This window comes from Phenylobacterium sp. (genome assembly GCF_036264965.1).
Lineage (GTDB): Bacteria > Pseudomonadota > Alphaproteobacteria > Caulobacterales > Caulobacteraceae > Phenylobacterium.
Map to the genome: position 1 here is coordinate 1 of NZ_DATAPY010000025.1, position 42,399 is coordinate 42,399.

Below are 42,399 nucleotides of genomic sequence, written 5' to 3' on the forward strand. Positions count from 1 at the left end.
CTTTTTCTCTGGCGCGGCCTGCATGGCCTCCCAGGCGATGGCGTTCAGCAGATGGGTCTTCCCGAAGCCGTAGGGGCCGTGGAACACCACCGGATTGAAGTGGCCGTCGGACCAGGCCGCCACGCGGCGCGCGACGGCGAAAGCGAATTCGTTGGAGGGTCCGGCCACGAAACTGTCGAACGAAAAGCGGTCCTGCAGGCCGAGCAGCCGGCCCAGGCGGGCCGCGGCGGGCGCAGGTTCGGCTTCCACCTCGAAGACTTCGGGCGCCGTCGAAATCTGGGCCGAAACCTGCTCTTCCGCCGCCTCCGCGAAGGCCGGCGCGGCGGCCATGAGGCCGGCGGAATCGAACTCCATGCGCGACTTCAGGTCGAGCCGGCGGCCGAGCGGGTCGTTCTGCGCCCAGAGCTCGCCGATGCGGCGCCAGGCATGTCGCGCGATCCAGTCGCGCGCCACGCCTGTGGCCGCCACCAGGCACACCTCGTCCCCGGTCTCCCGAAGCGCCGCCTGGCCCAGCCAGGAGCCGAACGTCGCCTCGCCCAGCTCGCGCTTCAAGACCACGCAGGTCTTGGTCCACACGACTCCGGCCGGTGCGCTCGCCATAGCTCCCGCAACCCCCCCGCTCATCATCTCTTTCAATCCCGTCCTGCCCACGTCACGGTTCCAGCCCCACGCACGGAATCGCGCCTTTTCTTCAACACAAACAGGCTCTTATCCGGCGAGTGCATGCACTCCGCCGGCGCCCCGTTTTGATCCGGGATCAGATCGAAGACGCCTGTAAGGGAGCTGACACTAATGGGGGGCCGGGGCCGGTCAACGGTGATTCTTCCACCCGTCGATTGATATTTTCGTTGACTCGCGCGGAGCCCTTTTCGGACCAAGGAAAACGCAGAACACCGGTCCGTGCGCGGAGCAGAATTGCCGCATGTGTCGCACCCCGTTGGGTCGCCCCAAACGCGAAAACGGCGCCCTTTTGGGCGCCGTTTGGCAGGTCGAATTCCGATCGGAGAGGCGGGGTTTCAGGCCCCGCCGGCCGTATGTCAGGCAGCCGACATTTTCTTTAGCTGGGCGGCCAGGCGCGAGACTTTCCGCGAGCCGGTGTTCTTGTGGACGACGCCCTTGGTGACGGCGCGCATCAGCTCCGACTGGGCCTTCACGAAGGCGTCCTTGGCCGCGGCGGCGTCGCCCGTGGTCAGGGCCTCGTCGAACTTGCGCAGGAAGGTGCGCACGCGCGAACGGCGGGCGGTGTTGACTTCGGTGCGGCGGGCGATCTTGCGGACCGCCTTCTTGGAGCCGGGCGTATTGGCCATTTAGGAGCTTCTCATGCGAACGCGCCCGTCGGAGCGGGCGGTGAAAATTGGAGGCGCGGATATACGGGAGGATGGGCGGCGGGTCAACGGCGCGCGAGGTCTTTTCCCGGCCCTTACTTCCCCGTGAATTTCGCCGGCCGCTTGTCGACGAAGGCTTCCATGCCTTCCTTCTGGTCCTCGAAGGCGAAGAGCGAGTGGAACAGGCGCCGTTCCATGGCCACGCCGGTCGCCAGCGTGGTCTCGAAGGCCGCGTTGACCAGTTCCTTGTTCATGGCGAGCGCTAGCGGCGATTGCGCGGCGATCTTGCCCGCCGCGGCCAGGGTTTCTTCCAAGAGCTTGTCGGCGGGGACCACGCGGGAGACCAGGCCGCCGCGTTCCGCTTCGGCGGCGTCCATCATCCGGGCTGTGAGGACCATGTCCATGGCCTTAGCCTTGCCCACCGCCCGCGGCAGGCGCTGGGTGCCGCCGATGCCGGGCATGACGCCCAGGTTGATCTCCGGCTGGCCGAACTTGGCGGTCTCGGCGGCGATGATGAAGTCGCAGAGCATGGCCAGCTCACAGCCGCCGCCCAGCGCATAGCCGGCGACCGCGGCGATCAGCGGCTTGCGGAAGCCTTCGATCCTGCGCGCGGCCGGACCGAAGAAGTCGGTGACGAACATCTGGGCGTAGGACTTGTCTGACATTTCCTTGATGTCGGCGCCGGCGGCGAACGCTCGGTCCGAGCCGGTCAGCACCACGCAGCGCACCGCCTCGTCGGCCTCGGCGACGTCGAGGGCGGCGCAGAGTTCGGTCAGGAGTTGGCTATTCAGCGCATTCAGCGCCTGCGGCCGGTTGAGACGGATCAGGGTGACGCCCGGCTGTGGGGCTTCGACGATCAAGGTTTCGTAGGTGCTCACCGGCAGGCTCCTTAACTGGCCCCGCCGCCTTAAGGCCCCGTGACCGAATAGCCAAGCGCCCGCAGCCGCGCCGGTACGCCGTCGGGTCCGATCAGATGGCCGACGCCGACCACCACGACGGTCTTGCCGTGGCCCTTCATGCGGGCGTCCAGCACCTGGGTCCAGCGGGCGTTGCGGTCGCTGACCAGGCGCTTGAAGAGCTCGGGCGAGGCCTTGCGCAGAGGCGCCAGGGCCTCGGCGTCCAAGGTCGCCAGGTCGCTGTCGATCCAGGCCTTCACCAGGACGGCGTATTCGTCTGGCTTGTCGGCCATCTCGTGCAGAGTCTCGCGCAGGGAGGCGACCTGTTCGTCGCTGGAGCCGGCCGACAGCATGCCGATCTGTTCCGCCGGCGTCTCGAAGGCCTGTCGTTTGGCCTGCGGGGCCATGGCGGAGATTATCTTTTCGACGCCGGTCGTAGCGTCCGCGCCGACCTTGCGGTAGGCGCCGCCGGCCAGGGCGATCTCCGCCAGCCAGGGCTTCAGCCGATCCAGCAGCACTGGCGAGACCTCATAGGTCGCCGCCACCTGGCTCATCAGGGCCGCGTCCTCCGGCGGCAGCAGCTTGAAGAGTGAGCCGTCGGGCGGCAGGACCCCCAGTTGCTGGGCCAGGACGGCGGTATAGGCCTCGCTCTGCGGATCAATGGGCAATTCGAACCAGAGGTCGTCGGCGGCCTTCAGCGCCTCTTCCAGCGCCGGCGGCTCCCAGTCCAGATTTGCCGGCAGGACGTGGATCGAGCCGAAGAGCACGATCTCGCTGTCCTTGTCCTTCACCACCCAGACCGGCGGCGCCGCCACCGCGGTTCCGGCGAAGCTTGCGGCCAGCGCGACGGCGGCCAGGGCGTGGCGAAGACGTTTCATGGGCGCGATTATGTCTGGCAAACGGGGCAATAGAAGGTCGAGCGCCCGGCCTGGACCTTGCGCGCTATGACACCGACGCAAGGATCGTTGAGGCACGGCTCCCCCTCGCGGTCGTAGACCCGGAAACGATGTTGGAAATAGCCCAGGGCCCCGTCGGTCTGGGCGAAGTCGCGCAGGGTCGAGCCGCCGGCGGCGATCGCCTCGGTCAGGACCGCGCGGATGTCGGTCACCAGCTTCTCCAGCCGGGCCTTCGAAATCCCGCCGGCCGCCTTGAAGGGAGAGATGCGCGCCCGGTTCAGGGCCTCGCAGACATAGATGTTGCCGAGGCCCGCCACGATCCGCTGGTCCAGCAAGAGGGTCTTCGGTCCTTGCTTGCGGCCCTTGAAAGCGGCGTGCAGTCGCCCGGCGCTGAAATCCTCGGAGAGCGGCTCCGGCCCCAGGCCCGCGAACCAAGGATGCAGGTGCAGGGTCGCGGAATTGACCAGCGCCATGTAGCCGAAGCGGCGCGGGTCGTAATAGGTGACCCGCGCGCCGGCCTCGGTCGTGAACACAATATGGGCGTGCTTGGGGTCCGGATCCGGCGCGTAGTGGAACTCGCCAGGGCGCTCCACGCCATCAGGATGGGAGATTTCGAAACGGCCGCTCATGCCCAGGTGCATCACCAGCGTGTCCTCGCGGTCGAGGCTTGCCAGCAGGTACTTCGCGCGCCGCGCCAGGCGGGTGACCGTGGCGCCGGTCAGCACCTGGACGAAATTGGGCGACAGGGGAAAGCGCAGGTCGGGGCGGCGGGCCTCGACGCGGACCAGGCGGTGCCCTTCCAGCACGGGCGCCAGGCCGCCGCGCACCGTCTCGACCTCGGGAAGCTCGGGCATGGCCCCCACTTTACAGAGCAAGAGAGGGGCTTGGCATGGCCGCGCTGTCGCGCCAAGGGCCTTGGAGCCCTGCAGCCGGGGGGCTAAGAGGCTCAGCCTATGACCGGACCTGCCGCCACCTTTGGCTTCCGCGACGTGGATGCGAGCGAAAAGCCTGGCCTGGTGCGGGGCGTCTTCGACCGCGTGGCGCGCCGCTACGACCTGATGAACGACCTGATGAGCGGCGGCGTGCACCGGCTCTGGAAGGACGCCGTCGCTGCGCGGCTGAACCCGCAGCCGGGCGAGACCATCATCGACTGCGCCGGCGGCACCGGCGACATGGCCCGCCGCTTTGCGAAGATGGCCCGCCGCGCCCAGCTCCGCCGCGGCGGCGAGGACGCGAAGATCTTCGTCATCGACTACAACGCCGAGATGGTCGCCGCCGGCCGCGACAAGGGAAGCGAGCCCGAGATCGCCTGGGCCGTGGGCGACGCGCAGCGCCTGCCGCTGCCCGACGCCAGCGCCGACGCCTATGTGATCGCCTTCGGCATACGCAACGTCACCGACATCCCCGCCGCGCTGCGCGAAGCGCGCAGGGTGCTGAGGCCCGGCGGCCGGTTCCTCTGCCTGGAGTTCTCCCGGCCGATCACCGAGGCCCTGCAGAAGGCCTATGACGCCTATTCCTTCAAGGTGATCCCGGAGATCGGCGCGCGGGTCGGCGGCGACCGCGACGCCTATCAGTACCTGGTGGAGAGCATCCGCCGGTTCCCCGATCAGCGGCGGTTCGCGGCGATGATCGGCGAGGCCGGTTTCGCACGCGTCGACTACACCAACTTCACCGGCGGGGTGGCGGCGCTGCACACCGGCCGGGCGATCTAGCGACATGGGCGCGGCCCCCCTTTGACAAAGATCGGCGCGTTCGGCCGCATGACCGCCGCGGTCTGGGTGCTGGTGCGCAACGACGCCCTACTGCCCCGCGAGCTGGACGACGCCTACCTTCCGTCGGTGGCCTTCATCGCTCGGACGCTGCGCCTGTTCGCCGGGCCCGGCGCGCGCCAGGGCCGGCCGGGCGAGCGGCTGGCGCGGGCGCTGGAAGGCACGGGCCCGGTCGCGATCAAGCTCGGCCAGGTGCTGTCGACCCGTGGCGACTTCTTCGGGCGCGAGTTCGCCGAGGACCTGTCGCGGCTGAAGGACCGGCTGCCGGCCTTCCCGACCAAGGTGGCGCGGGCCGAGGTGGAAAAAGCGCTCGGGCGCAAGATCGAGAGCCTCTACGCTGAGTTCGGCGAGCCCCTGGCGGCCGCCTCGCTCGCCCAGGCGCACGAGGCCAAGCTGCTGGACGGCCGCAAGGTCGCGGTGAAGGTGCTGCGGCCGGGGATCGAGCGGCGGGTGGCCGACGACGCCGAAAGCTTGACGCTGGCCGCGCGGCTGATCGACCGCTGGATCCCGCCCGCGCGGCGGCTGGAGCCCATCGCCTTCGCTGAGACCGTGATCCGCGCGGTCAGCCTGGAGCTGGACCTGCGCCTGGAAGCGGCCGGCGCCGACGAGCTGCGCGAGGTGATGGCCAAGGACGGCTACATGGCCGCCCCGCCGATCGTCTGGGAGGGTGTCGGCAAGCGGGTGCTGACCATGGAGTGGGCCCACGGCTGGCCGCTCTCCGATCCGGGTGCGCTCACCCAGCCCGGTCTCGACCGCCAGGCGATGGCCGACAACCTGATCCGCGCCTTCCTGTCCCAGGCCCTGGACCACGGCGTCTTCCACGCCGACCTGCACGAGGGGAACCTGTTCGCCGCCGCGCCGGCGTCGCTGACCGCCGTGGATTTCGGGATCATCGGGCGGATCGGCCCGGCCGAACGCCGCTATCTGGCGGAGATCCTCTGGGGCTTCCTGAACCGCGACTATGAGGCGGTGGCCCGCACCCACTTCGACGCCGGTTACGTCCCGGCCCACCATAGCGTCGAGGCCTTCGCCCAGGCGCTGCGGGCGGTCGGCGAGGCGGTGTTCGGCCGCCCGGCCAGCGAGGTGCCGATGAGTCGCGTGCTCTTGCAGCTCTTCGAGATCACCGCCCTCTACGAGATGCGCCTGCGGCCCGAACTGGTGCTGCTGCAGAAGACCATGATGACGGTCGAGGGCGTTGCCCGCCGCATCCTGCCCGACCACAACATCTGGTCCGCGGCCGATCCGGTCGTGCGCCGCTGGATCGCCCGCGAGCTGTCGCCGACGGCGAGGATCAAACGCTTCGCCGACGAGGCGATGGCCGCGCTGCGCAACATCGCCCGGCTGGCGGAGAGCCTTCCAGCCACGGGTGTGACGACGACCGTCGAAGCGCGCGAGACCCGCTCAGGCGGCTCGGCGCTGCTTTGGTTCGCGGCGGGCGCTGTCGTGGCCGGCGCAGCGTTCCTGGCGGCGCTCTACCTGCGCTGAGCAGATCCTCCCCCAGCGCGAAGCGCGATCAGGGGGAGATGGCGCGAAACGCCGGAGGGGGTTTCCTCCGCAACGTCAACAACAGCCGAGTCAACAACAGCCGACGTCCTGAGCGCTGGGGCGGAAACCCCCTCAGTCGGCTTCGCCGACAGCTCCCCCTGAGGGCGTGCATCTAGCGCCGCTCACGCCTCGATCTTCGTCCGCGCCATCCATTCTTCGCCGGTCAGGCGCTCGGCGGCCTCCACGTCGAACAGCTCCATCTGTCCATTCCGGAAGACCGTGGTCTTGCCGATGCTCGGCATGTCGGCGACCTCGATCGGGTCGCGGCGGCCCGCTGTAAGATAGACAAGGTCGCCCGGGCCCTTCGATTTCAGGGAATGGACCACCCCGTCGATGGGGAAGCCCACGAAGTCGCCCGGTCCGACCGGACGGCCGACGCCGTCCAGCACCATCTCGCCCGCACCCTCAACGACAAAGACGAACTCCTCCGACACCGAATGGGCGTGCGGAATGAAGCTCTCCTTGCCCGGCGGGATGCGGATCATGTGGACGCCAAGCTGGGTCATCCCCGCGAGATCGCCCAAGGGGACCATCCGCATCTCGGAGGCCGAATTGAACGGATGGCGGCGCGGGCGCACCCGGGGCCACTCGATCTGGCCCGTACGCTGGATGTGCTTGGGGTCCGCCATCACCACCTCATCTTGCCTACTCCGCGCTGTCGTCCGCGGACTTCGACCGGCGAGCCGTCCGCTGGTGCTCTTCCCGGTCCTTCTGCTTTTCCCAGTAGGCCATGCCGTCGTCCGGCTTGAACATGGTGCGCGGCGCGCCGTCCTTGCTGGCCACGGCGAACACATTGCCCTTGGGGTCGTAGTAGAGGATGTCGCCATTCTTCCGCGTCAGGGTGAGCGTGCCCTTGGGCGGGTGGCCGACGAAGGCGTGGGCCTTCTTCACATACTGGTCGACGCTCTTGGCGTCGAAGGACGCCCCGTCGCGCTCGAACTGCTTCTGCGCGCCCTCTTCAGCGGTGAACCGCCTGCTGGGCGCCCACATGGGCTTGCCGTCGTCGGTCTTGGCCACCTCGTCCTTGCGGTGGTCGACCTTGGGCGCGCCGTCGTCGTAGCTGCTCCGGCGGTCGGAGCCGTAGGACCGCTCCGGCGCGCTGGCCGAGGCCACGTCCGGTCCGGCGGCCTTCTTGCTGACCGCCGACGGGCCATTGTCGCAGGCGCTGAGCAGAGCCAGCGCCGAAATCCCTAGCGCCAAAGGCAGCGCTTTCCTTAACCCAGCCATCTTCCTTCTCCCGAGCAGGGTTCGGAACAAAGAAAGAACAACAATCTCGGGTTGTCGAGTCAAAAATTGCAGGATTTGTCGCGCGACCCCATTTGCCGTAAGTCGAACACGCGTCGACGAGGGGCCCAAACGTCTTGGACCAGAAGCGGATTCTCCTGATCGTCGGCGGTGGGATCGCCGCCTACAAGGCGCTTGAGCTCACGCGCCTGTTGCGCAAGGCCGGCGTCGGCGTGCGGCCGATCCTCACCGCCGCGGGCGCGCACTTCGTGACCCCGCTGTCGCTGTCGGCGCTCGCCGAGGACAAGGTCTATTCCGAGCTCTTCTCGCTGACCGACCAAGCCGAGATGGGCCATATCGAGCTGTCGCGCTCGGCCGACCTGGTGGTCGTGGTTCCGGCCACCGCCGACCTGATGGCCAAGGCGGCGCAGGGGCTGGCCAACGACCTGGCCTCCACCACCCTGCTGGCCACCGACAAGCCGGTGCTGATGGCGCCGGCGATGAATGTGCGCATGTGGCTGCACGCGGCCACCCAGCGGAACCTGGAGATGCTCAAGGCCGATGGCGTCAGCTTCGTCGGGCCGGACGACGGCGCCATGGCCTGCGGCGAGTTCGGCCCGGGCCGGATGGCCGAGCCGCCGGTCATCTTCGAGGCGATCATGGCCGCCCTCGGCCCTGGCGGCCGCCCGCTGACCGGCAGGCGCGCCATCGTCACCGCCGGCCCGACAGTGGAAGCCATCGACCCGGTGAGGGTGCTTACGAACCGCTCGTCGGGCAAGCAAGGCTATGCCATCGCCGGCGCTCTGGCCGCCCTGGGCGCCGAGGTGACCCTGGTCAGCGGGCCCACCGCCCTGTCTGCGCTGCCCGGCGTCATGCGGGTTGATGTGGAAAGCGCCCGCGACATGCTGGCGGCCTGCGAGGCGGCGCTCCCAGCCGATATCGCCGTCTGCGTCGCCGCGGTGGCCGACTGGCGCCCCGCCGAGGCCGGCGGCCAGAAGCTGAAGAAGGACGGGAGCGCGCCCGCCTCCCTGGCCTTGATCGAAAATCCCGACATCCTTGCCGCCCTGTCGAAGGGTGCGCGCCGTCCGAAGCTGGTGATCGGTTTCGCCGCTGAGACCCACGACGTAGAGGCCCACGCCAAGGCCAAGCTGGCCAAGAAAGGCTGCGACTGGATCGTCGCAAACGACGTCAGCGTGGCCGGGACCATGGGCGGCGACGACAACGCCATTGCCCTCGTCACCGCCGGCGGAATCGAGCGATGGGACCGGATGGCCAAGGGCGCGGTGGCGCGCAAGCTGGCCGACCGCATCGCTCAGGAGTTCCAGTGAACCCGACCGTCCCGATCACCCGCCTGCCGCACGCCGAAGGCCTGCCCCTGCCGGCCTATGAGACCGCCCAGGCCGCCGGCATGGACCTGCGCGCGGCGGTCCCGGAAGATGAGCCCTACGTGCTGCGACCCGGCTCGCGCTTCGCGACGCCCACCGGCCTCGCCTTCGCCCTGCCGCCGGGCTTCGAGGGCCAGGTGCGGCCCCGCTCGGGCCTGGCGTTCAAGCACGGGATCACCTGCCTCAATTCGCCGGGCACGGTGGACGCCGACTACCGCGGCGAGGTGAAGGTGATCCTGATCAACCTGGGCGAAGAGGACTTCGTCATCCGGCGCGGCGAGCGCATCGCCCAACTGGTGATCGCCCCGGTGGTCCAGGCCGCCTGGGCCGAGGTCGACAGCCTGGACGAAACCGTCCGTGGCGGCGGCGGGTTCGGTTCCACCGGCCGATGAGCGATGGGCCGCCCCGCAAGAAACGCTTGCCGTTCCGCTGGCTGAGCTTGGCTGAGCTGGTGGGCATCATCGCGGTCGCCATCGCCGCGCTCGGCTACTGGGACACCCACCGCGAGCGCGCCCAGACCGACCGCGAGCGGGCCGCCGAAGCCCGCGAGAAGCAGGCCGAGGCCAAGGCCGGGGCGCTGAAACTCACCTTCCTGATGACCGGCGCCCCGGAGAGCAGCGGCGAACGCCTGCGCCTGGCGACCGTCCATTCCGAGCAGGTGATCCAGACCCAGGCAGTGAGCTTCCCGAGCGAGATCCGCGGCGACGCGGTCCAGACCACCGGCAATCCCCGCATTGAGGCCGGCTGGTTCGAGGATGGCTTGGGCAAGGCGCTGCACGCCCGCGGCGACAAACGCCATCAGGGCCGAATGCCGGTGGGCGTGGCCACCAGCTTCATCGAAGACGGCCAGGAGAAGACCGACCAGGCGATCTACCGGATCGGCTATTCGACGCATCCGCGCGTCCTGCGCGCCGACAAGGTGGAGATGGAGGGCCTGTCCCTCGTCCGTCGCGGCGTGACCGGCGACCTGCAGGCCGCGGTGAACGCGATCTGGACCCATGAGAACCCGCCGCCGGCCAAGCCGTGATTGCGGCCAACGTCGCCTCAACCAACTTCGCGCTGACGCCACTCTGCGCTGCTGACCGGCAGGATCTGTTCGATCATCTCTCCGACGCGGAGACGGTGGCCTTCATGGACATCTATCCGATGGCTGACCTCGCCGGCGCGGACGAGATGATCGGTTGGGCGGACGGGCTCCTAGCTTCTGGCGACGGCATATGGTGGGCGATCCGCGACAGGACCGGCGCCTTTGTGGGCACGGGTGGCTTTGCCGGCCTGGTCAGGGAACGAGGGGCCCGCGGGGAAGTGTCCTACAACGTGGTCCGCAGCCGTTGGCGGCAGGGCGTGATGGCCGAAGTGCTGCCGGCGCTGCTCGACTACGGGTCTGGCGCGCTCGGCCTCCACAGGATCGAGGCGACGGTGACGCCGGGCAACCTCGCTTCCGCGGCGCTCCTTGATCGGTTCGGCTTTCAGCGTGAGGCGACCCTGCGGGACTACGGCTTCTGGAAGGGCCGCTACTGGGACCAATGGCTCTACGCGAGGCTCGCGCCCTAGATCGGCGGCGGCGCGAAACCGCGGATGTTTTCGTCAATGGCCTGGGCGAGCGCCAGGGTCTTGCCGTCGCCGCTCAGGGGTCCGATCAGCTGGGCGCCCACCGGCAGGCCGGCCGCCGACTTGCCGACCGGAATGGCCGTCGCCGGCAGGTGCAGGGCGGTGGCCAGCGAAATCCAGTTGAGCATCGACGCGTAGGGAATGACGGAGCCGTCCGACGCGGCCAGCCGACGGCGTGCGAACGGCCGGTGGTCGTGCGGGAAGGCCACCACCGGGGCGATGGGCGCCAGGATCGCGTCGAAGCGGCCGAACACCTCGCCGATCTCGTTGCGCAGCCGGTTGCGCACGGCGTCGGCGGCCAACCACTCGCGGTGCGTCGCGGTATAGGCCAGCGTCATGGCCGCGGCGGAGGTCGGCCCGGCCCCGCGCGACAGCTGCCAGCGGGAGATGCCGCGCATGCGCTCCATGACCCGGATGGTCGCGTCCGGCATGTCCTCGCCGATGACGGACCCCAGCAAGGTCTGGTAGGCGCTCATCAGGGTCGGCATGTGCAGCGGCGAGGAAATTGGCGTCACCTCGGCGCCGGCGGCCTTCAGATCCTCGGCAAAGGTCTCGATCGTGGCGCGCACCTCGGGGTCCAGCGGGAAGCTGGGCTCGTCCAGCCAGAGCGCGATCTTGGCGGACTTCAGGTCGGCGGCCGCCGCGCGGGCGGCCAGAGGACCGCCGCCAACGAGGATCGACAGCAGCAGGCGCAGGTCGCGGGCCGAGCGGGCCATCGGCCCGACCACGTTCAGGTCCCGCTCGCTCCAGGACCCGGGCGTCGGCGGTACCTGGCCGCGCTGGTTCACTAGGCCCCAGGTGGGCTTGTGGCTGTAGACCCCACAGAAGCTGACCGGCACGCGCAGCGACCCGCCGATGTCGGAGCCGATCTCCAGCGCCGTGACGCCCGCTGCGAGCGCCGTCGCCGCGCCGCCGGAAGAGCCGCCGCAGGTCCGGCTCTCGTCCCAGGGATTGTTGGTGGTCCCGTAGAGCTTGTTGAAGGTCTGCCAGTCGCCGGCCAGCACCGGGGTGTTGGTCTTGCCCCAGATCACAGCGTCTTCGTGTTTGGCGAGCCTGACTGCACCGGCGTCCTCGGCCTGGCGCTGCCGGTAGTGCTTGAGGCCCGAGGAGGCGGGCATGCCGACCACGTCGAAGGTGTCCTTCACGGTCATCGGCAGGCCGGCCAGCAGGCCCAGGGTTTCCTTCTTGGCCCGCATCTCGTCGAGCGCGCGGGCGTGCTGCAGGGCGCGTTCGAGATCGACGGCGACCACGGCGTTCAGCCGCTTGTGGGTCTGTTCGTGTCGGGTCAGCGCGGCCTTCAGCAGCTCGGCGGCCGAGACCTTCTTCTTGGCCAGCGCCGCGATCTGGCCCGTGGCGTCGAGGCTCAGGAAGTCGTCGTCATCCACCATGGTTCGCGCCTAGCCGGAAAAGCCCAGGACGTCGCGCATGTCGTACTCGCCCGGCGGACGACCGGCGACCCAGCGGGCGGCGACCACGGCGCCGCGGGCGAACAGTCCCCGGTCGCGGGCGGAATGCGAGAGCGTCAGGATCTCGTCGTCGGCGGCGAAGGTGACGCTGTGCTCGCCGATCACGTCGCCGCCGCGCATCACCGAAAAGCCGATCTCGCCGGCGGGCCTGGGACCGGTGATCCCGTCGCGGGCATGCCGGGCGACCTTGCCGAGTTCGACGTTACGGCCCCGCGCGGCCGCCTCGCCCAGCATCAGGGCGGTGCCCGACGGCGCGTCGATCTTGCGCCGGTGGTGGGCCTCGAAGATCTCGAGGTCGTAGTCGTCCGGTCCCAGCCGGCGGGCGGCTTCCTCGACCAGACCCATCAGCATGTTGACGCCCAGCGAGAAGTTGCCGGCGCGGACGATGGCGAGCTTTTTCGACGCCTCGGCGATGGCCGTGATCTGCGCCGCGTCGAAGCCGGTTGAGCCGATCACCAGGGCCGGGCCGCCGCGCGCCGCGCAGGCTTCGGCCAGGGCGACGGAGGCGGCCGGGTTGGTGAAGTCGATGACCACGTCGGCTTCGGCCAGGGCGGCGTCCTGGCTCATCAAGCCCGCGCCCTCCGCGTCCGGACGGTCGAAGCCGGCGGCCAGGGAGAGGCCGGGCTCCTTCTCCGCGGCCTTGGAAACCGCCTGGCCCATCCGGCCGAGCGCGCCGGCGACGGCGATCCTGATCGGGGCCCCATAAGTGGCGAGAGTGGGCAGCGGCTTTCCTCCGGCGTCGCGAACGGTTGCTAGTCTCGCGAGCCGGAGGGTCGGGTCAATGGCCAGTTTGGCCGCCTCGACATCGAGCGGGGCTCAGGCGGCCGCAGTCTCCAGCAACCGGTCCCAGGCGGTGTTCTGGACGCTGGGCCGGGCGGCCATGCGTTCCATCCAGCCCAGCAGCGGCGAGCCCGCCAGCATGTCGGCCCCCTCGGGCGTCTGGCCCAGGAACTCGAAATGGCCATAGGCGAAGAGGTCGGCCAGCGACACCGCGTCGCCCGCGAAATAGGCCTGACCGCCCAGAATGCCCTCCAGGGCCGCCACGCAGGTCCGCGCCATCGGGACGGACTCGGTGACCTTCGCCTCGTCCGGCGTCATGCCGAACTTGGGCTTCACGATCCGGTTGAAGCCGATGCCGGAGGTGATCGAAGGCATGACGTACCAGTCGACGATGTTCATCACCTGGTTCATGTGCGCCCGGGCTCGCGGGTCGGCCGGCGTCAGGCTGGGGCCGTCGAACACCTGGTCGATATAGCGGGCGATCGCCTGGCATTCGTAGAGCACGAAGTCGCCATGCTCGATGGTCGGGATGCGGCCGAACGGGTTGCGAGCGAGATATTCCGGCGTCTTGTGGGCGCCGTCTCCGAAGGTCATGGCGGCCAGGCGATAGGGCGCGCCCTTCTCTTCGCAGACCAGCAGGGGTTTGCGGACATAGGGGCTGCCGGGAATGCCGTGGACGATGATCGGGTCGGACATGGGAGGTCTCCTTTCTGGGATGGGTCAGGCGCTGGCGACGGTCTTGAAGCTGTCGAGGATGAGATCCCAGCCGCCGTCCATGGAGGTGAGCGTCTTCTTCGCCGCTTCGCTGTCGCCGAAGCGCTCAAGGCCGCGGTGCTCGAAATCGACGCGGGTCTCGCCATTGCCGAGGTCGGTGAAGCGCACGTCGACCTCGGTGAGCAGGTTGGGGTCGTAGGCCCACTCGCCGTTGATCCGCCACGCGAGCATCAGATGGGCCGGCGGATCCCAGGCGAGGACGTCGCCCCAGAGGTTTTCGCTGCCGTCCTCGTGCTGGCCATACCAGCGGCCGCCGACCCCCGGCTCCAGGATCGCGGTCTTCAGCGGCGAGGCGCCGATGTAGTGGGTCCTGGGCCACCAGCGGTCGAAACCGGCAGTGAACACCTGGAAGGCCTTTTCCGGGGTCGCCTGGACGGTCAGGGTCTTCCGAATGGCGGCAGGGGTGATGGTCTGGCTCACGGCAGGTCCTTGGTCTTGATGTTGGGGGTCTTGATGTCGAGGCTGGGTTCGGGGCGTTCCACCTCGGCCTAAGGCGTCGAGGGCGGTGTCCCAGAAGCGGTCGAGCCAGGCGCGGATCTGCCCCAGCCCCTGCGGGTCGATCTGATAGACCCGGCGGGCGCCGTCAGGCCGGTCGGTCACGAGGCCCGCCTCCTTCAGCACTTTCAGATGTTGGGAGACGGCCGGCCGGCTGACCGGCAGGTCCTGGGCCAGATCGCCCACGGCGCGGGGGCCAGCGGCGAGGCGCTCGAACACCTCCCGACGGGTCGGGTCTGCGAGGGCTGCGAAGGCAAGATTGTTAGCCATGGCTTACCGTAAGTCATGACTAACATAAGAGTCAAGCCGCCGTTCATGCCGGCGGCGAAAGGGGAGAGGCGTGCCCGCCCCGCGCGGGCGCTTATTTCTTGGGCAGCATCTTCTTCAGCTCGGCCTGACTGGCGTTGATCGTCGCCACGCCGTTGGCGACGCCGAGCTTATCGCCATCCACCGTGAAGGTATCGGCGCCCATCTTGATGGTGGCGATGCCGCCCTTGAGGCCGCTGACCTCGCCGATCAGGGCGCCGGTGTTGTCCTTCACCGACATGCCGGTCATCAGGCTGGCCCCACCGGCGGCGCGGGCGGAGGTGTCCGTACCGCTAGGCGCGGTGGCCGAGGAGGCCGGCGGCGCGGCCGAAGGCTGCGTCGGGGCCGGCGCCTGAGCGGACGGCAGGGGCGCCGCGGACGGCGGGGCGGTCAGCGGCGTGTTGGTCGGTGGCGTCGGCTGTAGGCCCAGCGCCGGCGTCTGGGCCAGGGCCTGGCCGCCGAAGATCGCGGCTGCGGCCAGGGCGGCCGCAACTGTGTAAGGCGATAAGGTCTTCATCAGGGCGCTCCCGTTCACGAGCTCCCCCAGCCTGGCTTCCAACAGGATCGGGTGGGGAATGGTTCCGCTGCGGAAGCCAGGCCGGCGGACAGCGAAGCTTGACTAAGGTTGTTTCGCGGGGCGCGGGTCTGTAGGTTCCAAGGCCTCATCGCAACCGACGCCTGAAGGACCCGCCGCCGCCATGAGCGACGCCGAGAAACGCACCTTTACCGACGAGGAAGCCCTCGCCTTCCATCGTGACCCGACGCCGGGGAAGATCGCGATCGCCGCGACCAAGCCGATGGCGACCCAGCGCGACCTCAGCCTAGCCTATTCGCCGGGCGTCGCGGTGCCGGTCCTGGCCATCGCGAAGGACCCGGACCTCGTCTACGAGTACACCGCGAAGGGCAACATGGTGGCGGTGCTGTCGAACGGCACGGCGATCCTGGGCCTGGGCGACCTGGGTCCCCTGGCGGCCAAGCCGGTGATGGAGGGCAAGGGCGTGCTCTTCAAGCGCTTCGCCGACGTCGACGCCATCGACATCGAGATCACCGCGACCGATCCCGACGAGATCATCACCGTCGTGCGGAACATCGGACCCACCTTCGGCGGTATCAACCTGGAGGACATCAAGTCCCCGGAGTGCTTCATCGTCGAGTCGGCGCTGCAGGAGCTCATGGACATCCCGGTGTTCCATGACGACCAGCACGGCACCGCGATCATCTCCGCCGCCGGCCTGATCAATGTCTGCCACCTGACCGGCCGCGAGCTGAAGGACGTCAAGGTGGTGCTGAACGGCCCGGGCGCCGCCGGCATCGCCACCCTCGACCTCCTGAAGGCCATGGGCGTGCCGCACGACAACTGCATCGCCGTCGACACCAAGGGCGTCGTCTATCGGGGCCGCGCCGAGGCCATGAACCAGTGGAAGTCGGCCCACGCCATCGAGACCGACAAGCGGACCCTGCAGGAGGCGCTGACCGGCGCCGACGTGCTGATCGCCACCTCCGTGAAGGGCGCGATCACCCAGGCCGACGTGAAGCTGATGGCGCCCAATCCGGTGATCTTCGCCATGGCCAACCCCGACCCGGAGATCCGGCCGGAGGAGGTCTATGCGGTGCGTCCCGACGCCATCGTCGCCACCGGCCGCAGCGACTATCCGAACCAGGTCAACAACGTCCTGGGTTTCCCCTACATCTTCCGCGGCGCGCTCGACGTGCGGGCCCGCCGCGTGAACATGGAAATGAAGATCGCCTGCGCCAACGCACTGGCGATGCTGGCGCGGGAAGACGTGCCCGACGAAGTGGCCGCCGCCTATCACGGCGTTCAGTTGAAGTTCGGCCCGCAGTACATCATCCCGACGCCCTTCGATCCCAGGTTGATCTGGTACATCCCGCCCTTCATCGCCCAGGCCGCGATGGACACCGGCGTGGCCCGCAAACCGATCGAGGACATGGACGCCTACCGCGCCTCCCTGGCGCAGCGACTCGATCCCACCGCGGCCTTCCTGCAGAAGCTGCAGGGCGCGGTGCTGTCGGCGCCCAAGAAGCGGATCGTCTTCACCGAGGGCGAGGAGCCCAGCGTGATCCGCGCCGCCTACGCCTTCCAGAACGCCGGCCTCGGCGTCCCGATCCTGATCGGCCGCGAGGACCTGGTGCACGAGAACATGCACGCTGTCGGCCTCGATCCGGCCGAGGCGAAGCTGGAGATCCTCAACGCGCGGCTCTCGCACCGCAACGCCGCCTACGTCGACCACCTCTATGAGCGGCTGCAGCGGATCGGCTATCTGCGCCGCGACGTGCAGCGACTGATCAACCAGGACCGCAACGCCTTCGGCGCCTCCATGGTGGCGCTGGGCGACGCCGACGGCATGGTCACCGGCGTGACGCGGGCCTTCGACCAGGTGCTGGAAGAGGTGCTGCAGGTCGTCGACCCGGCGCCTGACGGCCGGATCATCGGCATGAGCGTGGTGCTGGCCAAGGGCCGCACCCTGTTCATCGCCGACACCTCGATCACCGAGATGCCGGAAGCCGAGGACCTGGTGGAGATCGCCCAGGAGGCCGCCCGCGCCGTGCGCACCCTCGGCTACGAGCCCCGGGTCGCCTTCATGAGCTATTCGACCTTCGGCAACCCCATGGGCCTGCGCTCCGACAAGGTCCGCGAAGCCGTGGCCATGCTCGACGAGATGGACGACGTCGACTTCGAATACGAAGGCGAGATGCCTCCGGAGCTGGCCCTCGAGCCGGAAAGCCGCGGCAACTACCCGTTCATGCGTCTGACCGGTCCGGCCAATGTGCTGATCATGCCGGCGGTGCATTCGGCGGCGATCTCGACCCAGCTTATCCAGTCCCTGGGCGGGGCCACGGTGATCGGCCCCATCCTGCTCGGGCTCGACAAGCCGGTGCAGATCTGCCCGCTCTCGGCCTCGGTTTCCAAGATCCTGCAGATGGCCACTGTCTGCGCCTTCGAGCGCCAGCTCACGGAGAGCGAGTCCTGATGCGGATGGCGTCTCGCCTTCTGAATTAGGTCGCGCGCCAGCGGGAGCGGGCGATCTCGTCGTCCTTCCCGATTGGAGCGCACTATGAGTTCGGCCCTTAGTCTCGGCATCGACTTCGGCACGACCAACACGGTCGTGGCGCTCGCCGACGCGGCCGGGCCGGCGCATCTGGTGCAGTTCCCGGCCCCGGAAGGTGAGCTGTTCGCCTTCCGAAGCTGCCTGTCGTTCCACGCCGGCGACAAGCCCAATGACCGCGCCATCGCCGCCGGGCCCTGGGCGATCGAGGCCTATGTGGAGGACCCGGCCGAGACCCGCTTCATCCAGTCGTTCAAGAGCTTCGCGGCCTCGGAAAGCTTCAGCGAGACCACGATCCTGAACCGCCGCTATCGGTTCGAAGACCTGCTCTCGACCTTCCTCCTGAAGCTGCGCGGCTACGCCGAAGCCGGCATGGTCGAGCTGCCGGAGCGGGTGATCGTCGGTCGGCCCGTCACCTTCGCCGGCGGCGCGCCCAGTGAGCCCCTGGCCCTGTCGCGCTATGAGACGGCGTTCGAACGGATGGGCTTCAGGGAGATCCTCTACGCCTACGAACCGGTGGGCGCGGCCTTCTTCTTCGCCCGCGAGCTGGACCATGACGCCACGGTGCTTGTGGGCGACTTCGGTGGCGGCACCTCCGACTTCTCGATCATCCGCTTCGAGCGTGAGGCCGGCGAGATCCGCAGCCACCCGCTAGGCCGCTCCGGCGTCGGCGTGGCCGGCGACGCCTTCGACTACCGGATCATCGACAACCTGGTCTCGCCGGCGCTGGGCAAGGGGTCGAGCTATCTGAGCTTCGGCAAGACCTTGCCGATCCCCAACCGCTACTATTCCGCCTTCGCCCGTTGGGACCAACTGGCCCTGATGCGCGCCAGCCGCGACATGCGCGAGATCCGCGCCCTGGTCCGCGAGGCGACCGAGCCCGAGAAGATCGAGCGCTTGGTGGAGACTCTGGATGAGAACTACGGCTACCAGCTCTACCGCTCGGTCAGCCGCCTGAAGGAGGCCCTGTCGGCGGACGACGCGGCCCTCTTCGAGTTCGAGGCCGGCACGATCTCGCTGAAGGGCGGCGTACGCCGGGCGACCTTCGAGGGCTGGATCGCGCCGGAGCTGGCGCTGATCGAAAAGGCGGTGGACGAGGCCCTGGCCAACGCCGGCCTGGGCCCCGACGGCGTGGACCGCATCTTCCTGACCGGCGGCTCATCCCTGGTGCCGGCGGTTCGCGCCATCTTCCACCGCCGCTTCGATCCGGCGAAGATCGAGACCGGGGCGGAGCTGGAATCCATCGCCTCGGGGCTGGCGCTGATGGGTAGGGAGCGCGACCTTAGCCGCTGGACCAGGCGATCTTCGGAGGCCTCATGACCGCCTATATCGCCCTCCTGCGCGCCGTCAATGTCGGCGGGACCGGCAAGCTGCCGATGACCGAGCTGAAGGCCATGTGCGAAGCCGCCGGCTTCGAGAAGGTGAAAACCTATATCGCCAGCGGCAACGTGGTCTTCGAGAGCCACCGCACCGAAGCCCAGGTTAAGGTGGCCCTGGAAAAGGCGCTGCACGACTATGCCGGCAAGCCGGTGGGCGTCTGCGTCCGCACCGCCGCGGAGATGGCCGCCGTGCGCGACGACGATCCGTTTCCCGAGGCGCCGCGCAACCGCACCGTGGCGATCTTCCTGGACCATCCGCCGCCGCCGGACGCCCTCGACCACGCCGTGGGTCAGAAGGACGAGCAGGTGGCCCTGGGCCTGCGGGAGATCTACGTCCTCTATGACGAGGGTATGGCGGATTCGAAGCTACGCATCCCGGCCGCCAAGACCGGGACTTCGCGCAATATGAACACCGTCGCCAAGCTCGCAGCCATGGCGGCCGAACTCTAGCCCAGGCTAGCGATCGCTTCCTCCGCCGCGCGTAGCCCGCTTTCCCAGGCGCCATGGACCGTCGAATAGAAGTGCGGGCTGGTCGCCTCGCCGGCGAAGAAGATGCGGTTCTCGACCGGCGCAGCCAGGGTCGCGCGATCCCCCGAATGGCCCGGCAGGGCGTGGGAATAGGAGCCCAGCGCCCACAGATCGCTGGCCCAGTGGGTTTCCGCCAAGGGAGTCAGGCCGCGCCGGAAGTCCGAGCCCAGGAGGTGTCCCAGCTCCTCCATGGCGAAGGCGGTCGGGGCCCCGGGGCCCTGGCCCTCCAACGTCCGCGCCCAGCGGCCGCCCAGAAATACCTCGACGTAGGGCCGCCCGAAGGGCCGCAGGTGAAAGCTGCCGACCTCGGTGCTGTCGGCGCGGCCGAACAGGTGGCCCTCGACCGGCATGGCTTCCGGCTCCGCCAGTTGCAGGAAGACCTTGTCGGCGAGCCCGAGGGGAAGGCCCGCGGCGGCCTCCGCCTTGCCGGGTAGCCCAGGGGAGAAGGCGAGGCGCCCTTGCGCCAATGCCGGCGTCGGCACGGCGACGACGGCGGCCCGCGCGGTGATCCGGCCCTCGGCGGTGTCGAACGCCAGCTCCGGTCCGTCGTGATGGATGGTGGTTACGGGGCAATCGGTGACGATCCGGCTGAGATCGGCAAAGTGCGCGATCGCGGCGCCGTAGCCCTCCGCCACCCGCCAGTTCACGCCGCTATCCTCATAGGCCGCGTAGTCGAGGACCGAGACCTGGTCGAATTCCGCGCCATTGTAGTAGCTGGAAAAGGCGTCCAGCAGCGGGTTCCAGCGATTTCCCGGCTCCAGAAAGTCCGACGCCGGTCGGTCGACGCCCGTCGCCGCCGCCGCCTCCAGCCGCACGTCCAGGGCATTGAACGCCTCGCGGTAGGCGCGTTGGTCCGCCGCCGAGAAATCCCGGTTGAAGGCCTGCTTCATCCAGTGCGGCGGCGTGCGGTCGAGGGTGAAACCCGCCTGCTCGATGGGCTTGGCCAGGACGTTCTCGTCCGCCGAATGGACCCAGCCGGCGCCGCAATCGACCGGGAACCCCGCCGAGGTCATCACCGTATGGGTCCGCCCGCCGACCCGCCCGCGGGCCTCCAGCGCCACCACATCGAGGCTCGCCTGCGCCAGCCGGCGCAGGGCCGCGATCCCGGCCGCGCCCGCGCCCACTACCACCACATCGAACCGGTCTCGCATCGCCAAGCTTGATCAGGGCCGCGCCATCAGGGTCGGACTGTCCAGGTCCAGCTTCTCGACCGGGATCACCTCCAGGTCCGGCCGCTTGGCCTTCATCTGCGCGGCGAAGGTCTTGGCGTCGCCGGCGATGATCACGCTGGCCTTGGCCGGGTCCATGACCCGGGCGGCGAAGGCCTGCACCTGCGCCGGCGTCACCGCCTCCACGCGGGCGGTGTAGCGGGTGATCTCGTCCAGCGGGACGCCATAGAGCGCGAGGTTGCCGAGGATGTCGGCCAGGCCTCCGGTGGTCGCCAGCCTGCGGCCGTACCCGCCCACCAGGTTCGACTTGCGCGCGCCCAGTTCCTCGGCGCTGGCCGGCGTGGTCCGGAGCGAGGTCATCTGCTCGACGATCAGGTCCATGACCTGCGGCGCGGTCTCGTTCTTGGTCTGGGCCGCGGCGCGGAACGAGCCGGTGGTGCGGTTGGCCGAGAGGTTCGACGAGGCGCCGTAAGACAGCCCTCGCTTCACCCGGATCTCTAGGTTCAGCCGCGAGGAATAGCCGCCGCCCAAGAGCGTGTTGGCGACGATGCCGGAATAGTAGTCCGGGTCGCTGCGCGCGATGCCGCTTTTGGCCAGGTTCACTGAAGCCTGGCCCGTGCCGGGCAGGTCGATGACGATGGCCCGCGGCTTGGCCTGCGGCTTGACCACCGGGGCCGGGGCGAGCGGCGCCGCCGGCTTGGCCCAGCCGCCGAAAGCCTTCTCGGCCATGGCGAAGCCCTGCTCAGGCGTGATGTCGCCGGTCAGCACCAGGACGGCGTTGTCGGGCCGGTACCAGGTCGAGTGCAGGGCCGCGAGGTCGGCCGGCTTCAGCCTGGCGATCGAACCCGGCGTGCCGGCGGCCACGTGGCCGAAGGGCGTGCCGCCGAAGACGATCGGCGCGGCGGCGTAGGAGGCGACCTGCCCCGGCTCCTGATAGGCGACGCGCAGGCTGTCGAGGCTCTGCGCCCGCTGGCGTTCCAGCTCGTCGGCCGCGAAGGCCGGATTGCGGGCCACGTCGGCCATGATCGCCATGCCGGCGTCCAGCTTGTTGGGCATCATGTTGAGGGTGACGGAGCTGGCCTCCAGGCTGGCCCCGGATTCCAGATTGGCGCCCAGCGCCTCGGTCTGGCTGGCGATGGCCCGGGCCGAGCGGGTCTTGGTGCCCTGGGTCAGCATGTCGGCGGTCATGCCGGCGACGCCGGAGAGGCCGGAGGGATCGGCCCAACCGCCGGTCTTGATCGTCAGGTCGGCTGTGACCAGCGGCAGGTCGGAGGACCGCGCCACCACCACCCGCAGGCCGTTGGCCAAGGTCTTCTCCGCGGGCTTCGGCAGCACGGGCGCGATGGGCTGGCCCACCGGCGGCGGCGCCTGGCGCTGGCCCTCAGGCGCCAGTGCGAACACCGGGCCGGTGTAGGTGGCGACCATCTTCGGCGGCGCCGGCAGGGCGAGCGCGGTCTCGCCCTTGGGCCGCGCGCTCTCGGGCCGGTAGTGGATGGTCATCCGGGTTTGCGGATCGAGGTATTTCTTGGCCACGCGCTGCACGTCGGCGGCGGTCACGGCCTGCAGGTCGGCGAGTTCGGTATTGGCCTTGGCCGCGTCGCTGTCGATGCGCAGCGCATAGCCGAGCGCGAAGCTGCGTCCGTCGATGGTCTCGCGCTCGCGCAGCTTGCCGGTGACCAGCTGGGTCTTGGCGGTGTCGAGCTCCGCCTGGGTGGGCGGCGCATCGCGCAGGCGCTGGACCTGGGCCAGCAGGGCGCCCTCGCCCTCCGCCAGGCTGTGGCCGGAGGCCATGATCGCGCCCACCGCGAAATTGCCCGGCTGGGCCGGCAGGTCGGCGTTGGAATAGACCTCCGCGGCGATCTGCTTCTCATAGACCAGGCTGTCGTAGAGCCGGGACGACTTGCCGCCGGAGAGGATGGCGTCCAGCACCTTCAGCGCCGGCGCGTCCGGGTCCGAGGCCTTGGCGCCCAGCCAGGTGATCGCCACCGCGGGCAGCGGCACGTTGGGGCCATAGCCCTCGTAGACACCGGGCTTGACGCGGCGCGGCTCGACCGAGGTCACTCGCCTGATCGGCGCGGCGGGGTTCTTCAGAGCCCCGAAGTACTTGTCGACCCAGGCGTTGAGCTGGCCCTCATCGAAATTGCCGACTACGATCAGGGCGGCGTTGTCCGGGCGATAGTAGGCCTCGTGGAAGGCGCGCACGTCGTCGAGAGTGGCCGCGTCCAGCTCCTCGATCGAGCCGATGCCGGGCCGGTGATAGGGGTGCGTCGTATAGGTCGCCTGCGGCAGATAGAGGCTGAAGAGGCGGCCATAGGGCGAGGCCAGGACCCGCTGGCGCAGCTCCTCCTCAACCACCTGCCGTTCGGATTTGAAGTTGGCCTCGTCCACGACCAGCGTGCCCATGCGCTCGGCCTCGGCCCAGATCAGGCGCTCCAGATGGTTGGCCGGCACCACCTCGTAGTAGTTGGTGTAGTCGTCGGCGGTCGAGGCGTTGTTCAGGCCGCCCACGTCCTCGGTCAGCCGGTCGAAACTCTCGGCGGGGAGGTCCTTGGTAGCCTTGAACATCAGGTGTTCGAAAAGGTGCGCGAAGCCGGAGCGCCCGGCGGGATCGTCCTTCGAGCCTACCCCGTACCAGAGCTGTACCGTGACGTTCGGCGTGGTCCGGTCCAGTGAGGCATAGACCTGCAGGCCGTTGGGGAGCGTCCGCTGGTGATAGACGATCGGCGGGACCGTGTCGGACGCCGAGACGGCGGGCGCGGCGAAGGCCAGGGTCAGGCTGAGGGCGAGGAAACCGAGGGGCGTGCGAGGCATCTGGGGCGTCCTGAAAAGAGCGGCCGCCATCCTTAGCACCGGCGCTCGCCGGAGGAAGCTTACGGCTTGGTCATCCGTTCCCGCCGTACGTCAGTCGGCCAGGCGCACCAGCATCTTGCCTGAGTTGGCGCCCTCCATAAGGCCGATCAGAGCGGCGGGCGCAGCGGCGATGCCGTCCATCACCGTCTCCTGGTATTTCACCCGCCCGTCCTTCAGCCAGAGCGCCATATCGCGCTGGAAGTCGCTGTAGAGGTGCATGAAGTCGGGCGCCACGAAGCCGCGCAGCATCACCCGCGAATAGATGATGTTCGACAGGTTCGAGACGTTGGAATGACCTGAGTTGTAGCCGGAGATGAAGCCGCAGACCGCGATGCGGCCGAGCGTGTTCATCCGCCGCAACGCCGCCTCCAGATGGTCGCCGCCGACATTGTCGAAATAGACGTCGAGACCCTTGGGCGTGGCCTCCTCCAGGGCCTGGCGGATGGGCTGGGTCTTGTAGTTGATCACCGCGTCCAGCCCGACCACGTCCTTCAGCCAGGCGGCCTTGTCGTCGGATCCGGTGGACCCCACCACATAGCAGCCCTTGATCTTGGCGATCTGCGCGGCGACCGAACCCACCGCGCCGCCGGCCGTAGAGACGAACACCTGCTCGCCGTCCTTCAGCTGGCCGATATGCAACAGGCCGCCATAGGCGGTGAAGCCGGTGCCGCCCAGGGCGTGCATGTGGACGGTCAGCGGCAGGTCGGGATCGGGCGTCAGCTTGGTCAGGCCTTTGCCGTCGGAAGTGAAGTATTCGCGGAATCCCAGCCGATTGGTCACCAGGTCGCCCACCGCGAAGGCGTCGGTCTTCGACTGTACGACGCGGCCAAGGGCGCCGCCCATCATCGCCTCGTCCAGCGCCTGGCCGGCGGTGAGCCGTGGCCGCATCGCCGGGTCCACCGACATCAGCAGGTTCTGCACCAGAACCTGGCCGTCGGCGGCGTCGACCACCTCGCGCTCGACCAGGGCGAAGTCGCCCGGCGTCGGCGCGCCGCTCGGGCGCTTCACCAGATGGATCTCACGGCTCTTGGGCATGGTCGGGTCTCCGAAATGGCAGGCTAGACGGTGTCGCCCCAGTCGAGCCGCCGCGCAACCGCATAGGCGGCCTTGTCGCGTTTAGGGACCACGCGTTGTTCGACCTCGCCGTCGGGCCCGCAGAGCTTCAGTGCGATGCCGGGCTTGGCGGTGCGCGGCGGGGCCAGGATTCGCGGGCGCCGCGACTCCGCGGCGATCCCGGGCCGCGCGGCGATGAGGTAGCTGAACCGCTCATCCTCGAACGGGACCTCGGCGCCCTTGGCCTGGCGGTGGTCGCGGCTACGGGGCAGGCGAACGGAGAAATGACACCAGTCGGGGGCGACCAGCGGACAGGCGGCCTCATGCGAACAGGGCGCGAGGATCGTGGCGCCCGCCTCAATCAGGGCCGTGCGCGCCGCCAGGATTCGGGCATACCCGGCGGGCGTGCCGGGCTCGATCAGGGCGAGGACGCCCTCGCAGGCGTTCCATAATTCGCTGACCGTCGAATCTTGCCTGTCCGACGCGATCTCGGCGAGCGCATAGCTGGCCACGACGACCTCGGCCTTGGGCCACGGACCTGCCGACGTCAGGTCGGCGCGGCGCGCTTCGGCCGTCCGGAGCGCCGGCGGCCCCTCCGCCGCAAGCTGCGCCGCCAGAACCAGGAACGGTGGGCTGGAATCGAGCCATGTGAGCGATGCTAACCGGGGCCAGGTCTCGCTCGCCGCCCAGCTCGCCGCGCCGGTCCCGGCCCCGGCGTCCAGCAGGCTTGCAGGCGCAAAGCCCGGCGCCGCCCGCGCCGCCTCGGCGAGCACGGTGGCGCAGGCGGCATAGGTCGCGGGCAGGCGGGTGAGCGCGTAGGCCAGCGCGTCGTCGGCCTCACGGATCACGCCGGACGAGGGCTTGCCTGCGCGATAGGCTTCCGACGTCCGAGCGGCGCGCTCGGCCAGGCCCTTGCGCGGCACGCTCTCCAGCGCGCGGCCCAGCGCCCCGCGCAAGGCGGCGGGCAGGTCCGGCGTCATTGCGCCCGGGCCATGGCCTCGCGGCGCAGGGCCAGCAACGCCATGGGCACATCGTGGCGCATCGCGATCCGCGCCACCCAGCCGGGCACGGCGAACGGCGCGGCGACGCGAGCCTCGTAGGTGACCCGCACCTGGTCGCCGTGCTGGACCAGCCGCCACTGGCCCTCCAGCACCTTCAGGTCGCCGTCGGTGCGGTGGAAGGTCATGCTCTTCGGCGGGTCGAAGTCTTCGCGGTAGACCGTGCGCACCGAGGGCGCGAAGGTCATCCGGGTGATCTCTTCGCGGATGTCCCAGCGTCCCTGCGGATCGCGGTCGAGGATCCGGCAGCTCTTCAGGTTGGCGACCAGCTTCGTCGCCAGGTCGCAGTCGGTCATCACGCTCCAGACCGCCGCCTGCGGCGCAGACACGTCGATGGCCGCCAGGATCACGCCGGAGGAGCCGTCGCCGTCCGGCTTGACCTCAACATAGGGCCACCCGCGTTCCAGCGCCGCTTGGGCCCGCTCCGGCAGGTCGGTGGCGACGGCCGGCGCGGCGATCAGGGCGGCGCAAGGCGCCAGGATGAGGAAGACTGTTCGCATCTTGCTCATCCGCCGCCGAGGACGTCTCAGGCGCTCGCTGGGGTCTTGAGCAACTCGTCCAGCACCTTGGGATCCGCCAGCGTGCTCGGATCGCCGAGGTTCGAGAGATCGCCGGCCGCCACCTTTCGCAAGATCCGCCTGGCCACAGCGCCGGATTTGGCCCGCGGCAGGGCGGAGAGGAACCGCACGGTCTGCGGCACGGCTGTGGCGCCGATCTCGCGGCGGACCAGGCCCTTCAGGTCGGCTTCCAGCACGTCGGTGACCCGCGCGCCCGGCGAGGCGACGATGAAGGCGTGGACGCCGTCGCCAGCCCCGACGCAGGCCGCCTCCGCCACGTCGTCATGGCTTTCCAGCGCCCGTTCGATCTCATCGGCGTCGACCTTGCCGGTGGGGAGCGTGATGATGTCCGGCGCCCCGTCGTCGGCGCGGTTGCGCACTAGGTCGTCGACCACGCTGGGGTCGGCGAGCGTCGAGGTGTCGCCGAGGTTGGCGATGTCGCCTTCCGCCACCTTGCGCAGGATGCGGCGCATGATCTTGCCCGAGCGGGTCTTGGGCAGGCCCGGCGCGAACTGGATCACGTCTGGCGAGGCGAAGGGGCCGATCTCGCGGCGCACCCAGTTCTTCAGCTCCGGCTCAAGGCTGGCGGTCAGCTCGGTGTCGGCCTTGAGGGTGACGAAGCAGTAGATGCCCTGGCCCTTTATCTCGTGCGGATAGCCGACCACCGCGGCTTCGGCGACCTTCGGATCGGCGACCAGGGCGCTCTCGATTTCGGCGGTCCCGAGCCGGTGGCCGGAGACGTTGATCACGTCGTCCACGCGCCCGGTGATCCAGTAGTAGCCGTCCTCGTCGCGCCGGGCGCCGTCGCCGGTGAAGTACTTGCCAGGGTAGGTGGTGAAGTAGGTGGTGATGAACCGCTGGTGGTCGCCATAGACCGTGCGCATCATCCCGGGCCAGCTGTCGGTCAGGCAGAGGTTGCCGCTGATCGCGCCGTCCAGAACCTTGCCGTCGGCGTCCACCAACTGCGGCTTCACGCCGGGCAGGGGCTTGGCGCAGGAGCCGGGCTTCAGCGCCGTGGCGCCCGGCAGCGGGGTCATCAGGCAGGCGCCGGTCTCGGTCTGCCACCAAGTGTCGACGATCGGGCAGCGGCCCTCGCCGACCACCCGGTGATACCAGAGCCATGCCTCCGGATTGATCGGCTCGCCGACTGTGCCCAGCAGGCGGAGGGTGCTGCGCGAGGTGCGCGTCACCGGCGCCTCACCCTCGCGCATCAGGGCGCGGATGGCGGTCGGCGCGGTGTAGAAGATCTCCACCTTGTGCTTGTCGCAGACCTCCCAGAACCGCGAGGAGGTCGGGTAGTTGGGCACGCCCTCGAACATCACCGTGGTCGCGGCATTGGCCAACGGCCCGTAGACAACATAGCTGTGGCCGGTCACCCAGCCCACGTCGGCCGTGCACCAGAAGACCTCGCCCGGCCGGTAGTCGAACACCAGCTCATGGGTATGGCTGGCCCAGGTGAGATAGCCGCCGGTGGTATGCAGCACCCCCTTCGGTTTTCCGGTCGACCCGGAGGTGTAGAGGATGAACAGCGGATCCTCGGCGTTCATCGGCTCGGGATCGCACTGGTCGGAGACCGTGGCCTTGATCTCCGAATAGAAGACGTCGCGGCCCTCGGTCATCGCCACGTCGGCCTTGGTGCGGCGCACGACGATGACGTCGGTGACGCCCGGGCAGGATTTCAGCGCCTCATCGACGTTCTTCTTCAGCGGCACGGGTTTGCCCCCGCGCAGGCCTTCGTCGGCGGTGATGACGATCCTGGAATCACAGTCCTGGATGCGGCCGGCGATGGAGTCGGGCGAAAAGCCGCCGAAGATCACCGAATGGATCGCCCCGATCCGCGCGCAGGCCAGCATGGCGTAGGCGGCCTGCGGGATCATCGGCAGGTAGATGGTGACCCGGTCGCCCTTCTTGACGCCCTTGGCCTTCAGCACATTGGCCATGCGGCAGACTTCGGAGTGCAGCTGGCCGTAGGTGATGTTGTCGCTGGTCTCGCCGCCGTCGCTTTCCCAGATGATCGCCGTCTGATCGGCGCGCTGCGGCAGGTGGCGGTCGATGCAGTTGACCGAGACGTTCAGCACGCCGTCACCGTACCAGCGCACCCGGAAGTCCTTGGCGTCGAAGGAGACGTCCTTCACTTCCGTGAACGGCGTGATCCAATCCAGCCGATTGCCGACGTCGGTCCAATAGCCATCCGGATCGCTCTCGACACGGGCCACGGCGGCGTCATAGCCCGCGGCGTTCATCCGGGCGTTCTTCGCCCAGGCCTCGGGGACCGGAAAGACTTCGTTGTCGGACACTTGGACACTCCCGAAGACGGTTTCCAGTGGAGTATGCGGAGAGGCCCGGTGGGCGCAACAACTGCCGCGGCGACGCTTGCCCGAAACGGCGGCTCCCGCCATGGTCTGGCCATGCAGATCAGGGGACCGGTGATGGCGCTCTCGGCGCTGGCGCTCCTGCTCAGCGCCTGCGGCCTGGGCGAGCGCGGCGAGGCGTCGAAGGCCATCGCGGCCTTCCTCGCCGCCGTGCAAAAGGACGACCAGGCCGCCTTCGAGAAGGGCGTCGACCGCGCCGCCCTCCAGGCCGATCTGCGCGACCAGCTGGCCGAGATGGGCAAGGCCGGCGGCATGGACGTCGACGGCGGCGCCTCGGAGTTCGCGCTCGACCGGATGATCAGCCCGCAGGCCGTGCGCCTGGCCGCAGCCCAGACCGCACCCAACTGGCCGCCCGCGCCGACGCCGGCCCAGGTCGTCCCGCGCATGAAGGTCCGCGACCTCAGCCATGTCTGCCTGGAGCAGGCCGCCACCAAGAAATGCCTGCTCGACTTCGCCAAGCGCGGCGGCGTCTGGCGGCTGGTGGGCATGCCGGCCAAGGCCGTGGCCGCCAGCGCGCTCACCGGCATGCCCTAGCCGCCGCGCTCCCAAGCGCTTATGCGGGATCAGTTCGCGACCACGAGGCTCCCATGCTGCTGCACCTCTCGACCTGGCAAGAGATCGAGGACTACCTGAAGCGCTCCAGGACGGTGGTGATCCCCATCGGCTCCAACGAGCAGCATGGCCCGACGGGCTTGCTTGGCACCGACTGGCTCTGCCCGGAGATCATCGCCCACGAGGCGCAGAAGACCTCCGACCTGCTGATCGCGCCGACCTTCAACATCGGCATGGCCCAGCACCACCTGGGCTTCCCCGGCACCATCGCGCTGCGACCGTCGACCTTCATGGCGGCGATCGGCGACTGGTGCCGCAGCCTGGGCCTCGCCGGCTTCGAGAAGCTCTATTTCCTGAACGGGCACGGCGGCAACGTCGCCACCATCGATGCGGCCTTTTCCGAGCTCTACGCGGAAGCCACCTACGCCCAGCGCAACCGCGGCTTCGCCTGCAAGCAGAAGAACTGGTGGGAGCTGAAGGGCGTCATGGGCCTCGCCAACCGCCAGTTCCCCACCGGCCACGGCAGCCACGCCACGCCCTCGGAGATCGCCGTCACCCAGTGGGGCTATCCGGACGCCATCAAGTCGGCCAACTACGCGCCGCAGATCGCCCCCACCGGCCCGATCCGCGAGGCCCTCGATTTCCGCGCCCGCTACCCCGACGGCCGCATGGGCTCCGACCCTGGCCAGGCGACCCCGGACAAGGGCGGCGAACTGGTCGCCGCCGCCGTAGCTGGGCTGATCGAGGACGTGGCGGCGTTTTCGAACGAGGCGATGCCGGGCTAGATCCTGCAGATCCTCCCCCAGCGCGGAGCGCGATTGAGGGGGAGGTGTCGCCAAAGGCGACGGAGGGGGTTTCAGCCTCCGAGTCCGCGATAGCCGACATCCCGTGGGCCGGGGATGAAACCCCCTCCGTCAGTCTTCGCTGACAGCTCCCCCTGTGGGGGAGCATCTCGCATCTAGGCCGTGAACACCTCACCGTCCCGCACCTCCACCGGCCAGGCGGTCAGGCGGTCGCCGACGCAGGGGGTGGTGACGCCGACGCCCTGCAGATTGAACAGGGCGCCGTGGCCCGCGCAGAGGATGTGGTCGCCGGCCTTGGTCAGGTAGCGGTCGTCGTAGCCGAGCGGCCAGCCGGCGTGCGGGCACTGGTCGATGAAGCCGCGCACCGCCTCGCCCTCGCGCACGATGAAGCCTGCGAACAGCCGGCTGTCGGCCCGGAACCGGAAGCCCTTGGAGCCCGGATCGGCCAGCTCGGCGAGCGCGCAGAGGCGCTGCCCCGCCGCCGGCCGCGCCGGATTGTCTTCAAATCTGACCAATGGACGCCTTGAAGCCGCGGATCTCGACCTGACCGAACAGGCCGGCCTTCTGATAGGGATCGGCGGCGTTGAACGCCTCGACCTGGGCGCGGCTCTCGGCCTCCAGGATGAACAGCGAGCCGGCCATGGCGTCGGCGGCGTCGAGCAGTGGCCCGGCGACCTTGATCATCGCCCGATGCTCGCCCGCATAGGCCAGATGCGCCTCGCGCGTCGCCATGCGCAGGTCCAGGGAATTGGGCTTGTCGAAACAGGCCAGGACGAAGAGCGCCATATTATTCCTCACGAAGGGGTCGGGAGAGCAGGGCGCGGACGGCGTCGTCTACGCCCACCTCGCCGGCCAGGATCGCCGCGGTGGCCTCGCAGATCGGCATGTCGACGCCCAGCTTTGCTGCCAGCTGCCGGACGGCCGGGGCCGACTCTACACCCTCGGCTACGGAAAGCTTACCCGCCAGGGCCTCCTGCAAGGTCTGGCCGCGGCCGATCGCCAGGCCCACGCTCATATTGCGCGACTGCGGGCTGGAGCAGGTCAGCACCAGGTCGCCCAGGCCGCAGAGCCCGGCCACCGTCTCGGCCTCGCCGCCGAGGGCCACGGCGATCCGGGTCAGCTCGGCGAATCCGCGGGTGATCAGGGCGGCGTGTGCGCTACGGCCCAAGCCCCGGCCTTCCACGATGCCGCAGGCGATGGCGAGCACGTTCTTCACTGCCCCGCCGGCCTCGGCGCCGATCACGTCGGTGGCGAAATAGGGCCTAAAGGTCGGGGTGGCGATCAGCTCGGCCAGGTCCTCGGCGCAGCCGGGATCGGGGCAGGCGAGGGTGACTGCGGTGGGCAGGCCCTTTGCCACGTCGCGGGCGAAGCTGGGTCCCGACAGGACCGCGGCCTGCGCCTGCGGGATGGTCTCCGCCAGGACCTCGGTCATCAGTTTCAGCGACCCCTGCTCGATCCCCTTGGCGCAGAGGAGTACGCGGAGGCCGTCACGGGCATGGGGCGCGAAGGCGGTCAGGGAAGCGCGCAAGTGCTGCGCCGGGGTCACCGCCAGCACCAGGTCGCTGGCGGCCAGGTCGGCGAAGTCGCCGGTCGCGCGGATCGAGGGGTCGAGCTCGACGCCCGGCAGGAAGCTGGTGTTCTCGTGGTCGAGGTTCACGCCGCGGATGACATCGGCCTCACGCGCCCAGAGCGTGGTCTCCAGACCCGCCCGCGCGCAGACCTGGGCCAGGGCGGTGCCCCACGCCCCGCCGCCGATCACGCCCGCCTTTTTTTCCCGTGCGGGGGTCATGCCTTCGCGCCTTTGCGGCCGGGCGCGTGCGTCGGGTTGGCGCTGGCCGCGGCCTCATCCAACGGCCAGCGGGGCCGGGCGGCGGCATCGAGGCCGTCGGACATCCCCAGCGCCATCCGCTCGGCGCCGGCGAGCGCGATCATCGCGGCGTTGTCGGTGCAGTAGGCGAGCGGCGGGGCGGTGAAGGAAAAGCCCCGCGCCTCCGCCACCGACTGCAGTCGCGCGCGCACCGCCTTGTTGGCCGCCACGCCGCCGGCCACGACGAAACGCAGGCCCCGGCCCTCGTGCGCCAGCGCATAGGCGGCCATGGCCCGGTCGCTGCGCTCGGCGAGTTGGGTCGCGATGGCCGCCTGGACGGTGGCGGCCAGATCGGCGCGCTCGGCGTCCCCAGAAGGCCCCTTCTTCAGGCCCTCCGCCAGCCGCGCCGCGGCGGTCTTCAGGCCGGAGAAGGAGAAGGACAGGTCCTTGCGGCCCAGCAGCATGCGCGGCAGCTCGAAGCGGCTGGGATCGCCCGTCGCCGCCAGGGCCTCCAGCGCCGGCCCGCCGGGATAGGGCAGGCCCAGCGTCTTGGCGATCTTGTCGAAAGCCTCGCCGGCCGCATCGTCGATCGTCGAACCCAGGCGGCGGCAGGCGCCGATCCCGTCCACCGACAGCAACTGGCAATGTCCGCCGCTGACCAGCAGCAGCAGGAAGGGATAGTCGACCGCCGCCGCCAGCCGCGCGGAGACCGCATGGCCCTCCAGATGGTTCACCGCCACCAGCGGCAGGCCGCGGGCCAGGGCGATAGCCTTGCCGAACGACAGCCCCACCATCACCCCGCCGACCAGGCCAGGGCCCGCCGTCGCCGCGACGCCCGTCAGGGCTCCGAAGCCGACGCCGGCCTCACGGAGCGCCTGGGCCGCGATGCCGTCGATGCTCTCCACATGCGCCCGCGCGGCAATCTCCGGCACCACCCCGCCGAACGGCGCGTGGGTGGCGATCTGGCTGGCGATGATCGAGGAGAGAACCGACACCCTGCCGTCGGCTGCACGCCGCACCACCGCCGCGGCGGTCTCGTCGCAGCTGGTCTCCAGGCCGAGGATGGTTTGAGTGCTGGGGGTCATCCGGTTGCCGGGGGGCGCCCGCTCCTGTAGCAGGCGCATCTTGAAGTCCGCTCCGAGGTAGCCCTCCGCCCGTGCCCACGCAACCGCCAGTCCGGATCGGCGCCCGAGGTTCCAAGCTGTCGCTGGCCCAGGCCGGCCATATGCAGCGCCGCATCGCCGCCGCCCTGGGCGCCGACCCGGACAGGCCCGAGCAGGTCGAGGCCGCAGCGCCGCTGATTGTCATCACCACCACCGGCGACCGGGTTCAGGATCGGCGGCTGCTGGAGATCGGCGGCAAGGGCATGTTCACCAAGGAGATCGAGGAAGCCCTGCTCGACGGCCGCATCGACTGCGCGGTCCACTCGCTGAAGGACATGCCGGCCCTGCTGCCCGACGGCCTCTGCATCGCCGCTATCCCCGAGCGCGAGGATCCCCGCGACGCCTTCCTCAGCCTGAAGGCCGAGCGCCTGGAAGACCTGCCTCGGGGCGCGGTCCTGGGCACCGCCAGCCTGCGCCGCCAGGCGCAGATGCTGCACCGCCGCCCGGACCTCGACGTCCAGATGCTGCGCGGCAATGTCGATACCCGCCTCGCCAAGCTGGCGGCCGGTGACGCCGACGCGATCCTCCTGGCCTACGCCGGCCTGAAACGCCTAGGCCTCGGCGACCGCGCCCAGAGCCTGATCGACCCCCTTGAGTGCCCGCCGGCCCCCGGCCAGGGCGCGCTGGCCATCGAGACCCGCATCGGCGACTGCGACGCGGCCTGGGTGCAGGCGATCCAGCACCTGCCCACCACCGTCGCCGTCGCCGCCGAGCGCGGCGCGCTTTCCGCCCTGGAAGGCTCCTGCAAGACTGCCATCGGCGCCCACGCCTGGTTCGAGGGCGCGCACCTGAAGCTGATCGTCGAGGCGCTCTCGACCGACGGCAGCCGCCGTTTCCGCCACGCCGGCGAGGCCGATCTCACGGAACTGGCCGATCCCCAGGCGTCCGCGCGGGACCTGGGCCTGTCCCTCGGCCTGGCCGTGAAGGCCGAAGCCGGCGACGCGATCGACCTCTCAGCCCTTTAGCGCGACATCCAGGGCTTGGATTTCGACGACGAGCGCGCCGCGGCCGCCTGCTCGCGCTGGAACTTGCCGCCGCGCGGCGGTTTCGGCCGCGCGTCGATGGCCGCCTTCTTCAGGCGCAGCGCTCGCTGGATCGGGGTCTCGTCGGGCGGAGCCGTATCGTCGGCCATGGTCAATCCTTCGGGTGGGAGATGCGCAGGCTTCGCGTCAGAAACGAGACCAGGCTCGGCATCTCGGCGGTGTGGACATCGCTGACGCGCCAGTGCCCCTGAACGGCGGCCAAGTCCAGCGTCACCGTCCGCCGGTCGGCTGCGATCCGGAAGCGGACCGTCGCGGTGGCGTGGTGGCCGTCGCCGCCCTCGACCTTCACGTCCGTCAGCTTGAGGCCGGCGGAATCCTGGCAATCGCAGATCGGATCGCCGTCGAGGTTTGGGGCGTCGCCCGCCGGCGTCTGGGCGGCGTCGCGCCGGATCAGCCGCAGCAGCGGCCGCGCGAAGACCGCGCCCGCCTGCCGGCCCAGATAGTCGGGCCGGGCGCTGTGGTAGGCCGCGTAGAGGCTGCGCACGAAGGCGTCCGCGGACGCCGCGTCCTGTGCGGCAGCCGTGCTCGCGGTCCCCAGCAGGGCGACGACCATCGCACGGGTCAGAGCTTGCATTGCGGTTCCTCGGCGCCCGACCTCGGCGTAACACGGTTTGCAGAAGGTTAAGGCTCTGGCGCACAAGATGGGGCATGGCACGCCGTCGACAAAGAATCTGGATCACCCGCGCCCAACCCGGAGCGGACGCCACCGCCGAGCGGGTGCGCGCGCTGGGGCATGAGGCGGTGATCGCGCCGCTCCTGGTGGTGCGCCCCTTGCCGGACGTGCAGATCGACCTTGGCGGCGTGGCCGCCCTGGCCTTCACCAGCGCCAATGGCGTGCGGACCTTCGCCGACATCAGCGCCGAGCGAAGCCTGCGGGTCTTCGCGGTGGGGGCTGCGACCGCCCAGGCCGCGCGCGCGGCGGGGTTCAAACTGGTGCTGTCGGCGGACGGCGACGTGGAGGCCCTGGCCGAGGGCATCGGACAGCGGCGCGGCGAACTGCGCGGCGCGGTGCTGAACCCCAGCGCCGCCGAGCCCGCGGGCGACTTGGTGGGCGCGTTGGAGCGGCAGGGCGTCGCCGCCCACCGCGTCGTGCTCTACGAGACCGCGCCCCTCAAGCTGGAAGACGAGGCGGTCGCCCAGCTGGTGACCTGCGACGCGGTTCTCCTGCATTCGCCGCGCGCCACCCAGGTGCTGGCCGCCCTTCTGAAGACAAATCCGGCCCCGAAACTGCGGGCGCTCGGCCTCTCCAAGGCCGTGCTCAAACCCCTTATGCGCGTCAAGATCGGGTCGCGCGTCTTTCCCTCAATGCCTCTCGAAGGGGCGCTGCTGAATCTGATAGACCGCACCCCATGATCCCGCCCACCGACGCCTCGGACCTCACTGCGCCGAAGGATCCAGCCGAGTACCGCCCGCGTCCGCTGCTCGGCGTGACCTTCTGGGCGATGATCGCGCTCATGCTGCTGTGCGTGCTCGCCGGCGTGGCCATCGCCAACTTCGGGCCCAGGTGGTTCGGGCCAAAGCCTCCGGCCAGGCCCGCGGAGGCGCCGGCCGCGGTGGAGCCCGCGCCCGCCGCTGCCTCCGCCCCGGCGGCGACGCCCGCCATCGCCCTCGCGCCCGCGGCGCCCGCCGCCGACATCGCCAGCTTGGGTGCGCGCGTCGCGACCCTGGAAACCCAGCAGTCCCATACGTCCCAGGCCGCCGCCGCCGCCCTGGCCGCTTCCGCGGTGGTCGAGGCCACCCAGGGTTCCGGTCCCTTCGCCGACGAGCTTTCCAGCCTGCGGGCGATCTCGCCGCCCTCGCCGGAGCTGCAGGCGCTCGCCCGTCTGGCGGTCGTCGGCGCGCCCAGCCGCACGGCGCTGGCCGCCAGCTATCCCGACTACGCCGCCCGCGCCGCCAGCGCCGCCCGCGCGCCAGGCGACAAGGCGGGCCTGGGCGACCGCATCGTCTATGAGCTCTCCCGGGTGGTGACCCTGCGCCAGGTGGGCGACGTGGCCGGCGACGGCGTCGACGCCGTCCTAGCCCGCGCCGAGCGGCAGGTGGAGGACGGCGACCTCGACCGGGCGCTGCGCACCCTCGACAAGCTGCCCGCCGGGGCCAAGGACGCCATGGCCCCGTGGCGCAACCGCGCCGAGCGCCGGGCCGAGATCGACCGCAACGCCTTCGCCCTGCGCGCCCGGGCGCTCCAGACCTTGGCCAGCGAGGCGAGGGGCGGCGCATGATCCGCGCCAGCCTCACCATCCTCTTCGTTGCGGCGGTCGCCGTGGCGGCCCTGGCGCTGACCGGCGACGCCGGCCGCGCCAGCGTGGTGTGGCTGGGCTGGCGCGCCGACATGACCGCCGCCGTCGCGGTGCTGATCGTCCTTTTCGGCGCCCTCTTGACCACCGTCTTCTGGCGCACGCTTCTGTGGATCCTGGCCGCGCCTCAGCGGGCCGAGCGCGCCCGCGCCGAGGCCCGCCGCCGCCAGGCCAACGAGGCCCTCACCCGCGGCTTCGTGGCCGCCGCCGCCGGCGACGGCTCCGAGGCGCGGCGCCTGGCGCAGAAGGCCGCCGACCTCGCCGACGAGACCCCCGGGCTGGTCCGCATCCTGGCCGCCCAGGCGGCCGAGGCCGCCGGCGACGTTGCCGCCACCCAGGCCGCCTATACCGCCATGCTGGGCTTCCCCGACATGCGGCTGGCCGGTCACAAGGGTCTCATGCAGCTGGCCCTGGCCCAGGGTGAACGCGAGACGGCGCTGCGCCACGCCCAGGAAGCCTTCAGCGAGACCCGCAGCGCCCGCTGGGCCTGGCGCGCCCTGCTGGAGGCCCGCCTCGCCGCCGCCGAATGGAGCGCGGGGCTGGAGCTGGTCAAGAACGCCGCCGACCGCAAGATCGTCCCGCCGGTCACCGCCGAGCGGGCCCGCGCCGCCCTGCTGGCCGCGCTCGCCGCCCAGCTCTCGGCGTCGAACGAGCCCAAGTCCCGCAACCAGGCGCTCGACAGCGCCGTGGAGGCCGCCAAGCTGCAGCCGGGCTTCGCGCCCGGCGTGGTGATGGCCGCCCGCCTGCTGGCCGACGACGGCAAGACCGGCCGCGCCACGGCCGTGCTGGAGAACGCCTGGAAGACTGCCCCGCACCCGGCGCTCTGGCTCGCCTTCCGCGACCTGAAGACCGACGAGACCCCGGCCGAACGCGCCCGGCGGCTCACCGAACTGGCCGCCCAGAACCCCAACCATCGCGAAAGCCGCATCCTCGGCGTCGAGCGCGCCCTGGTTACTGGCGACGCCACGGGCGCCCGGACGGCCCTGGCCGCCCTCGACGAAGAGCTGGTGACGGCTCGGATCGCGGGCTTACGCGCCCGCGTCGCTTACGCCTGCGCCCAGCCCGACGAGGCCAGGCTGTGGCTGGCCCAGGGGATGAACGCCGCACAGGAGCCGGACTGGTCCGACCTTGACCCGGAAGGCCGCGCCTTCGCCTATCAGCCGGCGGACTGGGCCCGGCTGGTGATCACCTACGCCGAGACGGGCGAGCTCATCCACCCGCGCCACGAGCGCCGCGAGCGCGGCCTGAATGCGCTTCCGGAGCTGCCCATTGCCTACGCCGACGCCGCGGCTTTCCTGGGGCCCGATGGCCGCGAGCCGGTGCTCTATCCCCTCGACGACGAGGGCTATGAGGACGAGGACGCGGCCGCCGCCGAACCCGCGCCGGCGCCGGCTCGACGACGCCGCGGCGCGAGCCGCTTGGCGAGCGGGCCGAGAGCCGCTAAATAGGCGCTCCTTCGCGGCCGGGCCTCCCGGCCGCAACCGGATTCAAAGGCCCATGGGCCGCCTTAGCTCAGCCGGTAGAGCGGCGCATTCGTAATGCGTAGGTCAGGTGTTCGAGTCACCTAGGCGGCACCATCCCTTCTTCCCCGTTTCGAGGTATCCCCGATGCAAGCCTTCGCCGCGCCGTTGCTGATGGCCGTCACGCTTGGCGCCGGCGCGCCCGCCTTCGCGGCGACGACCGCTCACGCGCCGGCCCACGCCGCCGCGAGCAGCGGGGTCACCTCCGATATCCGCTGTCTGCTCACCATGGCCCTGCTCAGCCAGGACAAGACGCGCCAGCAGCCCGCGCTGATCGGCACCTATTTCTTCGCCGGCCGGATCAACGCCCGCGCGCCGGGTATCGACCTGCCTGCCGCGGTGAAGGCCGAGGAGGCCAAGTTCACCAAGAACGACCTGCAGCCCGAGCTGACCCGTTGCGGCGCCATGATCCAGGCCGCCGCCGCGAACCTGCGCAACAGCTTCGTCGGTCCCGGCGGCCCGCCGCCCGCAGCGCCGGGTGCAGCCCCCGCGCCGGCTCCGGGGCCGGTTGCGCCGCCGGCCGCGGCGCCGAAGTAGCCGCTTTCAGTTCGCCGGGACGGCGCCGGTCATCGCCGGGCCGATCTCGTCGTGCAGCACCAGGTCGGCGTAGCCGTCCAGGTCGGTGGGCTCGCGGTTGACGATGGCCAGCGTCGCGCCGTTGCGCTTGGCCAGCAGGGGAAACCCGGCGGCCGGGTGAACCACCAGCGACGAGCCCAGCACCAGGAACGCATCGCAATCCAGTGTCGCGGCCTCAGCGCGGGCCATGGGTTCGGCCGGCATCGCCTGGCCGAAGGAGATGGTGGCGGTCTTCACCAGTCCGCCGCAGCGGCGGCAGTAGGGGATCTCGCCGGCCTTCAGGAAGCTCTCCTTCAGCTCCGCCAGCTCGTGCCGCTCCCCGCAGTCCAGGCACTTGGCGTAGCTGGCGTTGCCGTGCAGCTCGATCACCTGATCGGCGGGCACGCCTGAATCCTGATGCAGGTTGTCGACATTCTGGGTGATCACCGCCGTGGCCTTGCCTTGGGCCACCAGCCGGGCCACCGCATGGTGTCCGGCGTTGGGCGCGCGTCCGGTCCAGCCGGCGCGGCCGGAGAAGGCCCGCTCCCACGCCTCGCGGCGGCGCGCCGGGTTGCCGACGAAGTCCTGGAAGTAGATCGGCTTCATCCGACTCCAGACGCCGCCGGGGCTGCGGAAGTCGGGGATGCCGGACTCGGTGGAGATGCCGGCCCCGGTGAACACCACCAGACGCTTGGCGTCGGCGATCAGGCGGGCGAGATCGGCGCGGGACATGACGGCCTATTTGGCGCCGCCGGCTTCGATAGACCAGGGGGGAAGGAATTGGCCGGCCCGACGTCTGTCGGGGGGATGCCAGGGTGTCGCCGGACCGGCCCGTGACCTCTTCGGCGGGGGGATGGCCGAAGGATCGCTGCGATAAACCGACACCCGCGCGATAGGTTCCGAACGCCGTTCGGAAATTGCTTCAGCCGCCGGGCGGCGGACCGAAGGCGGCGGCCAGGGCGGCGGAATCCAGGCCCTCGACCTCGATCCGCTTGAGGCGCGCGGTCTGGCCGGCGACCAGTCTGAGGGCGGACTTCGGCCGCCCGAGCGCCTTGGCCAGTAGGGCCAGCACCGCGGCGTTGGCCGCGCCGTCGGCGGCCGCGGCGGCGACGCGCAGTTTCAGGACCGGGCGTCCGTCGGCGTCGGCGATCCAGCCCTCGACCGCATCGCGCCCGCCGCGGGGCATGACGCGGACGACGATCTGCATCGGCGCTAGTGCAGGACCGCGATAATCGGTCCGAAGGCCAGGGGCAGCAGGAACTGGCGCACCCCCTGGATGACCAGCAGGATGATGATCGGGCTGATGTCGACGCCGCCGATCGGCGGGATCACCTTCTGCACCGGCCGCAGGATCGGCCGGGTCAGGGCGTCCAGGAAGCGGGCGATATTATAGACGAACTGGTTGCGCAGGTTGATGACGTCGAACGCCACCAGCCACGACAGGATGGCGCTGATGATGATCGCCACCACGAGCAGGCCAAGCAGGCCATCGACGATGAAGTAGAGGAAGGAGCCCATGGCCCGCTTCTAGCGGGGTTTGCGGCGCCGGCAAAGCCAAGCCGCGAAGGGGCGCGGCGCCGCAGGGTCCGACAGCGGCTTGACAGAGGCGGGGCCAAAAGGGTTATTCCGCGCCTTCCTGGTCTTCCAGGGGGCCGTAGCTCAGATGGTAGAGCGCCTCGTTCGCAATGAGGAGGTCAGGGGTTCGATTCCCCTCGGCTCCACCAGGACCCCCAATTCAGCCAGCCGTCCGGCGCACAGACCCCCCGCTCAAGCGAAGTGCCTGCGCGCCGTCTGGCGTTAGGTGGCCGGCTTGCTCATCAGTTCGCCCACCGTGCGCCGGTAGAGACCGAGGGTGATCCCCGCGATCGAGGCGCCGAAGGTCGCCACCCCGATGCCGCCGAAGATGGCGGCCAGATAGACGCCCACGTCCGGAATCGCCTCGAGCGACTTCGAGCCCACCGCCAGGACGATGGAGATGACGAAGACGCGCATGTTGTCTTCGGCTGAGTTGCCCACGCCCGAGATGGCCCCAAGAACGAGAAGAACGACCGCGGCGTAAGGAATCGTCGTGAAGGCGGCGACGATCGCTACGAGTACGGCGACCGCGCGGGCGGCTGCGTAGAGTTTTCCCATCTGTATTCCCCCTGATTCGCGTCTGATGCGCGAGGTCAGGGGGAGGCTCGATCTTTTTGACTCCATCGTCAATATCACACTGTTCTGTGAGCGGAGGACCGGGGCGCACGGTCCTTCTCAATCGCGCCCGGTGCCTCACCCTGGCGAAGCGCCGCCTCTGGGCGGATCGGGCGGTACCAGGCCTCCACGAAGGCGAAGACGCCGAAGGCCACGACGCCTAGGGCGACCAGGGCCAGGACCGCGTCGCCGAAGGTCTGGGCGTGCAGGGCGCCCAGGGCGCTGCCGACGCCGCGCGCCTCGGCGGCGCGCTCGTGCCAACCAGCCCGAAGCATGAAGAACCCCACCGGCAGCATGGCCAGGCCGCGGCCGAAATAGCCCACCCGCGCCAGCCAGCAGGCCCAGGAGGTTACCTTCGGCTGGCACTTCAGGGTCGAACCGAAGTTGTCGAAGATCGCCCGCACCGCATTGCCGACCCCGCAGGCCAGGATGAAGAGGCCGAGCAGGATCACCAGCTTGGGCCCGAGCGGCCAGGTCATCACCTTGGCCACCCGCTCGCTGGTCTTCTCCAGCTCGGCGTGGCGCAGGTCGTGCAGGGTGTCGATGATCCCGAAGATCGACACCGCCAGGCTGCCGTAGATGACGCCGCTGAGCGCCTGGCCCAGACGGCTCGCCAGCGCCTTGGGGCCGCTTCCCTGGTTGTCGGCGTCGAACACCGCCTGCAGGGCGCGCCAGCCGGCGAAACCGTAGAGCCCCAGGCCGGTCAGCCACAGCAGCACGACGCCGAGCGGCCACCGGGCCCAGGCCTTGAGCGCGCCGATCGCCCCGTGCGGGTGCGGCGCCAGCCCGATCGCCGCCAAAAGGGCGATCGCCCCGATGCTGAGATAGACCACCCCGCGCGCCACATAGCCCAGCCGCGCGGCCATCTCGGCGGTCGCGGCCCAGGGCGCCGCGGCGAACCGCCGGCGCAAACGCGCGAAGACCCGGATTCGGGGCAGGGCGGCGGCGGTCGCGGCGGCCTCCCCAGTCATCCGGAGCTCTCCTAGTGGGCGTCGTCCCAATTGGCCGCCGCGCGCGCGTCGACCACGAGAGGAACGGTCAAGGCGACCGCAGGCTCCGGCGCCTTTTCCATAATTCGCCTGGCGACGGCGATCACGGCGTCGGCTTCCGCCTCCGGCGCCTCGAAGATCAGTTCGTCATGCACCTGCAGCAGCATCTTCGCGGTGAGGCCGGCTTCGCGCAGCGCCGCGGGCATGCGCACCATGGCGCGGCGGATCACGTCGGCCGCGGCGCCCTGGATCGGGGCGTTGATCGCCGCGCGGTCGCCGAAGCTCCGCTCGGCCGGCGATTTCCCCTGGGCGGCCGGGATGTAGACCTTGCGGCCGAAGATGGTGGTCACGAAGCCCTCGGCGCGGACCTGGCGCTGCATGCGGTCCATGTAGGTCCGGATGCCGGGGAAGCGCTCGAAGTAGGTCTTGATATAGGCCCCGGCCTCTTCGCGTGGGATCGACAGCTGGTTGGCCAGACCAAAGGCCGAGATGCCGTAGACGATGCCGAAGTTGATCGCCTTGGCGCGACGCCGCGTCTCGGCCGGCATGCCTTCCACGGGCACGCCGAACATCTCCGAGGCGGTGAGCGCGTGGATGTCGATCCCCTCAGCGAAGGCCTTCTTGAGCTGGGGGATGTCGCCGATGTGGGCCAGCAGGCGTAGTTCGATCTGCGAATAGTCGGCGCTGATCAGCACATGGCCCGGCTCGGCGATGAACGCCTTGCGGATCTTGCGGCCTTCCTCGGTTCGGACCGGGATGTTCTGCAGATTGGGGTCCGAGGAACTCAGGCGCCCGGTGGTGGTCGAGGCCAGGGCGAAGGAGGTATGCACCCGCCGGCTGCGCTCGTTCACCGCCAGCGCCAGGGCGTCGGTGTAGGTGCCCTTGAGCTTGGCCAGCTGGCGCCAGTCGAGCAGCACGCGCGGCAGAGCATGGCCCTGGGCGGCCAGATCCTCCAGCACCCCGGCGTCGGTGCTCCACAC

At 70.0% G+C, this 42,399-nt stretch carries 46 protein-coding genes, 2 tRNA genes and 1 pseudogene; 18 read left to right on the top strand and 31 right to left on the bottom strand.

The genetic code is table 11. The features are described 5' to 3' along the window. From VHS75_RS03075 to mutM, 5 genes are all read right to left on the bottom strand, one after another. Positions 1-600: DnaA ATPase domain-containing protein (locus tag VHS75_RS03075; RefSeq protein ID WP_414694241.1), on the bottom strand; the 600-nt coding region annotated here is incomplete at its 3' end. A 437-nt stretch (positions 601-1,037) separates the two neighbouring features. Then, positions 1,038-1,307 carry a 30S ribosomal protein S20 gene (rpsT, locus tag VHS75_RS03080; RefSeq protein ID WP_329637137.1) on the bottom strand — a complete coding sequence of 90 codons (270 nt, stop codon included), beginning with the start codon at positions 1,305-1,307 and terminating at the stop codon, positions 1,038-1,040. Between the two features lie 113 nt (positions 1,308-1,420). Continuing rightward, positions 1,421-2,203 carry an enoyl-CoA hydratase gene (locus VHS75_RS03085; RefSeq protein WP_329637138.1) on the bottom strand — a complete coding sequence of 261 codons (783 nt, stop codon included), beginning with the start codon at positions 2,201-2,203 and terminating at the stop codon, positions 1,421-1,423. 29 nt (positions 2,204-2,232) lie between these two features. Further along, complete coding sequence (locus tag VHS75_RS03090; RefSeq protein ID WP_329637139.1) at positions 2,233-3,099, bottom strand: TraB/GumN family protein; 867 nt, start codon at positions 3,097-3,099, stop codon at positions 2,233-2,235. Positions 3,100-3,107: 8 nt separating this feature from the next. Beyond that, positions 3,108-3,971 (bottom strand): bifunctional DNA-formamidopyrimidine glycosylase/DNA-(apurinic or apyrimidinic site) lyase, encoded by an 864-nt coding sequence (gene mutM / locus VHS75_RS03095; RefSeq protein ID WP_329637140.1) that lies wholly within the window; start codon positions 3,969-3,971, stop codon positions 3,108-3,110. A 99-nt stretch (positions 3,972-4,070) separates the two neighbouring features. Between mutM and VHS75_RS03100 the strand changes: the two genes are divergently transcribed. Together VHS75_RS03100 and ubiB are read left to right on the top strand one after the other, a co-directional pair. Continuing rightward, positions 4,071-4,829, top strand: a complete 759-nt coding sequence (locus tag VHS75_RS03100; RefSeq protein WP_329637141.1) for a class I SAM-dependent methyltransferase — start codon at positions 4,071-4,073, stop codon at positions 4,827-4,829. A 21-nt stretch (positions 4,830-4,850) separates the two neighbouring features. Further along, positions 4,851-6,371 carry a 2-polyprenylphenol 6-hydroxylase gene (gene ubiB, locus VHS75_RS03105; RefSeq protein WP_329637142.1) on the top strand — a complete coding sequence of 507 codons (1,521 nt, stop codon included), beginning with the start codon at positions 4,851-4,853 and terminating at the stop codon, positions 6,369-6,371. Positions 6,372-6,553: 182 nt separating this feature from the next. Here ubiB and VHS75_RS03110 read toward each other — a convergent pair whose 3' ends face one another. Together VHS75_RS03110 and VHS75_RS03115 are read right to left on the bottom strand one after the other, a co-directional pair. Further along, positions 6,554-7,060 carry a cupin domain-containing protein gene (locus tag VHS75_RS03110; RefSeq protein ID WP_329637143.1) on the bottom strand — a complete coding sequence of 169 codons (507 nt, stop codon included), beginning with the start codon at positions 7,058-7,060 and terminating at the stop codon, positions 6,554-6,556. A 16-nt stretch (positions 7,061-7,076) separates the two neighbouring features. Beyond that, complete coding sequence (locus tag VHS75_RS03115; RefSeq protein ID WP_329637144.1) at positions 7,077-7,631, bottom strand: hypothetical protein; 555 nt, start codon at positions 7,629-7,631, stop codon at positions 7,077-7,079. A gap of 161 nt (positions 7,632-7,792) precedes the next feature. On the opposite strand from VHS75_RS03115, the gene coaBC reads away from it, so the two are divergent. From coaBC to VHS75_RS03135, 4 genes are read left to right on the top strand one after another with little or no spacing between them, the layout of a single operon-like run. After that, complete coding sequence (coaBC, locus tag VHS75_RS03120; RefSeq protein WP_329637145.1) at positions 7,793-8,983, top strand: bifunctional phosphopantothenoylcysteine decarboxylase/phosphopantothenate--cysteine ligase CoaBC; 1,191 nt, start codon at positions 7,793-7,795, stop codon at positions 8,981-8,983. Further along, positions 8,980-9,432, top strand: coding sequence for a dUTP diphosphatase (gene dut / locus VHS75_RS03125; RefSeq protein ID WP_329637146.1), 453 nt, complete (start codon positions 8,980-8,982; stop codon positions 9,430-9,432). Before coaBC ends, dut begins: the two co-directional genes overlap by 4 nt. Before the next feature lie 26 nt (positions 9,433-9,458). Beyond that, positions 9,459-10,067 (top strand): hypothetical protein, encoded by a 609-nt coding sequence (locus VHS75_RS03130; RefSeq protein WP_329637147.1) that lies wholly within the window; start codon positions 9,459-9,461, stop codon positions 10,065-10,067. Next, entirely contained in the window at positions 10,064-10,594 is a 531-nt protein-coding gene (locus VHS75_RS03135; RefSeq protein ID WP_329637148.1) for a GNAT family protein, read from the top strand. Before VHS75_RS03130 ends, VHS75_RS03135 begins: the two co-directional genes overlap by 4 nt. Here VHS75_RS03135 and VHS75_RS03140 read toward each other — a convergent pair. The 5 genes from VHS75_RS03140 to VHS75_RS03160 form a co-directional block, all read right to left on the bottom strand. Continuing rightward, positions 10,591-12,039, bottom strand: a complete 1,449-nt coding sequence (locus VHS75_RS03140) for an amidase family protein (RefSeq protein WP_329637149.1) — start codon at positions 12,037-12,039, stop codon at positions 10,591-10,593. The genes VHS75_RS03135 and VHS75_RS03140 overlap by 4 nt on opposite strands. A 9-nt stretch (positions 12,040-12,048) precedes the next feature. Further along, positions 12,049-12,810, bottom strand: a complete 762-nt coding sequence (gene dapB / locus VHS75_RS03145) for a 4-hydroxy-tetrahydrodipicolinate reductase (RefSeq protein WP_329637179.1) — start codon at positions 12,808-12,810, stop codon at positions 12,049-12,051. A 123-nt stretch (positions 12,811-12,933) separates the two neighbouring features. Further along, positions 12,934-13,593, bottom strand: coding sequence for a glutathione S-transferase family protein (locus tag VHS75_RS03150; protein WP_329637150.1), 660 nt, complete (start codon positions 13,591-13,593; stop codon positions 12,934-12,936). Between the two features lie 24 nt (positions 13,594-13,617). Beyond that, a complete protein-coding gene (locus VHS75_RS03155) occupies positions 13,618-14,436 on the bottom strand; it encodes a metalloregulator ArsR/SmtB family transcription factor (RefSeq protein WP_329637151.1) in 819 nt (272 codons plus the stop codon). A 91-nt stretch (positions 14,437-14,527) separates the two neighbouring features. Beyond that, a complete protein-coding gene (locus VHS75_RS03160) occupies positions 14,528-14,989 on the bottom strand; it encodes a hypothetical protein (RefSeq protein ID WP_329637152.1) in 462 nt (153 codons plus the stop codon). A gap of 181 nt (positions 14,990-15,170) precedes the next feature. Here VHS75_RS03160 and VHS75_RS03165 point away from each other — a divergent pair, with 181 nt between their 5' ends. The 3 genes from VHS75_RS03165 (at position 15,171) to VHS75_RS03175 (ending at position 19,366) form a co-directional block, all read left to right on the top strand. Then, positions 15,171-17,462, top strand: coding sequence for an NADP-dependent malic enzyme (locus VHS75_RS03165; RefSeq protein WP_329637153.1), 2,292 nt, complete (start codon positions 15,171-15,173; stop codon positions 17,460-17,462). Positions 17,463-17,546: 84 nt separating this feature from the next. Then, positions 17,547-18,857 (top strand): Hsp70 family protein, encoded by a 1,311-nt coding sequence (locus VHS75_RS03170; protein ID WP_329637154.1) that lies wholly within the window; start codon positions 17,547-17,549, stop codon positions 18,855-18,857. Continuing rightward, positions 18,854-19,366, top strand: coding sequence for a DUF1697 domain-containing protein (locus VHS75_RS03175; RefSeq protein WP_329637155.1), 513 nt, complete (start codon positions 18,854-18,856; stop codon positions 19,364-19,366). Before VHS75_RS03170 ends, VHS75_RS03175 begins: the two co-directional genes overlap by 4 nt. Here the strand turns inward: VHS75_RS03175 and VHS75_RS03180 are convergent. The 7 genes and pseudogenes from VHS75_RS03180 to acs all read right to left on the bottom strand — a co-directional run. Further along, the gene (locus tag VHS75_RS03180; protein WP_329637156.1) at positions 19,363-20,595 is read right to left on the bottom strand and encodes an NAD(P)/FAD-dependent oxidoreductase; all 1,233 of its coding nucleotides are present in this window, start codon (positions 20,593-20,595) and stop codon (positions 19,363-19,365) included. The two genes, VHS75_RS03175 and VHS75_RS03180, sit on opposite strands and share 4 nt — an antisense overlap. Positions 20,596-20,607: 12 nt before the next feature. Then, entirely contained in the window at positions 20,608-23,424 is a 2,817-nt protein-coding gene (locus tag VHS75_RS03185; protein WP_329637157.1) for a pitrilysin family protein, read from the bottom strand. A 90-nt stretch (positions 23,425-23,514) separates the two neighbouring features. Next, a complete protein-coding gene (locus VHS75_RS03190) occupies positions 23,515-24,498 on the bottom strand; it encodes an NADP-dependent oxidoreductase (protein ID WP_329637158.1) in 984 nt (327 codons plus the stop codon). A 23-nt stretch (positions 24,499-24,521) separates the two neighbouring features. Beyond that, the gene (locus VHS75_RS03195; protein WP_329637159.1) at positions 24,522-25,496 is read right to left on the bottom strand and encodes a small ribosomal subunit Rsm22 family protein; all 975 of its coding nucleotides are present in this window, start codon (positions 25,494-25,496) and stop codon (positions 24,522-24,524) included. Beyond that, entirely contained in the window at positions 25,493-26,074 is a 582-nt protein-coding gene (locus VHS75_RS03200; RefSeq protein ID WP_329637160.1) for an SRPBCC family protein, read from the bottom strand. The genes VHS75_RS03195 and VHS75_RS03200 overlap by 4 nt, the downstream gene beginning before the upstream one ends. Positions 26,075-26,100: 26 nt before the next feature. Then, the gene (locus VHS75_RS03205; RefSeq protein WP_329637180.1) at positions 26,101-26,511 is read right to left on the bottom strand and encodes an AMP-binding enzyme; all 411 of its coding nucleotides are present in this window, start codon (positions 26,509-26,511) and stop codon (positions 26,101-26,103) included. Then, a pseudogene (gene acs / locus VHS75_RS03210) lies at positions 26,497-28,428 on the bottom strand (acetate--CoA ligase); the annotation flags it as partial. The pseudogene acs and the gene VHS75_RS03205, both read right to left, overlap by 15 nt. Before the next feature lie 111 nt (positions 28,429-28,539). Here acs and VHS75_RS03215 point away from each other — a divergent pair. Together VHS75_RS03215 and VHS75_RS03220 are read left to right on the top strand one after the other, a co-directional pair. Further along, a complete protein-coding gene (locus VHS75_RS03215) occupies positions 28,540-29,037 on the top strand; it encodes a hypothetical protein (protein WP_329637161.1) in 498 nt (165 codons plus the stop codon). Between the two features lie 53 nt (positions 29,038-29,090). Next, complete coding sequence (locus tag VHS75_RS03220; protein WP_329637162.1) at positions 29,091-29,840, top strand: creatininase family protein; 750 nt, start codon at positions 29,091-29,093, stop codon at positions 29,838-29,840. 173 nt (positions 29,841-30,013) lie between these two features. Here VHS75_RS03220 and VHS75_RS03225 read toward each other — a convergent pair whose 3' ends face one another. Genes VHS75_RS03225 through tsaD form a run of 4 tightly spaced genes read right to left on the bottom strand, consistent with a single transcriptional unit; the run spans position 30,014 to position 32,750 of the window. After that, positions 30,014-30,373, bottom strand: coding sequence for a Rieske (2Fe-2S) protein (locus VHS75_RS03225; RefSeq protein ID WP_329637163.1), 360 nt, complete (start codon positions 30,371-30,373; stop codon positions 30,014-30,016). After that, positions 30,360-30,644, bottom strand: a complete 285-nt coding sequence (locus tag VHS75_RS03230; protein WP_329637164.1) for a YciI family protein — start codon at positions 30,642-30,644, stop codon at positions 30,360-30,362. The genes VHS75_RS03225 and VHS75_RS03230 overlap by 14 nt, the downstream gene beginning before the upstream one ends. Position 30,645: 1 nt before the next feature. Beyond that, positions 30,646-31,647 (bottom strand): NAD(P)H-dependent glycerol-3-phosphate dehydrogenase, encoded by a 1,002-nt coding sequence (locus tag VHS75_RS03235; protein ID WP_329637165.1) that lies wholly within the window; start codon positions 31,645-31,647, stop codon positions 30,646-30,648. After that, positions 31,644-32,750, bottom strand: coding sequence for a tRNA (adenosine(37)-N6)-threonylcarbamoyltransferase complex transferase subunit TsaD (gene tsaD / locus VHS75_RS03240; RefSeq protein WP_329637181.1), 1,107 nt, complete (start codon positions 32,748-32,750; stop codon positions 31,644-31,646). The genes VHS75_RS03235 and tsaD overlap by 4 nt, the downstream gene beginning before the upstream one ends. 71 nt (positions 32,751-32,821) lie before the next feature. Between tsaD and hemC the strand changes: the two genes are divergently transcribed. After that, positions 32,822-33,793 (top strand): hydroxymethylbilane synthase, encoded by a 972-nt coding sequence (gene hemC, locus VHS75_RS03245; RefSeq protein WP_329637166.1) that lies wholly within the window; start codon positions 32,822-32,824, stop codon positions 33,791-33,793. On the opposite strand, the gene VHS75_RS03250 is transcribed toward hemC, so the two are convergent. After that, complete coding sequence (locus VHS75_RS03250) at positions 33,790-33,960, bottom strand: hypothetical protein (RefSeq protein ID WP_329637167.1); 171 nt, start codon at positions 33,958-33,960, stop codon at positions 33,790-33,792. The genes hemC and VHS75_RS03250 overlap by 4 nt on opposite strands. Positions 33,961-33,962: 2 nt before the next feature. Continuing rightward, a complete protein-coding gene (locus VHS75_RS03255; RefSeq protein WP_329637168.1) occupies positions 33,963-34,445 on the bottom strand; it encodes a DUF3828 domain-containing protein in 483 nt (160 codons plus the stop codon). A 74-nt stretch (positions 34,446-34,519) separates the two neighbouring features. Here VHS75_RS03255 and VHS75_RS03260 point away from each other — a divergent pair, with 74 nt between their 5' ends. The 5 genes from VHS75_RS03260 to VHS75_RS03280 all read left to right on the top strand — a co-directional run bounded on the left by VHS75_RS03260 (position 34,520) and on the right by VHS75_RS03280 (position 38,222). Beyond that, positions 34,520-35,224: a uroporphyrinogen-III synthase gene (locus tag VHS75_RS03260; protein WP_329637169.1), complete on the top strand. Its 705-nt coding sequence runs from the start codon at positions 34,520-34,522 to the stop codon at positions 35,222-35,224. Beyond that, positions 35,221-36,090 (top strand): COG4223 family protein, encoded by an 870-nt coding sequence (locus tag VHS75_RS03265; RefSeq protein ID WP_329637170.1) that lies wholly within the window; start codon positions 35,221-35,223, stop codon positions 36,088-36,090. The genes VHS75_RS03260 and VHS75_RS03265 overlap by 4 nt, the downstream gene beginning before the upstream one ends. Then, positions 36,087-37,613 (top strand): heme biosynthesis HemY N-terminal domain-containing protein, encoded by a 1,527-nt coding sequence (locus tag VHS75_RS03270; RefSeq protein WP_329637171.1) that lies wholly within the window; start codon positions 36,087-36,089, stop codon positions 37,611-37,613. The genes VHS75_RS03265 and VHS75_RS03270 overlap by 4 nt, the downstream gene beginning before the upstream one ends. A gap of 53 nt (positions 37,614-37,666) precedes the next feature. Then, a tRNA-Thr gene (locus tag VHS75_RS03275) sits at positions 37,667-37,742 on the top strand. A 30-nt stretch (positions 37,743-37,772) separates the two neighbouring features. Then, on the top strand, positions 37,773-38,222 hold the full coding sequence (locus tag VHS75_RS03280) for a hypothetical protein (protein WP_329637172.1): 450 nt from the start codon (positions 37,773-37,775) through the stop codon (positions 38,220-38,222). Positions 38,223-38,228: 6 nt separating this feature from the next. On the opposite strand, the gene VHS75_RS03285 is transcribed toward VHS75_RS03280, so the two are convergent. From VHS75_RS03285 to VHS75_RS03295, 3 genes are all read right to left on the bottom strand, one after another. Beyond that, positions 38,229-38,972: a Sir2 family NAD-dependent protein deacetylase gene (locus VHS75_RS03285; protein WP_329637173.1), complete on the bottom strand. Its 744-nt coding sequence runs from the start codon at positions 38,970-38,972 to the stop codon at positions 38,229-38,231. 190 nt (positions 38,973-39,162) lie between these two features. Beyond that, positions 39,163-39,447: a DUF167 family protein gene (locus VHS75_RS03290; protein ID WP_329637174.1), complete on the bottom strand. Its 285-nt coding sequence runs from the start codon at positions 39,445-39,447 to the stop codon at positions 39,163-39,165. A 5-nt stretch (positions 39,448-39,452) separates the two neighbouring features. Continuing rightward, on the bottom strand, positions 39,453-39,758 hold the full coding sequence (locus VHS75_RS03295) for a YggT family protein (RefSeq protein ID WP_329637175.1): 306 nt from the start codon (positions 39,756-39,758) through the stop codon (positions 39,453-39,455). Positions 39,759-39,888: 130 nt separating this feature from the next. Between VHS75_RS03295 and VHS75_RS03300 the strand changes: the two genes are divergently transcribed. After that, positions 39,889-39,964: transfer RNA gene (locus tag VHS75_RS03300), tRNA-Ala, on the top strand. 73 nt (positions 39,965-40,037) lie between these two features. Here VHS75_RS03300 and VHS75_RS03305 read toward each other — a convergent pair. From VHS75_RS03305 to VHS75_RS03315, 3 genes are all read right to left on the bottom strand, one after another. Beyond that, positions 40,038-40,373: a hypothetical protein gene (locus tag VHS75_RS03305; protein ID WP_329637176.1), complete on the bottom strand. Its 336-nt coding sequence runs from the start codon at positions 40,371-40,373 to the stop codon at positions 40,038-40,040. A gap of 74 nt (positions 40,374-40,447) precedes the next feature. Next, on the bottom strand, positions 40,448-41,401 hold the full coding sequence (locus VHS75_RS03310; protein WP_329637177.1) for a DUF1206 domain-containing protein: 954 nt from the start codon (positions 41,399-41,401) through the stop codon (positions 40,448-40,450). Positions 41,402-41,412: 11 nt separating this feature from the next. Next, the coding region (locus VHS75_RS03315) for a DNA polymerase (RefSeq protein ID WP_329637178.1) at positions 41,413-42,399 on the bottom strand (987 nt) is incomplete at its 5' end.

What these genes read in the sequence shown, in the direction of transcription:
- VHS75_RS03175 (WP_329637155.1), top strand. Translation starts at nt 18,854, where the DNA reads ATGACCGCCTATATCGCCCTCCTGCGCGCCGTCAATGTCGGCGGGACC.
- VHS75_RS03185 (WP_329637157.1), bottom strand. Translation starts at nt 23,424, where the DNA reads ATGCCTCGCACGCCCCTCGGTTTCCTCGCCCTCAGCCTGACCCTGGCC.
- VHS75_RS03255 (WP_329637168.1), bottom strand. Translation starts at nt 34,445, where the DNA reads ATGCAAGCTCTGACCCGTGCGATGGTCGTCGCCCTGCTGGGGACCGCG.
- VHS75_RS03090 (WP_329637139.1), bottom strand. Translation starts at nt 3,099, where the DNA reads ATGAAACGTCTTCGCCACGCCCTGGCCGCCGTCGCGCTGGCCGCAAGC.
- VHS75_RS03220 (WP_329637162.1), top strand. Translation starts at nt 29,091, where the DNA reads ATGCTGCTGCACCTCTCGACCTGGCAAGAGATCGAGGACTACCTGAAG.
- VHS75_RS03110 (WP_329637143.1), bottom strand. Translation starts at nt 7,060, where the DNA reads ATGGCGGACCCCAAGCACATCCAGCGTACGGGCCAGATCGAGTGGCCC.
- VHS75_RS03100 (WP_329637141.1), top strand. Translation starts at nt 4,071, where the DNA reads ATGACCGGACCTGCCGCCACCTTTGGCTTCCGCGACGTGGATGCGAGC.
- VHS75_RS03180 (WP_329637156.1), bottom strand. Translation starts at nt 20,595, where the DNA reads ATGCGAGACCGGTTCGATGTGGTGGTAGTGGGCGCGGGCGCGGCCGGG.
- VHS75_RS03190 (WP_329637158.1), bottom strand. Translation starts at nt 24,498, where the DNA reads ATGCCCAAGAGCCGTGAGATCCATCTGGTGAAGCGCCCGAGCGGCGCG.
- VHS75_RS03285 (WP_329637173.1), bottom strand. Translation starts at nt 38,972, where the DNA reads ATGTCCCGCGCCGATCTCGCCCGCCTGATCGCCGACGCCAAGCGTCTG.
- VHS75_RS03160 (WP_329637152.1), bottom strand. Translation starts at nt 14,989, where the DNA reads ATGAAGACCTTATCGCCTTACACAGTTGCGGCCGCCCTGGCCGCAGCC.
- tsaD (WP_329637181.1), bottom strand. Translation starts at nt 32,750, where the DNA reads ATGACCCCCAGCACTCAAACCATCCTCGGCCTGGAGACCAGCTGCGAC.
- VHS75_RS03260 (WP_329637169.1), top strand. Translation starts at nt 34,520, where the DNA reads ATGGCACGCCGTCGACAAAGAATCTGGATCACCCGCGCCCAACCCGGA.
- VHS75_RS03310 (WP_329637177.1), bottom strand. Translation starts at nt 41,401, where the DNA reads ATGACTGGGGAGGCCGCCGCGACCGCCGCCGCCCTGCCCCGAATCCGG.
- VHS75_RS03270 (WP_329637171.1), top strand. Translation starts at nt 36,087, where the DNA reads ATGATCCGCGCCAGCCTCACCATCCTCTTCGTTGCGGCGGTCGCCGTG.
- VHS75_RS03150 (WP_329637150.1), bottom strand. Translation starts at nt 13,593, where the DNA reads ATGTCCGACCCGATCATCGTCCACGGCATTCCCGGCAGCCCCTATGTC.
- mutM (WP_329637140.1), bottom strand. Translation starts at nt 3,971, where the DNA reads ATGCCCGAGCTTCCCGAGGTCGAGACGGTGCGCGGCGGCCTGGCGCCC.
- VHS75_RS03165 (WP_329637153.1), top strand. Translation starts at nt 15,171, where the DNA reads ATGAGCGACGCCGAGAAACGCACCTTTACCGACGAGGAAGCCCTCGCC.
- VHS75_RS03280 (WP_329637172.1), top strand. Translation starts at nt 37,773, where the DNA reads ATGCAAGCCTTCGCCGCGCCGTTGCTGATGGCCGTCACGCTTGGCGCC.
- VHS75_RS03195 (WP_329637159.1), bottom strand. Translation starts at nt 25,496, where the DNA reads ATGACGCCGGACCTGCCCGCCGCCTTGCGCGGGGCGCTGGGCCGCGCG.
- VHS75_RS03200 (WP_329637160.1), bottom strand. Translation starts at nt 26,074, where the DNA reads ATGCGAACAGTCTTCCTCATCCTGGCGCCTTGCGCCGCCCTGATCGCC.
- rpsT (WP_329637137.1), bottom strand. Translation starts at nt 1,307, where the DNA reads ATGGCCAATACGCCCGGCTCCAAGAAGGCGGTCCGCAAGATCGCCCGC.
- VHS75_RS03155 (WP_329637151.1), bottom strand. Translation starts at nt 14,436, where the DNA reads ATGGCTAACAATCTTGCCTTCGCAGCCCTCGCAGACCCGACCCGTCGG.
- VHS75_RS03230 (WP_329637164.1), bottom strand. Translation starts at nt 30,644, where the DNA reads ATGGCGCTCTTCGTCCTGGCCTGTTTCGACAAGCCCAATTCCCTGGAC.
- VHS75_RS03265 (WP_329637170.1), top strand. Translation starts at nt 35,221, where the DNA reads ATGATCCCGCCCACCGACGCCTCGGACCTCACTGCGCCGAAGGATCCA.
- VHS75_RS03140 (WP_329637149.1), bottom strand. Translation starts at nt 12,039, where the DNA reads ATGGTGGATGACGACGACTTCCTGAGCCTCGACGCCACGGGCCAGATC.
- VHS75_RS03295 (WP_329637175.1), bottom strand. Translation starts at nt 39,758, where the DNA reads ATGGGCTCCTTCCTCTACTTCATCGTCGATGGCCTGCTTGGCCTGCTC.
- VHS75_RS03250 (WP_329637167.1), bottom strand. Translation starts at nt 33,960, where the DNA reads ATGGCCGACGATACGGCTCCGCCCGACGAGACCCCGATCCAGCGAGCG.
- VHS75_RS03170 (WP_329637154.1), top strand. Translation starts at nt 17,547, where the DNA reads ATGAGTTCGGCCCTTAGTCTCGGCATCGACTTCGGCACGACCAACACG.
- VHS75_RS03290 (WP_329637174.1), bottom strand. Translation starts at nt 39,447, where the DNA reads ATGCAGATCGTCGTCCGCGTCATGCCCCGCGGCGGGCGCGATGCGGTC.
- VHS75_RS03305 (WP_329637176.1), bottom strand. Translation starts at nt 40,373, where the DNA reads ATGGGAAAACTCTACGCAGCCGCCCGCGCGGTCGCCGTACTCGTAGCG.
- VHS75_RS03235 (WP_329637165.1), bottom strand. Translation starts at nt 31,647, where the DNA reads ATGACCCCCGCACGGGAAAAAAAGGCGGGCGTGATCGGCGGCGGGGCG.
- VHS75_RS03215 (WP_329637161.1), top strand. Translation starts at nt 28,540, where the DNA reads ATGCAGATCAGGGGACCGGTGATGGCGCTCTCGGCGCTGGCGCTCCTG.